The sequence below is a fragment of the Bradyrhizobium sp. WBOS07 genome (assembly GCF_024585165.1).
Taxonomy (GTDB): Bacteria; Pseudomonadota; Alphaproteobacteria; order Rhizobiales; family Xanthobacteraceae; genus Bradyrhizobium; species Bradyrhizobium japonicum_B.
Genome location: NZ_CP029008.1, coordinates 5,624,158 through 5,677,928, shown reverse-complemented (window position 1 = coordinate 5,677,928; position 53,771 = coordinate 5,624,158). Strand labels below are relative to the sequence as shown.

General features: G+C 65.1%; 61 protein-coding genes and 1 riboswitch (2 of these 62 only partly in view). Of the genes, 34 read left to right on the top strand and 27 right to left on the bottom strand.

Annotated features, from left to right (window positions below; translation table 11 throughout):
• The 8 genes from DCM79_RS27055 to DCM79_RS27020 all read left to right on the top strand — a co-directional run.
• Positions 1-1,040: the 3' portion of a bifunctional UDP-sugar hydrolase/5'-nucleotidase gene (locus DCM79_RS27055; protein ID WP_257177141.1), read on the top strand. 616 nt of this gene lie to the left of the window's left edge; 1,040 of the gene's 1,656 nt are visible here — the last part of the coding sequence; its start codon lies beyond the left edge, outside the window; the stop codon is at positions 1,038-1,040.
• A gap of 133 nt (positions 1,041-1,173) precedes the next feature.
• Positions 1,174-2,103: a histone deacetylase family protein gene (locus DCM79_RS27050; protein WP_257177140.1), complete on the top strand. Its 930-nt coding sequence runs from the start codon at positions 1,174-1,176 to the stop codon at positions 2,101-2,103.
• A gap of 74 nt (positions 2,104-2,177) precedes the next feature.
• Positions 2,178-2,429 carry an exodeoxyribonuclease VII small subunit gene (locus tag DCM79_RS27045; protein WP_257177139.1) on the top strand — a complete coding sequence of 84 codons (252 nt, stop codon included), beginning with the start codon at positions 2,178-2,180 and terminating at the stop codon, positions 2,427-2,429.
• A 583-nt stretch (positions 2,430-3,012) separates the two neighbouring features.
• Positions 3,013-4,941, top strand: a complete 1,929-nt coding sequence (gene dxs / locus DCM79_RS27040; protein ID WP_126256656.1) for a 1-deoxy-D-xylulose-5-phosphate synthase — start codon at positions 3,013-3,015, stop codon at positions 4,939-4,941.
• A gap of 181 nt (positions 4,942-5,122) precedes the next feature.
• Complete coding sequence (locus tag DCM79_RS27035; RefSeq protein ID WP_257177138.1) at positions 5,123-5,677, top strand: nucleoside 2-deoxyribosyltransferase; 555 nt, start codon at positions 5,123-5,125, stop codon at positions 5,675-5,677.
• A gap of 26 nt (positions 5,678-5,703) precedes the next feature.
• Complete coding sequence (locus DCM79_RS27030; RefSeq protein WP_257177137.1) at positions 5,704-6,438, top strand: TlyA family RNA methyltransferase; 735 nt, start codon at positions 5,704-5,706, stop codon at positions 6,436-6,438.
• Positions 6,431-7,678, top strand: coding sequence for a class I SAM-dependent RNA methyltransferase (locus DCM79_RS27025; protein WP_257177136.1), 1,248 nt, complete (start codon positions 6,431-6,433; stop codon positions 7,676-7,678). Before DCM79_RS27030 ends, DCM79_RS27025 begins: the two co-directional genes overlap by 8 nt.
• 141 nt (positions 7,679-7,819) lie before the next feature.
• A complete protein-coding gene (locus DCM79_RS27020; protein ID WP_373568126.1) occupies positions 7,820-8,875 on the top strand; it encodes a Tat pathway signal protein in 1,056 nt (351 codons plus the stop codon).
• A gap of 83 nt (positions 8,876-8,958) precedes the next feature.
• Here DCM79_RS27020 and DCM79_RS27015 read toward each other — a convergent pair whose 3' ends face one another.
• Positions 8,959-9,591: a hypothetical protein gene (locus DCM79_RS27015; RefSeq protein WP_257177134.1), complete on the bottom strand. Its 633-nt coding sequence runs from the start codon at positions 9,589-9,591 to the stop codon at positions 8,959-8,961.
• 92 nt (positions 9,592-9,683) lie between these two features.
• Here DCM79_RS27015 and DCM79_RS27010 point away from each other — a divergent pair, with 92 nt between their 5' ends.
• The gene (locus DCM79_RS27010) at positions 9,684-9,890 is read left to right on the top strand and encodes a hypothetical protein (RefSeq protein WP_257177133.1); all 207 of its coding nucleotides are present in this window, start codon (positions 9,684-9,686) and stop codon (positions 9,888-9,890) included.
• 2 nt (positions 9,891-9,892) lie between these two features.
• On the opposite strand, the gene DCM79_RS27005 is transcribed toward DCM79_RS27010, so the two are convergent.
• Together DCM79_RS27005 and DCM79_RS27000 are read right to left on the bottom strand one after the other, a co-directional pair.
• A complete protein-coding gene (locus tag DCM79_RS27005) occupies positions 9,893-10,528 on the bottom strand; it encodes a hypothetical protein (protein ID WP_257177132.1) in 636 nt (211 codons plus the stop codon).
• A gap of 165 nt (positions 10,529-10,693) precedes the next feature.
• Entirely contained in the window at positions 10,694-11,557 is an 864-nt protein-coding gene (locus DCM79_RS27000) for a DUF1194 domain-containing protein (RefSeq protein ID WP_257177131.1), read from the bottom strand.
• A gap of 272 nt (positions 11,558-11,829) precedes the next feature.
• A riboswitch (Fluoride riboswitch) is annotated at positions 11,830-11,906 on the top strand.
• A 99-nt stretch (positions 11,907-12,005) separates the two neighbouring features.
• Between DCM79_RS27000 and DCM79_RS26995 the strand changes: the two genes are divergently transcribed.
• The 3 genes from DCM79_RS26995 to clpS all read left to right on the top strand — a co-directional run bounded on the left by DCM79_RS26995 (position 12,006) and on the right by clpS (position 14,070).
• Positions 12,006-13,214 (top strand): MFS transporter, encoded by a 1,209-nt coding sequence (locus DCM79_RS26995; protein WP_257177130.1) that lies wholly within the window; start codon positions 12,006-12,008, stop codon positions 13,212-13,214.
• Positions 13,215-13,242: 28 nt separating this feature from the next.
• Complete coding sequence (crcB, locus tag DCM79_RS26990) at positions 13,243-13,626, top strand: fluoride efflux transporter CrcB (protein WP_257177129.1); 384 nt, start codon at positions 13,243-13,245, stop codon at positions 13,624-13,626.
• A gap of 138 nt (positions 13,627-13,764) precedes the next feature.
• Positions 13,765-14,070 (top strand): ATP-dependent Clp protease adapter ClpS, encoded by a 306-nt coding sequence (gene clpS, locus DCM79_RS26985; RefSeq protein WP_257177128.1) that lies wholly within the window; start codon positions 13,765-13,767, stop codon positions 14,068-14,070.
• Here the strand turns inward: clpS and DCM79_RS26980 are convergent.
• The 4 genes from DCM79_RS26980 to fabI all read right to left on the bottom strand — a co-directional run bounded on the left by DCM79_RS26980 (position 14,048) and on the right by fabI (position 18,045).
• On the bottom strand, positions 14,048-15,262 hold the full coding sequence (locus tag DCM79_RS26980) for an adenylate/guanylate cyclase domain-containing protein (RefSeq protein ID WP_257177127.1): 1,215 nt from the start codon (positions 15,260-15,262) through the stop codon (positions 14,048-14,050). The genes clpS and DCM79_RS26980 overlap by 23 nt on opposite strands.
• A gap of 61 nt (positions 15,263-15,323) precedes the next feature.
• On the bottom strand, positions 15,324-16,412 hold the full coding sequence (aroC, locus tag DCM79_RS26975) for a chorismate synthase (protein ID WP_257177126.1): 1,089 nt from the start codon (positions 16,410-16,412) through the stop codon (positions 15,324-15,326).
• A gap of 204 nt (positions 16,413-16,616) precedes the next feature.
• Entirely contained in the window at positions 16,617-17,216 is a 600-nt protein-coding gene (locus tag DCM79_RS26970; RefSeq protein WP_257177125.1) for a histidine phosphatase family protein, read from the bottom strand.
• 13 nt (positions 17,217-17,229) lie between these two features.
• A complete protein-coding gene (gene fabI / locus DCM79_RS26965) occupies positions 17,230-18,045 on the bottom strand; it encodes an enoyl-ACP reductase FabI (protein WP_028135015.1) in 816 nt (271 codons plus the stop codon).
• A 172-nt stretch (positions 18,046-18,217) separates the two neighbouring features.
• Here fabI and DCM79_RS26960 point away from each other — a divergent pair, with 172 nt between their 5' ends.
• Together DCM79_RS26960 and DCM79_RS26955 are read left to right on the top strand one after the other, a co-directional pair.
• A complete protein-coding gene (locus tag DCM79_RS26960) occupies positions 18,218-18,706 on the top strand; it encodes an RNA polymerase sigma factor (protein ID WP_028144186.1) in 489 nt (162 codons plus the stop codon).
• Positions 18,707-18,812: 106 nt separating this feature from the next.
• Positions 18,813-19,583: an anti-sigma factor gene (locus tag DCM79_RS26955; protein WP_257177124.1), complete on the top strand. Its 771-nt coding sequence runs from the start codon at positions 18,813-18,815 to the stop codon at positions 19,581-19,583.
• A 314-nt stretch (positions 19,584-19,897) separates the two neighbouring features.
• Here DCM79_RS26955 and DCM79_RS26950 read toward each other — a convergent pair whose 3' ends face one another.
• Entirely contained in the window at positions 19,898-20,860 is a 963-nt protein-coding gene (locus DCM79_RS26950; RefSeq protein ID WP_257177123.1) for a DnaJ C-terminal domain-containing protein, read from the bottom strand.
• A 109-nt stretch (positions 20,861-20,969) separates the two neighbouring features.
• Positions 20,970-21,377, bottom strand: coding sequence for an RT0821/Lpp0805 family surface protein (locus DCM79_RS26945; protein ID WP_257177122.1), 408 nt, complete (start codon positions 21,375-21,377; stop codon positions 20,970-20,972).
• Between the two features lie 113 nt (positions 21,378-21,490).
• Between DCM79_RS26945 and pdxH the strand changes: the two genes are divergently transcribed.
• From pdxH to DCM79_RS26930, 3 genes are read left to right on the top strand one after another with little or no spacing between them, the layout of a single operon-like run.
• The gene (gene pdxH / locus DCM79_RS26940; protein WP_257177121.1) at positions 21,491-22,132 is read left to right on the top strand and encodes a pyridoxamine 5'-phosphate oxidase; all 642 of its coding nucleotides are present in this window, start codon (positions 21,491-21,493) and stop codon (positions 22,130-22,132) included.
• 50 nt (positions 22,133-22,182) lie between these two features.
• Entirely contained in the window at positions 22,183-22,935 is a 753-nt protein-coding gene (locus tag DCM79_RS26935; protein ID WP_257177120.1) for an SDR family NAD(P)-dependent oxidoreductase, read from the top strand.
• A gap of 15 nt (positions 22,936-22,950) precedes the next feature.
• Positions 22,951-23,721: a class I SAM-dependent methyltransferase gene (locus DCM79_RS26930; protein ID WP_257177119.1), complete on the top strand. Its 771-nt coding sequence runs from the start codon at positions 22,951-22,953 to the stop codon at positions 23,719-23,721.
• Between the two features lie 78 nt (positions 23,722-23,799).
• Here the strand turns inward: DCM79_RS26930 and DCM79_RS26925 are convergent, their stop codons facing one another.
• Both DCM79_RS26925 and DCM79_RS26920 read right to left on the bottom strand, forming a co-directional pair.
• Positions 23,800-24,018, bottom strand: coding sequence for a hypothetical protein (locus tag DCM79_RS26925; protein ID WP_028135008.1), 219 nt, complete (start codon positions 24,016-24,018; stop codon positions 23,800-23,802).
• Positions 24,019-24,224: 206 nt separating this feature from the next.
• Entirely contained in the window at positions 24,225-25,202 is a 978-nt protein-coding gene (locus DCM79_RS26920; RefSeq protein ID WP_257177118.1) for a magnesium transporter CorA family protein, read from the bottom strand.
• A gap of 336 nt (positions 25,203-25,538) precedes the next feature.
• On the opposite strand from DCM79_RS26920, the gene DCM79_RS26915 reads away from it, so the two are divergent.
• Positions 25,539-26,216 carry a L,D-transpeptidase gene (locus DCM79_RS26915; protein ID WP_257177117.1) on the top strand — a complete coding sequence of 226 codons (678 nt, stop codon included), beginning with the start codon at positions 25,539-25,541 and terminating at the stop codon, positions 26,214-26,216.
• Positions 26,217-26,254: 38 nt separating this feature from the next.
• On the opposite strand, the gene DCM79_RS26910 is transcribed toward DCM79_RS26915, so the two are convergent.
• Positions 26,255-27,367: an extensin family protein gene (locus DCM79_RS26910; protein ID WP_257177116.1), complete on the bottom strand. Its 1,113-nt coding sequence runs from the start codon at positions 27,365-27,367 to the stop codon at positions 26,255-26,257.
• A gap of 64 nt (positions 27,368-27,431) precedes the next feature.
• On the opposite strand from DCM79_RS26910, the gene DCM79_RS26905 reads away from it, so the two are divergent.
• Both DCM79_RS26905 and DCM79_RS26900 read left to right on the top strand, forming a co-directional pair.
• Positions 27,432-29,060: a fatty-acid--CoA ligase gene (locus DCM79_RS26905; protein ID WP_257177115.1), complete on the top strand. Its 1,629-nt coding sequence runs from the start codon at positions 27,432-27,434 to the stop codon at positions 29,058-29,060.
• 249 nt (positions 29,061-29,309) lie between these two features.
• Positions 29,310-30,164 (top strand): DUF1499 domain-containing protein, encoded by an 855-nt coding sequence (locus DCM79_RS26900; RefSeq protein ID WP_257177114.1) that lies wholly within the window; start codon positions 29,310-29,312, stop codon positions 30,162-30,164.
• 120 nt (positions 30,165-30,284) lie between these two features.
• Here DCM79_RS26900 and DCM79_RS26895 read toward each other — a convergent pair whose 3' ends face one another.
• The 4 genes from DCM79_RS26895 to DCM79_RS26880 form a co-directional block, all read right to left on the bottom strand.
• Entirely contained in the window at positions 30,285-31,208 is a 924-nt protein-coding gene (locus DCM79_RS26895; RefSeq protein ID WP_257177113.1) for an MBL fold metallo-hydrolase, read from the bottom strand.
• A gap of 184 nt (positions 31,209-31,392) precedes the next feature.
• A complete protein-coding gene (locus tag DCM79_RS26890) occupies positions 31,393-32,607 on the bottom strand; it encodes an acyl-CoA dehydrogenase (protein ID WP_257177112.1) in 1,215 nt (404 codons plus the stop codon).
• 139 nt (positions 32,608-32,746) lie between these two features.
• Complete coding sequence (gene ribB, locus DCM79_RS26885; protein WP_257177111.1) at positions 32,747-33,823, bottom strand: 3,4-dihydroxy-2-butanone-4-phosphate synthase; 1,077 nt, start codon at positions 33,821-33,823, stop codon at positions 32,747-32,749.
• A 169-nt stretch (positions 33,824-33,992) separates the two neighbouring features.
• Positions 33,993-35,723: a cation:proton antiporter gene (locus DCM79_RS26880; RefSeq protein ID WP_257177110.1), complete on the bottom strand. Its 1,731-nt coding sequence runs from the start codon at positions 35,721-35,723 to the stop codon at positions 33,993-33,995.
• Between the two features lie 64 nt (positions 35,724-35,787).
• On the opposite strand from DCM79_RS26880, the gene DCM79_RS26875 reads away from it, so the two are divergent.
• Both DCM79_RS26875 and DCM79_RS26870 read left to right on the top strand, forming a co-directional pair.
• A complete protein-coding gene (locus DCM79_RS26875; protein WP_337993289.1) occupies positions 35,788-36,315 on the top strand; it encodes a DUF3124 domain-containing protein in 528 nt (175 codons plus the stop codon).
• Between the two features lie 86 nt (positions 36,316-36,401).
• Complete coding sequence (locus DCM79_RS26870; RefSeq protein WP_257177108.1) at positions 36,402-37,634, top strand: PLP-dependent aminotransferase family protein; 1,233 nt, start codon at positions 36,402-36,404, stop codon at positions 37,632-37,634.
• A 351-nt stretch (positions 37,635-37,985) separates the two neighbouring features.
• Here DCM79_RS26870 and DCM79_RS26865 read toward each other — a convergent pair whose 3' ends face one another.
• Positions 37,986-38,258 (bottom strand): helix-turn-helix domain-containing protein, encoded by a 273-nt coding sequence (locus DCM79_RS26865; protein ID WP_257177107.1) that lies wholly within the window; start codon positions 38,256-38,258, stop codon positions 37,986-37,988.
• Positions 38,259-38,417: 159 nt separating this feature from the next.
• On the opposite strand from DCM79_RS26865, the gene DCM79_RS26860 reads away from it, so the two are divergent.
• Both DCM79_RS26860 and DCM79_RS26855 read left to right on the top strand, forming a co-directional pair.
• Positions 38,418-38,870, top strand: coding sequence for a hypothetical protein (locus DCM79_RS26860; RefSeq protein ID WP_257180856.1), 453 nt, complete (start codon positions 38,418-38,420; stop codon positions 38,868-38,870).
• A gap of 96 nt (positions 38,871-38,966) precedes the next feature.
• A complete protein-coding gene (locus tag DCM79_RS26855; RefSeq protein WP_257177106.1) occupies positions 38,967-39,200 on the top strand; it encodes a hypothetical protein in 234 nt (77 codons plus the stop codon).
• A 224-nt stretch (positions 39,201-39,424) separates the two neighbouring features.
• Here DCM79_RS26855 and DCM79_RS26850 read toward each other — a convergent pair whose 3' ends face one another.
• From DCM79_RS26850 to DCM79_RS26830, 5 genes are all read right to left on the bottom strand, one after another.
• The gene (locus tag DCM79_RS26850) at positions 39,425-40,243 is read right to left on the bottom strand and encodes an aldo/keto reductase (RefSeq protein WP_257177105.1); all 819 of its coding nucleotides are present in this window, start codon (positions 40,241-40,243) and stop codon (positions 39,425-39,427) included.
• A gap of 321 nt (positions 40,244-40,564) precedes the next feature.
• Positions 40,565-42,139 carry an alkaline phosphatase gene (locus DCM79_RS26845; RefSeq protein WP_257177104.1) on the bottom strand — a complete coding sequence of 525 codons (1,575 nt, stop codon included), beginning with the start codon at positions 42,137-42,139 and terminating at the stop codon, positions 40,565-40,567.
• Positions 42,140-42,482: 343 nt separating this feature from the next.
• Complete coding sequence (locus DCM79_RS26840; protein ID WP_257177103.1) at positions 42,483-42,902, bottom strand: hypothetical protein; 420 nt, start codon at positions 42,900-42,902, stop codon at positions 42,483-42,485.
• Between the two features lie 109 nt (positions 42,903-43,011).
• Positions 43,012-44,013, bottom strand: a complete 1,002-nt coding sequence (locus DCM79_RS26835) for a nitronate monooxygenase family protein (RefSeq protein WP_257177102.1) — start codon at positions 44,011-44,013, stop codon at positions 43,012-43,014.
• Between the two features lie 62 nt (positions 44,014-44,075).
• Positions 44,076-44,813: an SDR family oxidoreductase gene (locus tag DCM79_RS26830; protein WP_257177101.1), complete on the bottom strand. Its 738-nt coding sequence runs from the start codon at positions 44,811-44,813 to the stop codon at positions 44,076-44,078.
• A gap of 163 nt (positions 44,814-44,976) precedes the next feature.
• On the opposite strand from DCM79_RS26830, the gene DCM79_RS26825 reads away from it, so the two are divergent.
• Positions 44,977-45,441 (top strand): helix-turn-helix domain-containing protein, encoded by a 465-nt coding sequence (locus tag DCM79_RS26825; RefSeq protein ID WP_257177100.1) that lies wholly within the window; start codon positions 44,977-44,979, stop codon positions 45,439-45,441.
• 70 nt (positions 45,442-45,511) lie between these two features.
• Here the strand turns inward: DCM79_RS26825 and DCM79_RS26820 are convergent, their stop codons facing one another.
• Both DCM79_RS26820 and DCM79_RS26815 read right to left on the bottom strand, forming a co-directional pair.
• Positions 45,512-45,670 (bottom strand): hypothetical protein, encoded by a 159-nt coding sequence (locus DCM79_RS26820; RefSeq protein WP_257177099.1) that lies wholly within the window; start codon positions 45,668-45,670, stop codon positions 45,512-45,514.
• 15 nt (positions 45,671-45,685) lie between these two features.
• Complete coding sequence (locus DCM79_RS26815) at positions 45,686-46,060, bottom strand: PRC-barrel domain-containing protein (protein ID WP_257180855.1); 375 nt, start codon at positions 46,058-46,060, stop codon at positions 45,686-45,688.
• Between the two features lie 283 nt (positions 46,061-46,343).
• On the opposite strand from DCM79_RS26815, the gene DCM79_RS26810 reads away from it, so the two are divergent.
• The 7 genes from DCM79_RS26810 to DCM79_RS26780 all read left to right on the top strand — a co-directional run bounded on the left by DCM79_RS26810 (position 46,344) and on the right by DCM79_RS26780 (position 50,259).
• Positions 46,344-46,571 carry a hypothetical protein gene (locus tag DCM79_RS26810; RefSeq protein WP_257177098.1) on the top strand — a complete coding sequence of 76 codons (228 nt, stop codon included), beginning with the start codon at positions 46,344-46,346 and terminating at the stop codon, positions 46,569-46,571.
• Between the two features lie 83 nt (positions 46,572-46,654).
• Positions 46,655-47,209, top strand: a complete 555-nt coding sequence (locus DCM79_RS26805; RefSeq protein WP_257177097.1) for a DUF4142 domain-containing protein — start codon at positions 46,655-46,657, stop codon at positions 47,207-47,209.
• A gap of 201 nt (positions 47,210-47,410) precedes the next feature.
• Positions 47,411-48,301 carry an SDR family oxidoreductase gene (locus DCM79_RS26800; RefSeq protein WP_257180853.1) on the top strand — a complete coding sequence of 297 codons (891 nt, stop codon included), beginning with the start codon at positions 47,411-47,413 and terminating at the stop codon, positions 48,299-48,301.
• Positions 48,302-48,391: 90 nt separating this feature from the next.
• The gene (locus DCM79_RS26795) at positions 48,392-48,970 is read left to right on the top strand and encodes a phosphatase PAP2 family protein (RefSeq protein ID WP_257177096.1); all 579 of its coding nucleotides are present in this window, start codon (positions 48,392-48,394) and stop codon (positions 48,968-48,970) included.
• A complete protein-coding gene (locus DCM79_RS26790; protein ID WP_257177095.1) occupies positions 48,967-49,314 on the top strand; it encodes a DUF3147 family protein in 348 nt (115 codons plus the stop codon). Before DCM79_RS26795 ends, DCM79_RS26790 begins: the two co-directional genes overlap by 4 nt.
• On the top strand, positions 49,314-49,802 hold the full coding sequence (locus DCM79_RS26785; RefSeq protein ID WP_257177094.1) for a DUF3147 family protein: 489 nt from the start codon (positions 49,314-49,316) through the stop codon (positions 49,800-49,802). Before DCM79_RS26790 ends, DCM79_RS26785 begins: the two co-directional genes overlap by 1 nt.
• 202 nt (positions 49,803-50,004) lie before the next feature.
• Positions 50,005-50,259 (top strand): hypothetical protein, encoded by a 255-nt coding sequence (locus tag DCM79_RS26780; RefSeq protein ID WP_257177093.1) that lies wholly within the window; start codon positions 50,005-50,007, stop codon positions 50,257-50,259.
• A gap of 150 nt (positions 50,260-50,409) precedes the next feature.
• Here the strand turns inward: DCM79_RS26780 and DCM79_RS26775 are convergent, their stop codons facing one another.
• The 3 genes from DCM79_RS26775 to DCM79_RS26765 form a co-directional block, all read right to left on the bottom strand.
• On the bottom strand, positions 50,410-50,616 hold the full coding sequence (locus DCM79_RS26775; protein ID WP_257177092.1) for a hypothetical protein: 207 nt from the start codon (positions 50,614-50,616) through the stop codon (positions 50,410-50,412).
• Between the two features lie 69 nt (positions 50,617-50,685).
• A complete protein-coding gene (locus DCM79_RS26770; protein WP_257177091.1) occupies positions 50,686-50,817 on the bottom strand; it encodes a hypothetical protein in 132 nt (43 codons plus the stop codon).
• Between the two features lie 115 nt (positions 50,818-50,932).
• The gene (locus tag DCM79_RS26765; RefSeq protein ID WP_028134975.1) at positions 50,933-51,127 is read right to left on the bottom strand and encodes a hypothetical protein; all 195 of its coding nucleotides are present in this window, start codon (positions 51,125-51,127) and stop codon (positions 50,933-50,935) included.
• Between the two features lie 93 nt (positions 51,128-51,220).
• Here DCM79_RS26765 and DCM79_RS26760 point away from each other — a divergent pair, with 93 nt between their 5' ends.
• Entirely contained in the window at positions 51,221-51,733 is a 513-nt protein-coding gene (locus DCM79_RS26760; RefSeq protein WP_257177090.1) for a DUF4142 domain-containing protein, read from the top strand.
• Between the two features lie 494 nt (positions 51,734-52,227).
• On the top strand, positions 52,228-53,771 hold the 5' end (the start) of the coding sequence (locus DCM79_RS26755) for a HAMP domain-containing protein (RefSeq protein ID WP_257177089.1). It continues 4,753 nt past the right edge of the window; 1,544 of the gene's 6,297 nt are visible here — the first part of the coding sequence; it begins with the start codon at positions 52,228-52,230; its stop codon lies off the right edge, out of view.

The window sequence follows — 53,771 nt, the reverse complement described above, 5'->3', positions numbered from 1 at the left end:
GCATCAAGGGGTTCGAATTCCGCGACGAGGCCGAGACGGTGAACGCGCTCGTGCCGCAGCTGAAGGCGCGCGGCGTCGAGGCCATCGTGGTGCTGATCCACCAGGGCGGCGAGCCCTCAGGCGACTACAACGAATGCCCCGCCATCACCGGGCCGATCGTCGACATCGTGAAGAAGTTCGACCGCGCCGTCGACGTCGTCGTCAGCGGTCATACGCACCGCGCCTATGTCTGCGATATCGACGGGCGGCTCGTCACCAGCGGCGACAAATACGGCACGCTGGTCACGGCGATCGACCTGAAGCTCGATCCTACGACACGCGACATCGTCAGCGCCACGGGCGAGAACGTCCTCGTCGCCAATGCTTCGCTGGCCAGGGATCCCGAGCAGACCGCATTGATCGACGCCTACGACAAGCTCTCCGCGCCGATCGCCAACCGGCCCGCCGGCTCGGTGACCCAGACGTTGTCGCGCGTGCCGAACGAGGCCGGCGAAAGCGCCCTCGGCGACATCATCGCCGACGCGCAATTGCTCGCAACCCGCGATGCCAAGGATGGCAGCGCTGTCATCGCGCTGACCAATCCCGGCGGCATCCGCACCGACATCGTGCCGAAGGAGAACGGCGCGATTTCCTTCGGCGATGTCTTCGCCAGCCAGCCGTTCCGCAACCGCCTCGTGACGATCACGCTGACCGGCAGCCAGCTCAAGGACATGCTGGAGCAGCAATGGCTCGACCCAAAGCGGCCGCGGATCCTCCAGGTCTCGAACGGATTCAGCTATGCCTGGGATGCGTCGAAGCCATTCGGCGAGCGCGTGATCCCCGAGAGGATGACGCTCAACGGCGGGCCGATCGAGCCCGGCAGCGGCTACCGGGTCACGCTCAATGATTACCTTGCCGTCGGGGGCGACGGTTTTACCGTCGCCCAACAGGGCACGTCGCCGCAATATGGCGGTTACGACGCCGATGCGCTGTTCGCGTTCTTCCGGGCGCACGGGCCGATCGGTCCGCTGCCGCCGACCCGCATCTTGCGCGTGAATTGATCCGGATCAAACGGCCGGGCCCGGACGCCCCTTTGCCATTGCCGCCCAAGCGCCTAGATTGGGTTTTGCATTGCGTTTTGGCGCCGGATGCGCCAAGCGACGACGAAAGCCCGTATCTTGTGAGGCCGACCTGATGAGCACGCTTCTCCTTTCCCACAAGGCCTGCCTCGACCATGTCACCCCGCCGGGACACCCTGAGAGGCCGGATCGCCTGCGTGCGGTGGAGGAAGCGCTGTCGCATGAGCGCTTCCAGTTCCTGGCGCGCGATCAGGCTCCGGAAGGCGATCTCGATCTCGTCACGCTCTGCCACAACGAGCACTACGTCACCGAGCTGCGTCACATCGCGCCGGCCAGCGGACAGGTCTATATCGACGGCGACACGTCGATGTCGCCGGGCACGTGGGAAGCGGTGATGCGCGGCGTCGGCGGTGCGGTTGCGGCGACCGAAGCGGTGATGGCGGGCGAGCATCGCAACGCCTTCGTCGCGGTGCGTCCGCCCGGGCATCACGCCGAGATCGGCAAGCCGATGGGCTTCTGCTTCTTCGATAATGTCGCGATCGCCGCGCGCCATGCGCAGCGCAAGTACGGCATCAAGCGCGCCGCCATCGTCGATTTCGACGTGCATCACGGCAACGGCACGCAGGACATCTTCTGGTCGGACCCGACGGTGATGTACTGCTCGACGCACCAGATGCCGCTGTTTCCCGGCACCGGCGCCAAGAGCGAACGCGGTGACCACGACACCATCGTCAATGCGCCGCTTGCCTCCGAGGACGGCGGGCCGGAATTTCGCTCCGCGTTCGAGAACTTGATCCTGCCGCAGCTCGAAAAATTCAGCCCCGAGCTGCTCGTCATCTCCGCCGGCTTCGACGCGCATTACCGCGATCCGCTGGCCTCGCTGAACCTGCGCGCGGAGGATTATGCCTGGGTGACGCGCAAGCTGATGGATCTCGCCGACAAGACCGCCGGTGGGCGTGTTGTCTCGGTGCTCGAGGGCGGCTATGACCTGCAGGGATTGAAAGAATCTGTTACGGCGCATGTCGGCGCCCTGATGGGCGCCTGAAAGCACTCGCCACATTAAGCCCGCAAAACCCGCCTTCACTGTGGGCCATGCGAATCGGGCAATCGGAAACGGATATGGCCGAAAACACCCAAGTCGACGTCTCCAGGCTCTCCTTCGAACGCGCGATCGAGGAACTCGAGACGATCGTGAAGCGGCTCGAGGATGGCAAGGTGCCGCTCGAGGAATCCGTGACGATCTACGAGCGTGGCGAGGCGCTGAAGCGCCGCTGCGAGGAGCTGCTGCGCCAGGCCGAGGCGCGGGTCGACAAGATCACCACCGATGCCACGGGCCAAGCCTCCGGCACGGCGCCGCTCGACGTTCAATAGGCCGGGCCCACTGTCCATTTCTGACCACGCCCGGTGAATGTCTTCGCTGGGCTGCCATGTCCTTATATCGCACGCGGCGTGCCCGCGACGGATCCGGTTCCATGACAGTGGGCCGGGAAGTCCGGCTCCGAACGGTTCCCTGGGTGAGAAAGCTCCCAACCGCGAGAAAAAGCCTGACAAGAGACCGGGCACATCTGGAACCCGGCCTTCCGCGCCACGGTTAACCACTCTGGCCCGCCAGTTGCACCTGCATACCCCTAATCGGTCCGGCGGGTTGGCTTTGGCCTCAGCTTTGGTGTAAAGCTGCGCGGAGTGTGGCTTTTTGCAAGCCTTGCGTGGGCACCGATTACCGACGACAAGGGCTTCAAACTGCTAATGAAATTGGCTTGGGACGGACGAAGCCGATCTAAGTGACAGGGATCACAGAGACTGAACCGGAGCGCACTTAAGCTTACCTAAGCTTGAAGACGGGGCTTTGCCCCATGCAGGTGGCTCCGACGGTTAGGACTCGCGCTGCGCCGATATTGTGCAAACCCATCGCGCACCGGAATGACCTTCCGGCGCTGACAAATTGGAAATCGCCGTGAACGCATACAGTAAAACGCCGCTTCTCGACACCATCCGGACGCCGGAAGACCTGCGCAAGCTCAAGGTCGAGCAGGTTCGCCAGGTTGCCGACGAGCTGCGGCAGGAGACCATCGATGCCGTCTCCGTGACCGGCGGTCACTTCGGCGCGGGCCTCGGCGTGGTCGAGCTCACCACCGCGATCCATTACGTCTTCGACACGCCGCGCGACCGGCTGATCTGGGACGTCGGCCACCAGGCCTATCCGCACAAGATCCTCACCGGCCGGCGCGACCGCATCCGCACCCTGCGCACCGGCGGCGGTCTGTCCGGCTTCACCAAGCGCAGCGAGAGCGATTACGATCCGTTCGGCGCCGCGCATTCCTCGACCTCGATCTCCGCCGGCCTCGGCATGGCGGTGGCGCGCGACCTCTCCGGCGGCAAGAACAACGTCATAGCCGTGATCGGTGACGGCGCGATGTCAGCCGGCATGGCCTACGAGGCCATGAACAATGCGGGTGCGATGAACTCGCGCCTGATCGTCATTCTCAACGACAATGACATGTCGATCGCGCCGCCGGTCGGCGCCATGAGCGCCTATCTGTCGCGCCTCTACTCCGGCAAGACCTATCGCACGCTGCGCGATGCGGCCAAGCAGATCAACAAGCGCCTGCCCAAGATCATCGCCAACCGCGCCAACCGCGTCGAGGAATATTCCCGCGGCTTCATGATGGACGGCGGCACGCTGTTCGAGGAGCTCGGCTTCTACTATGTCGGCCCGATTGACGGCCACAATCTTGACCACCTGCTGCCCGTGCTGAAGAACGTCCGCGACATGGAGACCGGCCCGATCCTGGTCCACGTCGTGACGCAGAAGGGCAAGGGCTACGGCCCGGCGGAAGCGTCCGCCGACAAGTACCACGCCGTCGTCAAGTTCGACGTCGCCACCGGCACCCAGGCAAAAGCCAAGCCGAACGCGCCGGCCTACCAGAACGTGTTCGGCCAGAGCCTGGTCAAGGAAGCCCAGAAGGACGACAAGATCGTCGCCATCACCGCGGCGATGCCGTCGGGCACCGGCGTCGACATCTTCAACAAGGCCTTCCCGGACCGCACCTTCGACGTCGGCATCGCCGAGCAGCACGCGGTGACGTTTGCCGCGGGTCTCGCCACCGAAGGCTACAAGCCGTTCTGCGCGATCTACTCGACCTTCCTGCAGCGCGGCTACGACCAGATCGTGCACGACGTCGCGATCCAGAGCCTGCCCGTCCGCTTCGCCATCGACCGCGCCGGTCTCGTCGGCGCCGACGGCGCGACGCATGCCGGCTCGTTCGACAACGCCTATCTCGGCTGCCTGCCCAACATGGTGATCATGGCGGCGGCCGATGAGGCCGAGCTCGTCCACATGGTGGCGACCCAGGTGGCGATCAACGACCGTCCGAGCTCGCTGCGCTATCCGCGCGGCGAAGGCCGCGGCATCGAGATGCCCGAGGTCGGCATTCCGCTCGAGATCGGCAAGGGTCGCATGATCCGCCAGGGCAGCAAGATCGCCCTGCTCTCCTTCGGCACGCGCCTCGCCGAATGCGAGAAGGCCGCCGACGAGCTCGCCGCTCACGGCCTGTCCACCACGATCGCGGACGCGCGCTTCATGAAGCCGCTCGACACCGAGCTGGTGCTCAAGCTCGCCCGTGACCACGAGATCCTGATCACGATCGAGGAAGGCTCGGTCGGCGGCTTCGGCTCGCATGTCGCGCAATTCCTGACCGACCAGGGCGTGCTCGACAGCGGCATGGTCAAGTTCCGCTCGATGGTGCTGCCCGACGTGTTCCAGGATCACGACACGCCCGCCGCGATGTACGCCCGCGCCGGCCTCGACGCCAAGGGCATCGTCGCCAAGGTGTTCGAAGCGCTCGGCAAGGACGTCAAGGCCGAGACGGTCAAGCTGGCCTGAGCTGGTTAACCTCTCCCGCTTGCGGGAGAGGTCGACGCGAAGCGTCGGGTGAGGGCTCTATCCTCTGGGAGATTGTCCCGGTGCGGAGACAACCCTCTCCCCAGCCCTCCCCCGCAGGCGGGGGAGGGAGCACACCGCCCACTGTGGCTTGCGCCCTGCCCAAATTTCCGGTTCTGACGCCATGAAAATCTATCTGGCAGGTCCCGACGTGTTCCTGCCGGATGCCATCGAGATCGGCCGTCGCAAGGTCGATGTCTGCGCTGCGCACGGCCTCACCGGCCTCTATCCCCTCGACAACGCCATCGACCTCACCGCACCCGATGCCTCCAGGCAGATCTTCTGCGGCAACGAGGCGATGATGGACGCGGCCGACGCCATCATTGCCAACCTCACCCCGTTCCGCGGCGCCGGCGCCGATCCCGGCACCGTCTATGAGCTCGGCTACATGGCCGGCCGCGGCAAGTTGTGCCTCGCTTATTCCAATGACAGCGCCGCCTATGCCGACCGCCTCAGCCGCTTCATGGACGTCACGTCCGAGGACGGGCGGCTGATCGACGCGCAGGGCCTGACCGTCGAGGATTTCGGCCTCGTCGATAATCTCATGATGATCCACGCGCTGGAGCTGCATGGCTGCCCGCTGGTGACGCCGGCCGCGGCGCCCATCGACGTCTGGCACGATCTGGGCGCGTTCGAGGCTTGCGTCCGGATGGCGGCCGCGCGATTGATCGCTACATAAGCCTTTCAGTCGCCTCCGGAGATTCGATGTCCCCTGCCCGCAAGCGCGCGGATGTGTTGCTGGTCGAGCGCGGCCTGTTCGAGAGCCGGGCGCGGGCGCGCGCGGCGATCGAGGCCGGCCTCGTCAGGGCCGATGACAAGCAGGTCGCCAAGCCGTCGGAGACCATCGCCGAGGACGCCGTGATCCAGGCCGAGCCCGCGCACCCCTACGTCTCCCGCGGCGGCGTCAAGCTCGCCGGCGCGCTGGAACGTTATCCCATCGAGATCGAGGACCATGTCTGCCTCGATGTCGGGGCGTCCACCGGCGGTTTCACCGAGGTGCTGCTGGCGAACGGCGCCAGCCTGGTGTTCGCGATCGATGTCGGCACCAGCCAGCTGCATCCCTCGTTGCGCGATCATCCCAAGATCGTGTCGATGGAGGAGACCGACATCCGCAGCTACGAGGGCAAGCGCCTGCCGGCGCGGCCCGATGTCGTCGTCATCGATGTCAGCTTCATCTCGCTCAAGACGGTGCTGCCGGTGGCGCTGTCCCTCGCCGCCGCGCCGATGAGCCTGCTGGCGCTGATCAAGCCGCAATTCGAGGCTGACAGGAAGCACAACAAGAAGGGCATCGTCCGCGACGCCGCCGTGCACCAGGCGATCTGCGACGACATCGCGGCCTTCGCCGCCTCGCTCGGCTGCACCGACATCGAGGTATTCCCCTCCTCGATCGCGGGCGGTGACGGCAACGCCGAATTCTTCCTGGGCGCGCGCCGTGGTTGAGCGTCTGACCATCGATCATGTCGGCCATCGCGGCGACGGCGTCTGCCTCACCACCGGCGATGCCATCTACGTGCCCTATACGCTCGGTGGCGAAACCGTCGAGGTCGATCACGTCGTGGGCCACCATCCCGATCGCCGCAAGCTGCTCGCGGTCGATGTCGCAAGCCCCGAGCGCATCGAACCGTTCTGCCCGCATTTCGGCGTCTGCGGCGGCTGCGCGATCCAGCATTGGGCGGCAGAGCCCTATCAGGCCTGGAAGCGCGGCATCGTGGTGGAGACGCTGGCGCAGGCCGGCATCGAGTGCGAGGTCGCGCCGCTGGTCGACGCCCATGGCGCCGGCCGCCGGCGCATCACGTTGCACGGCCGTTTCGGCACGCATGATGTTCTCAAGGTCGGTTTCTCGGCGACGAGCTCGCACGACGTCATCCCGATCGATCGCTGCCCGATCCTCGACCCCGCGCTCGACGGCGCGCTCGATGCCGCCTGGGCGCTCGCCGAACCGCTGACGTCGAAGATGCCGGTGACCAAGCCGCTCGACATCCAGGTTACCGCCACCGCCAACGGCCTCGATGTCGACGTGCGCGGCTCCGGGCCGCTGCCGACGCCGCTGGTCACGGCGCTGTCGCGCGTCGCCGAGCAGCACCGCCTGGCGCGCCTGACGCGGCACGGCGAGCTGGTGCTGCAGCGCCTGCCGCCGACGGTGAAGATGGGCCGCGCCGAGGTGACGCTGCCGCCGGGCTCGTTCCTGCAGGCGACGGTGGCGGGCGAAGAGACGCTCGCCGCGCTCATCACTGAGCGCATCGGCAAGGCCAAGGACGTTCTCGACCTCTTCTGCGGCGTCGGCCCGTTCGCGCTACGGCTCGCCGAGAAGGCGCGCATCACCGCGTACGACAACGACGCCGGCGCCGTCGCAGCGCTGGCGAAAGCGGCGCGCACACCGGGACTGAAGCCGATCAGGTGCGAGCCGCGCGACCTGTTCCGCCGTCCGCTGGTGCCGCCCGAGCTGCGCGACTTCGAGGCCGTGGTGTTCGACCCGCCGCGCCAGGGCGCACAGGCGCAGGCCCTGAAGCTCGCCGCAAGCAAGGTGCCGATCGTGGTCGCCGTGTCCTGCAACGTCGCAACCTTTGCCCGCGACGCCCGGCTGCTGATCGACGGCGGTTACCGGCTGGAGGCAGTGGTGCCGGTCGATCAATTCCGCCACACGCCGCATGTGGAGCTGGTGGCGCGCTTCACGCGCTGACCTCGGCGCCCGGTCTTGATTCCGGTCAATCGTTGCAGCGCGTTGGGTGCTAAAAGCGCGTTTGCGCCAGGAGGCGCGATATGGGATGCGGAGCGGACGTTCGTGCTTGACCGACGACAGTTCACCGCAGCCGCGCTGGGAATGTCCGCGGCTGCGATCGGCGGCGTCCCTGCCACTGGAGCGGCGATGACCTACGACGGGGCGGTCACGGCGTCTCGGGCTGCGCTGCGGGCCGTGCCGCGGGATCGCGAGCTCGTGCGCGTTGCCACCCTCGCGGCCAACAGCCACAACACTCAGCCGTGGGTCTTCTCCGCCCGCGGCGACGAAATCACGATTGCACCGGATTTTTCGCGCCGCTGTGCGGCCGTGGATCCGGACGACCATCACCTCTTCGTCAGTCTCGGCTGCGCCGCCGAAAACCTCATCCTCGCGGCGTCCGCGCTGGGCTGGCGCGCCAATCCAGTCATCGACGGCGAGCGGATCGTGATCGCGCTCGAGCAAGCCCCGCCGGACGCATCGACGTTGGCATCCGCGATTCCGGCCAGGCAATGCACCCGCGCGGCGTTCGATGGCAGGCCCGCCACGCCCGAGACCTTGCGCCGGCTCGAGAGCGCCTGTCGCGAACCCGGTGTCACCGCCCTTCTGATGACCGAGCGCGCCGCGATCGCCGGGGTCACCGATTACGTGCTCGAAGGCAACTCGGCGCAAATGCGCGACAAGGCCTTCATGCGCGAGCTCGTGAGCTGGATTCGCTTCAACGAGGCGGAGGCGCTCGCGACCATGGACGGGTTGTTCGCACCCGCCTCGGGAAATCCCTCCCTGCCATCGTGGCTGGCACGGCCGCTTCTGAGGCTCTTCTTCACCGAGAGCGGGGAGAACAAGAAATACCGCGACCAGCTCGCCACCTCGGCGGGCGTCGTGGTGCTCGCGGCCGAGCGCAGCGACAAACCGCACTGGATCGCGGTCGGCCGCGCCTGCCAGCGCTTCGGTTTGCAGGCGACCGCGCTGGGGCTCAAATATTCCTTCGTCAACCAGCCGGTCGAGGTCGCGGCGCTGAGGCAGCAATTTGCAGCCTCGCTCGGGCTCGGCGAACGGCGCTGCGATATCGTCATGCGTTTCGGAACCGGCCCGGATCTGCCGAAATCGCTGCGGCGTCCGCCGGAACAGGTGATGCGGCCGCAAAGCGCGATGCGATGAACATGAATCGCCATCGCGCTTTAGCCTTGTTGTTTAAGCATGATCTTTTCGGAAAACCGCTGCGCACTTTTCCGGATCATGCCTTAACGGCGCAAACCGCTCAGCGCCGGCGACTCGCCCGGCAGCATGTTCGATCTGATATCGCTGTCCATGCGGCCCGAATCCTGCTGCATGAAACCGGCGCCGAACGACAGGCTGAGATTGGAGGTCGGCTTGAATTCGACGCCAGCAAATGCGCCGGTGCCGGGTGCCGCGCCAGATGTCAGCGGCGCAACCGAGCTGCCGATGCCGTTGCCATATTTCAGCGTGTCGAAACCGGCAAAGAACGTCACGGGCATGCCGCCCATGGTCTTGGTGTTGTAACCGAACTGCGTGCTGTCATATGAGAGTGCGCTGAAATTGCCGGCAAGACCGCTCTGACCGAGGCCGGTCTGACCGAGGCCGGTCTGACTGAGGCCGCTCCAATTCAGGTTGCCGCGCTGACTGCCGACGAAAAAACCAGTCGTCGCGCTGCTGCGCCAATCCGGATCGCCGGAATTGAAGCTGGTGGAACTGCCATAAATATCGGAACTCTGGCCGGCGTTACCGCCGAGGCCGAAAGGCCCGCCGGGAATCCAATATCTCAGCGGCGCGACTTGGGCGTGAACCGGCGATGCGGTCAGGCAAAGCACAGCGATCAGGGCTGCAATCACGGATGAAGGGGCAAATCTGGACATTGAAGCTACCGGCAAGGCTTTTGCAGATCATACTCTCCTGACATCACCAATGCCAGCGCAGCGGCCGCGCCAACGTGACGGCCGGGCCCCCCATGACCGAACCTGATGCCGCACGTTCCCCTGCTCGCGCGCGGCAGGACGCCGAACATCCGCTGCAGACGATTCCAGATCTTGTGGAGCCGTCCGATGAAGTCTGGCGGTTGATCGCTGCGAGGCTGCTCGCACAGGACTGCGCGATCTTGCGCCAGCTCACGGGGCCATTGAAGGCGCTGACGCAGCCCGATGGACCGGGGTCGTGAAGCTATGCGGTCTTGTCCACGGAGGACGATGAATCAGCCGGCGGATATTTCGTCACCGGCACCATGAAGGACTTCGTGCCGACCTGGTAGATGACTTCGCCGTTCTGTCCGTCATCGGTCGCGATCTGCGTCTGCCCGAACATGATGACGTTCTTGTAGACGTAGCCGGTGCCCTGCCGGGTGACGCCATCGGTGGTGACGCTGACCTCGGCCTCCTTGCCATTGACGGACAGCACCTTGAAGCTCGCGCTCTTGCCGTTGGCGCTGGAATAGCCGCCCCAGCTTCCCATGAGGCGGCTGTCGGAGGCCGGGGGGGCCTGCTTCTCGAGATTGGCGGTCTGCTTGCCAACTCCCCCGAACGAGAACAGCATCACCATGTTCTTGCCGTCCTTGGTGCCGACCGTGACGCCGCCGAAGGTGATGAGCGTGCCCTGAACCTCGCCGAAGCCGCGCTCGGTGCGTCCGTTGTGGGTGTACTCGACCTGCGCCCGGGCGCCGCGGATGTTGACGACCTTGAAGCCGACGGGCTGGTTGTTGCCCACCCAATTGCCCTTCCAATCACCGAGCAGAGCGCTCTGGCGATACAGCCGCTCGTTGGCGGGCGAAATCTGGCTGGTGCTCGATGTGACGATAGCCATTGGATTGCTCGGAGACGGGCCTCACAAACCCACTTTCGTTCGCTGCGGCAATGTCAGGATGCCGACTGGAAATGAACGGAAACCATGTGATTAGGGCCACGCTCCGGTTAACGAGGCGTTAAGCTCGCGCATCGGCCAAGCGGGAAAGCTCTCAGCCGGGGGACTTCAGCGGCCCCAGCGGTCCGACCAGATCTTCTCGCCGATCAGGCAATTGACGCGCGGCTCCCTGTCGGCGACCCGCATCACGGGACGCTCCGGCGTGCGGCCGGCGACCTCCATCAGCAGCTTGGTGCGGATCGCCTCCTTGAACTTGTCGCGGTCCTTGATCGTGATGACGAAGGAGCCGGGGCCGCCGATGACGCAGTCCTCGTAGTAGAAATCGAGATTGTCGATATCCATGGTCGAATAGGACGGCTCCTTGATCATGATCGGCAGGCCGTTGATGACGATGCCCTTCTCGAGCGCGGCATCGCGTGCCACCGTGACAGGACCGCCGTTGTTGTTGGGACCGTCGCCGGAAATGTCGATGACGCGGCGCAGGCCCCGATAGGGGTCTTCGTCGAACAGCGGCATGGCAAAGTTGATCGCGCCCGAGATCGAGGTGCGCGAAGCACGCCGGATCGGCGTCTTCATGATCTCGGCGGCGACCGCATCCGCCGTCTCGGGACCGTCGACCAGCCGCCAGGGGATGATGATCTTCTGGTCGCTGGAGGCGGCCCACTCGAAATAGGTCACCGCGATCCGGCCGTTCGGGCCGAGCTTCAGCGCCTGGAGGAACTCCTTCGACTGGATCGCCTGCGCATAGCCCTCGCGCTGGATCGCGAGCTCGTCCATGTCCATCGAGTAGGACACGTCGACCGCGAGGACCAGCTCGACGTCGACCGTCTGCGCGTCTCTGTCGGCCGCGGGCCGCTGCAGCTGTTTCTTGGACGGTTCGAATTTTGGTCCTGGTGCCGCGACGCCCGCGACGTCCCCTCCGGCAAACATGCCGGCCACCAGCACAGCCCCGATCGAGAACAGCAACCGCATCGCAGTCTCCCGTCGTATGACGTGATGGTGACATGCAATCGCCTTGCCGCAAAGCGCGAAGATCGCTTGCGCTTCACTTTCGAGTTAGGAATCTGCGGCTCGGGCGGACGCGCGCTCTGCGCAATGCCGCCCCCGTGTTGCCGCGCTCGCGCCGCTGGAACACGCTCGTGCGCTTCGCACCATCAGGCTCATGATGCGCGAAGCGGGAGCGACGAGCACGGGGACACAGTTCCCCGCCCACTTGTCCGAAGCGATTTCCGTGCTAGGTTGGCCACACAGATGGGGATGGAGTCCCCCGACAACCGCCCGGCGGTCGATCACCGTGTGGGCTGATGACTCCTGCTTGAGGAGGGGCAATCTTGAGCCTCTGCCTTCGGCGGGAGCATGGACAGACCCGCCGGCGGCGGGTTTTTTGTTGTCTGGTGCAAGGCCAGGAGAAGGCGAAGACGTGACGACGACGACACCGAATGCTGCACGTAGCGGGCTGCCGAGAGGAATCTGGGTGCTCGGCTTCGTCTCGATGCTGATGGATATCTCCTCCGAGATGATCCACGCGCTGCTGCCGGTCTATCTCGTCACCGTGCTCGGCGCTTCGACGCTGACCGTCGGCTTCATCGAGGGCATTGCGGAGGCGACCGCCTCGATCACGAAGATCTTTTCCGGCGCGCTGTCGGACTGGCTCGGCCGCCGCAAGCTGCTGGCCGCGCTCGGCTATGGCCTCGCCGCCCTGACCAAGCCGCTGTTCCCGCTCGCGCCCAGCGTCGGATGGCTGGTGGCCGCGCGCTTCGTCGATCGCATCGGCAAGGGGATTCGCGGCGCGCCGCGCGATGCGCTCATTGCCGACATCGCGCCGATCGGTTTGCGCGGCGCGAGCTTCGGGCTGCGGCAATCGCTCGACACCACCGGAGCCTTCCTCGGGCCGCTGATTGCTGTCGCGCTGATGTGGTGGACGGCGGACAATTTCACGATCGTGTTCTGGGTGGCGGTGCTGCCGGCCTTTCTGTCGTTTGGACTGATCACCTTCGGCGTGAATGAGCCGGACCCGGATCCGAGCCGGGAGCTTGTGAAGAATCCGCTTAATCTCGCCGCCATGCGGCAGCTTGGTGCGGTGTACTGGCGCGTCGTCGCGGTCGGGATTGTCTTCACGCTCGCGCGCTTCAGTGAGGCATTCCTGATCCTGCGCGCGCAGAACATTGGCTTGGACGTGATGTGGGTGCCGGCGGTGCTGGTGCTGATGAACATCGTCTACGCCCTGTCGGCTTATCCGGCCGGCGTGCTCTCGGACCGGATCAACCGGACCGGCCTGCTCGCGCTCGGGCTCGTCGTCCTGGCCGGTGCCGATCTTGCGCTTGCGCTGCTGCCGACCCTTTCGGGCCTCGCACTCGGCGTCGCGCTGTGGGGGTTGCATATGGGACTGACGCAGGGCCTGCTCTCGGCCATGGTCGCCGATGCCGCCCCGCCAAGCCTGCGCGGCACCGCGTTCGGCTATTTCAACCTGTTCACCGGCCTTGCCCTGCTGGCCGCGAGCGTGATCGCGGGCGCGCTGTGGGACGCCTATGGCCCGGCCGGAACGTTCCTTGCGGGGCTCGGCTTCGCGCTGCTTGCGCTTCTGGGGCTGCTTGCCATCGGCAACGGGCTGGCGGCGCGGGACGACTAATGCAGGTCACAAACCAGGGAACGAGACCTTGAACATCCAATACATTCTCGCGGTCGCCGCCGGCGGAGCGCTCGGTGCGGTCGTGCGCTATCTGATGTCCATCGGTGCAGGCCGCGCGTTCGGCACCGACTTTCCCTGGGGAACCCTCATCATCAACGTGACGGGATCATTCCTGATCGGCATTCTCACCGCGCTGTTCGCGACGAAATGGAACCTGCCGCAGGCCGCCCGGATATTTTTGACGGTGGGCATCTGTGGTGGATACACGACGTTCTCGACGTTCTCTCTCGATGCCTGGTATCTGATCGAGCGTGGCCAGACCGCCGCTTCGGCCGCCTACATGATCGCATCGGTGGTGCTGTCGGTGGGCGCGCTGATCGCGGCGTTGCATGTTGTTCGCGCGCTTCCCTGAAGCGAGGTCCGCACGATCCGTGCATCCCTGCCCATCGGCGGCGGCATGAGCAACCGCCCCGGCCATCTTGGAGGAGCCCGGGTGTCTGCCATATGATGAGACGGCTGGAGCTCATCAGGGCCGGGGTTTCTGGAAACGATGAACGACGCCGTTACCAAGCCGAAAACCAGGACGAGGACCAAGGTCGAGCGGCCGAAGCTGCACAAGGTCATCCTGATCAACGACGACTACACGCCGCGCGATTTCGTCACCATGGTGCTGAAGGCCGAATTCCGCATGACGGAGGATCAGGCCTACAAGGTGATGATCACCGCCCACAAGCTCGGCGCCTGCGTGGTCGCCGTGTTCACCAAGGACGTCGCCGAGACCAAGGCGACGCGTGCCACCGACGCCGGCCGCGCCAAGGGCTACCCATTGCTGTTCACGACCGAGCCGGAGGAATAGCAGCTCGATCGGCCAGCGCCGGCGTCTCGTCCGCCAGCCCGTACACGCGCTGCGCCTTGGAAAATCCCGCGATCGGAAACTCGCCGAGCTCGCGCCAGTCGTGGCGGCAATTATTGGCAAAGCCTTCCGAGGCCACGATGGTGCGGCCGAGCCGGCTCGCGATCTTCTCCAGCCGCGCGGCGAGATTGACGGCGGGGCCAATGCAGGTGAAGTCGAGGCGGTTGCCGCCGCCGATATTGCCATAGAGGATGTTGCCGACGTGGAGCGCGAGGCCGAAGCGGAAACGTTCGACGACCTCGCCGACCGGAATGGCGAGCGCCTCCACACTGGCGCGGGAGTCGCGCGCCGCCTCCAGCACCTGCGTGCAGACATGCGCGGCATCGCCGACATATTCGTCGATCGGAAACACAGCGAGCAGGCCGTCGCCCATGAACTTCAAGACCTCGCCGCCATGGGCGAGGATGGCGTTGACCTGGCAATCGAAATAGCCGTTGAGGATCTCGACCACGGTCTCGGCCGGCAGCCGGTCCGACAGCGCGGTGAATCCGCGCAGATCCGAGAGCCAGATGGCCGCCTGCATGGTGTCGGTGTGACCGCGGCGGATCTGGCCGCCGAGGATGCGCGCGCCGGCGCGGTTGCCGACATAGGTATCGAGCAGCATCTCGGCGGTGCGGCGCTGGCTGATGATCTCGCTGACGCGCGCCAGCGGCGCGATGATGGCCCGGATCGCCGCGATGTGGTCGTCGCTGAAGCCGCCGGGATGCCGCGTCACCCAGCTCGTCGCATGGACCGAGCCGTCGAGGAACGGCATTGGCACCGCAATATAGTCGGTCGCCCCCTCGGCGAGCATGTCGTCGAGAAACGGAAAGCGCTTATCGTCGGGATCGGTCGCGCGCCCTCTGACCTCCAGCGCCTGCTCGAACACGATGCGGAGCGGGCTGCGGGCGAATATGGGCGAGTCCAGGACATCGAAGGCGACGCTGCCGATTTCGACCTCCTGCCCTTGCCGCCAGATGAAGTTGCGGCCGAAGACTTCGGGATGCAGCGTGCGGATGAAGATGCCGAACCGCCACACCGGCAGGCCGGCTGCGACCAGACTTTCACAGAATTCGGTGATCATCTCGACCGGCTCAACCGACCGGGGGCCGTTGATCAGCCAGTTGCGGACGCGCTGGAGCTCGGAACTGTCCATAGCCCATTTGCGGATCAAGTGGCGGGCCCGTCAAGCTGCGCGGTGGGCTAGCACGGCAACATCAACGTCCCACCTGCCCGCGATCGCGCAGGAAATGATCGGCCAGCACGCAGGCCATCATGGCCTCGCCGACGGGGACCGCGCGGATGCCGACGCAGGGATCGTGGCGGCCCTTCGTGAAGATCTCGGTGTCTGCGCCCTTGCGATCGACGGTCCGGCGCGGCTGCAGGATCGACGAGGTCGGCTTCACTGCGAAACGCACCACCACGGGCTGGCCCGTGGAGATTCCGCCCAGCACGCCGCCGGCATGATTGGACAGGAAGCGCGTGCCGTCATTGCCTGTGCGCATCTCGTCGGCGTTCTCCTCGCCGGTCAATTCCGCCGCACCAAAGCCAGCGCCGATCTCGACACCTTTCACCGCGTTGATGGTCATCATCGCACCCGCCAGATCGGAATCGAGCTTGGCATAGATCGGCGCGCCGAGACCTGCCGGCACGCCTTCGGCGACGATTTCGATCACCGCGCCGATCGAGGAGCCGCTCTTGCGGATGCCGTCGAGATAGGTCTCGAAGAACGCAGCCTTGTCCTTGTCCGGGCAGAAGAACGGATTGTTGGCGACCTCGTCCCAATCCCACTTCGCGCGGTCGATCTTGTGCGGCCCCATCTGCACCAGGGCGCCGCGCACCCTGACGTCGGGCAGCACTTTTCGCGCGATGGCGCCGGCGGCAACCCGCGTCGCGGTCTCGCGCGCGGAGGAGCGGCCGCCGCCGCGATAATCGCGCAGACCGTATTTGGCTTCGTAGGTGAAGTCGGCGTGGCCGGGGCGAAACTTGTCCTTGATCTCGGAATAGTCCTTCGAGCGCTGATCGGTGTTCTCGATCAGGAGCCCGATCGGCGTGCCCGTCGTCACCTGCACGCCGGTCTCCGGATGCGCCATCACGCCGGACAGGATCTTCACCTGGTCCGGCTCCTGACGCTGGGTGGTGAAGCGCGATTGGCCGGGACGGCGGCGGTCGAGGTCACCCTGGATGTCGGCCTCGGTGAGCGAGATCATGGGGGGGCAGCCGTCGACCACGCAGCCGATGGCCACCCCATGGCTCTCGCCGAAGGTGGTGACGCGGAACATGTGGCCGAAGGTGTTGAAGGACATGCCGGATTGCCGCTTAACGTTGACTCGCAACGCCGATGTTGAATGTCAACGTGACGTAACGCGATCTGGATGGGTGGTCAAATGCCCGCCGAATTCGTCATGGCCGGGCCTGTCCCGGCCATCCACGTCCCTACCCCGCCGGCGAGAAAGCGCCGTGGATGCCCGGGACAGGCCCGGGCATGACGGCGGGGGATATGGCCGCTCCTAACTGAACTTCTCCAGCCGTCCCTCACGGAACACGTAGACTGCCCCCTGCTCGATATAGAGCTCGGCGGCGCTGGCCGGCGTCTCCAGCCCCAAGCACACCATCAGGGCCCGGCAGGTCCCGCCATGGGCGACCGCGACGGTGTCACCCCGCAGTTGATCGTACCAGGCGCGCACGCGGACCTGGACATCGGCATAGGTCTCGCCGCCGGCGGGGCCCACGCTCCATTTGTCGGCGAGGCGCCTGGCGTAAATCTCGGGATCGGCCGCTTCGCTCTCGGCCAGCGTCAGCCCTTCCCAGCTGCCATAGCCGATCTCGCGCAGCCGATCGTCGAGCGCATAGTCGGCGACCGGCAGTTCGAGCTTGCCGCGCGCGAGCTCCATGGTCTGGCGCGCACGGCCGAGCGGGCTCGACACGTAAGGCAGCGCCGCCTTGTCGCGCCCCTCGCGCTTGAACAAGTCGGCGAGAATGCTGCCGGCCTGGACGGCTTGACCGCACCCCCGCGCGTTGAGCGGAATGTCCTTGGTGCCCTGAAGCCTGCCGAGCGCATTCCACTCGGTCTCGCCGTGGCGAAGATAGTAGATCGTGGGCACGGCCATTCCAGCCTGAAGATCAGTCCTTGCCGCCGAATGAAATGTCCGGCGCATCGGGCCTCTTCATGCCCAGCACGTGATAGCCGGAATCGACGTGATGCACCTCGCCGGTGACGCCGCGCGAGAGCTCGGAGAGCAGATACAACGCGCTGCCGCCGACGTCCTCGGTCGACACGTTGCGCCGCATCGGCGCGTTGGTCTCGTTCCACTTCAGGATATAGCGGAAGTCGCCGATGCCGGAGGCGGCGAGCGTCTTGATCGGACCTGCCGAGATCGCGTTGACGCGGATATTCTTCTCGCCGAGATCGGCGGCGAGATAGCGCACGCTGGCCTCCAGCGCCGCCTTCGCCACGCCCATCACGTTGTAATGCGGCATCCACTTCTCGGCGCCGTAATAGCTGAGCGTGATCAGCGAGCCGCCATCCGTCATCAGCTTCTCGGCGCGCTGCGCCACCGCCGTGAACGAGTAGCAGGAGATCAGCATCGACTTGGAGAAATTCTCCGCGGTGGTGTCGACGTAGCGGCCTTCGAGCTGCTCGCCATAGGCGATCGCGTGCACCAGGAAGTCGATCTTGCCCCACTTCTCCTTCAGCACCGCGAACGCCGCGTCGATGGTGGCGGCATCGGTGACGTCGCAATGGCCGAGCACGAGACCGCCGATCTCGGCGGCCAGCGGCTCGACGCGCTTCTTGAGCGCATCGCCCTGATAGGTGAAGGCGAGCTCGGCGCCGGCCGCGTGGCATGCCTTGGCGATACCCCAGGCGATCGAGCGGTTGTTGGCAAGGCCGAGGATCACCCCGCGCTTGCCCTGCATCAGACCTGAATTCTGCGCCATGTTGGAACGTCCCGTCGAACTCTTGCTGAGGTCTGGAGGTACACCAGCCCTCCCCTGCGGTACAGCCCTAATACGCCGCGTTAACGCTGTTTCGAGCCGCGGAATAGCCGTTCCGTTCGGGTGTTATGATCATCGAGGCGCTCGCGCCCGAGACCAGGACGTCAAGACCGCAATGAGTGCGTTTCGCCAGAGTGTGGAAGCCATGATCCCGGCGTTGCGCCGCTACGCCCGCGCGCTCACGCGCGACGCGGACGCGGCCGACGATCTGGTGCAGGACACGCTGGTGCGGGCCCTGCGCTCGGAGCGATTGTTTCTCGGCGGCGACGTCAGAAGCTGGCTCTACACGATCCTGACCAACCTCAACAAAAACCGGCGCCGCTCGCTGGCAAGGCGGCCGCAGTTCATGCAGCTGACGGAGAACAATCCCGATGCCAGCGGCACCGAAGCCGAAGGGCGCGACATCGAGAGGGCCCTGGCGACGCTCGTCGAGGAGCAGCGTTCGGTGCTGCTGCTGGTCATGCTGGAAGGCATGAGCTACCGCGAGGTCGCCGACATCCAGGGCGTGCCGATCGGCACCGTGATGTCGCGCCTCGCCCGTGCCCGCGCCCACGTCAAGGCCTCGCTGGAAGGCGAGCGCCCGACGCTCCGGCGGGTGAAATGATGGCGGGGTTGATGCATCGCGGATCGTCCGCCCGAAGCGTGCCGTCGCCGCGAGCAAAGTTGAACCTTGGACGACATTGTGGGCCACAGAGCCAGAGACGATCGAGATGAACGAGCGCAAGATCCCAGTGACCGAGGACGAACTGCACGCCTATGTCGACGGCGAGCTGCCGGCCGAGCGCCGCGCCGACGTCGAGGCCTGGCTGGCCGCCCATCCTGAGGAGGCCGAGCGGGTGCAGTCGTGGCGCGCCATGGCGGAGATGCTGCACGCCCGCTACGATTCCATCGCCCACGAGCCGGTGCCGGCACGGCTGGAGCTCGAGCGGCTGGAGCGCCGCCCGCGGCAATGGCTGTATGGCGCCGCCGCGGCTGTGCTGGTTGCCTTCGTCGCCGGCGGCACGGCCGGCTGGGTCGCGCATGGCGCCGCCAGCGCCCCCTCGACCTTCCAGAGCTTCACCGCGGACGCGCTCGACGCTCACCGCCTCTATGTCGTCGAGGTCCGCCATCCGGTCGAGGTCGGCGGCAACGAGCGCGACCACCTCCAGGCCTGGCTGACCCGGCGCTGCGGCTGGACCGTGTTCGCCCCAAACCTGGAGGCCAGCGGGCTGAAGCTGGTCGGCGGCCGGCTCTTGCCGGGGCCGAACGGGCCGGCGTCGTTCCTGATGTATGAGGGCGCCTCGGGCGAGCGCTACACGATCTACACCGCCAAGACCGAGAATGGTGCGACGCAAATGCGGTACGCCAGGACCGACAAGGACGGCGCGCTGTTCTGGGCCGAACGCGGCGTCGGCTACGTCGTCAGCGGCGGCGGCGATCGCGACCGGCTGACCAAGGTGGCGCAGGCGGTCTATGACCAGGCTGAGAAAAACGGCACGTAAACCACCGCTTGAGCACAGTGCCCAGATTCCGTCATTGAAAATTTGGAATCAAGACATCGGTGCGTCTCATTATCGCACCGAGTGTTCACGCGATTATGAGTGGCGTTCGATCCGCCGATCGACGCGGGCGGCCTCGATTGGGGTTTTTGGTACCGCGCTGGTCCCCCTCTCGAGGCCGCACCTTTTTATCGGCTGCCCCGCCGGACAGCCGATACGTCGAGTTCATGAAGCGCTACCACGCCTCAGACATATGATGAGCATCATCTCCGGGACGATGCCCTCGGTGTCTAGGAGAACCCCTTCAGTTCGATAATTTAGCCAAGCCCGCTACGTGGATTGTAGGGGTGTTGGTCCCGCCACTTCTCCATCAATGCTTCAAGCTCGGCGTCGTTCCCGTCCGGTAGCATAATCCTGACGGTGACGAAGAGATCCCCGGTTCCACCAGATTTCGGCAGGCCCTTGCCCTTGAGGCGGAAGGTCCGGCCACTGGAGGTGTTTTTCAGGACCGAAAGCTCCACGGCATTGCCGAGGGTAGGCACGCGGACCTTGCCGCCGAGCACCGCCTCGTAGAGCGTGACTGGCAGGTCGATCCTGAGGTCGGCGCCCTCGACCTTGAAGAACGGGTGCGGCGCGATGTTGATGGTGATCAGGAGATCGCCGGGCGGATGACCCTGCGCGCTCTCGCCCTGCCCGCGCAGCCGGATCTGCTGGCCTTCGGTCACGCCGGCCGGAATCTTGACGTTGAGCTCCTTGCCCGTCGGCAGCCGGACGCGCTTCTCGCCGCCCTTGACCGACTCTTCCAGCGTGACGGACATGGCGACGTTGACGTCGAGATCGAGCCCGATGCCGCCGGTGTCGAAGTCGAACTGGGCGCCGCCGCCGGCCCCCGGCCGTGCGCCGCGCATGCCGCCGCCGAACATGCTGTTGAGGATATCCTCGAACGCGCCGCCGCCCGCGCCGGGGCCGCCGCCGGAGCGGAACGTATAGCTTTCGAACCCGCCGGGGCCGGCACGGCCGCGCGGCCCGCCACCGCCCGGAAACCCCTGGAAGCGCGGCTTGCCCTCGGCGTCGATCTCGCCGCGGTCGAATTGCTTGCGCTTGTCCTCGTCGCCGATGATCTCGTTCGCCGAGTTGATCTCGGAGAAGCGCTCGGCGGCTTTCGGGTCGTCCTTGTTGCTGTCGGGATGGTGCTTCTTGGCAAGCTTGCGATAGGCGCTCTTGATCGCGGCAGCGCTGGCGCTCCGCGGCACCCCCAAGACCTCATAGGGGTCGCGCATCCGTCACGTCTCCTTCAAGACTTCGAATTGTTCAAAGGGCTCCCCGCCCCACCTGCGATCCATGTGGGGAGAGAGTGGCATTTTTGCAACTAGGGGCGCGGACCGATTCCTAGCTCCGCCACGGCTTTAGCGTATGAATCTCCCAACGGCCACGGCTGCTTTGGCAACCGGCGCCCTGGAGCCAGCTTTCCGTCGTCCCGTTGACGTAGCTCGCCAGGAAATCGCGGCATTTGCGGCCGTCCTCGGCGGCGTAGGATTGCGCGATTGGCGTCACCGAGCCGCGCGCCCCGGTCTCCGGATTCTGCCAATGCTGGCTGGAATCCTTGTCGCCCTTGCTGAGGACGTCGGTGGCGGCGTTGCGGGCGAAGGCCATATCGGTCTCGGTCGGGGGGGCGTCCTTCGCCGGTCGCACGATCGAGCCGGTGAGATCGCTGTCGTCAGCCTTGGCGTAGGCGCCCTGGTCGGTGCGGGAAAAGCTGCATCCCCCGGCCCCGAGCCCGACGAGAACGATCGTCATGACAAAGCCCGATGGCCGGATCGCCGATAGGCCAACGCGTCCCCATGCCCTATATAGGGCGGTAGCGGACGACAACGCGTTTTGGGCCGCGGGACGCAACTCGGACTCCAGACATGACCGACACGACCTCGATGAAACACCAGACACCCTTAACATCCGGTGATTTCACCGCCGCCGACGAGCCGTTTGCGCTGTTCGAGAGCTGGCTGAACGAGGCGATCAAGAGCGAGCCGAACGATCCGAACGCCATGGCGCTCGCAACCGTCGATCCCGACGGCCTGCCCGACGTGCGCATGGTGCTGATGAAGGGCTTCGATACCGAGGGTTTCGTCTTCTACAGCCACATCGCCAGCCAGAAGGGCCGCGAACTCGCCGCAAACCCTAAGGCAGCGTTACTTTTTCACTGGAAGTCGCTGCGCCGTCAGGTCCGCATCCGCGGCAACGTGACGCCGGTGACCGAGGCCGAAGCCGACGCCTATTTCGCCACCCGGCCCAAGCAGGCGCAGATCGGCGCCTGGGCGAGCAAGCAGTCCGAGGCGCTGGAGAGCCGCTTCGCCTTCGAGCAAGCCATCGCGAAAGTCGCGGCCAGATACGTCATCGGCGAGGTGCCGCGGCCGCCAGGCTGGAGCGGCTGGCGCATCACGCCCTCCCGGATCGAGTTCTGGCACGACCGCCCGTTCCGCTTGCACGACCGCATCGAATTTCGTCGTGACGCGGCCGGCCAGAAGTGGTCCAAGACGCGGATGTATCCTTGAGCCTCATCCTGATCCTTGTCTCGAGCTTTGGGCCGACCTGAAAGATGTCCATGCCGCATTCGTCCAATGCGCCGCGCCGCACGCTGCTCCTGACCGGAGCCAGCCGCGGCATCGGCCACGCCACCGTGATCCGCTTCTCCTCGGCGGGCTGGCGCGTCATCACCTGCTCGCGGCACCCCTTCCCCGAGGACTGCCCGTGGGATGCGGGTCCTGAGGACCACATCCAGGTCGACCTCGCCGATCCCAAGGACACGTCCCGCGCGATCTCCGAGATCCGCAACCGGCTCGAGGGCGGCATGCTGCATGCGCTGGTCAACAACGCCGCGATCTCGCCGAAGGGACCGGGCGGATCGAGGCTCGGCTCGGTCGACACCGACCTCGAGACTTGGACGCATGTCTTTCACGTCAACTTCTTCGCGCCGATCATGATCGCGCGCGGGCTGATCGAGGAATTGAAGGCGGCCAAGGGCTCGGTCGTGAACGTCACCTCGATCGCGGGCTCGCGCGTGCATCCGTTCGCGGGCGCCGCCTACGCCACCTCGAAGGCCGCGCTGGCATCGCTGACGCGCGAGATGGCCTCCGATTTCGGCCGCATCGGCGTGCGCGTCAACGCCATCGCGCCGGGCGAGATCGACACCTCGATCCTGTCGCCGGGCACCGAGAAGATCGTCGAGCAGCAGATCCCGATGCACCGCCTCGGCACGCCCGACGAGGTCGCCAAGATCATCTACGTGCTGTGCACGGACACCAGCTCTTACGTCAACGGCGCCGAGATCCACATCAACGGCGGCCAGCACGTGTAGACAGGGCACGAAAGGATGGGCCGGTTCGCAAGCACCGCCTCACTCTACGAGCATTTGCGGCCGCCGTATCCGCGCGAATTCTTCCGCTGCGTCGCGCAAAAACTCGGTCTCACCAAACAGAGCAGCCTGATCGATCTCGGTACCGGACCCGGACTGCTGGCGCTCGGCTTCGGCCCCTACGTCGGCCGTGTCGTCGGAGTCGATCCGGAGCCTGCGATGCTCGACGCCGCGCGGCTTGCCGCTTCGGGCGCGGGTCGACATGTCACGCTGATTGAAGGCAAGGCAGAGACGCTTCCACCCGATATCGGCACTTTCGACATCGTCACGATCGGCCGTGCGTTGCATTGGATGGATCGCGATGCGACGGTTGCCCAACTCGGCCAGCTGGTCGCACACGGGGGCGTGATCGCGATCTGCGCTTCGTTCTCGGCTACCGACGGCCGTAACCCATGGCTCGATGGTTACAACGAAATTCGCCGTCGCTGGTCGCCTGCGCAGCTCTGGGAGGAGGCAGGACGGGGCACGCGGACACATCGCGACCTTTCCGCGTTCTTCCACGGCAGCCCGTTGCAGCTCGCCGAGCTTGTCACCGTCGAGACCAGCCATCTGGTCGGCCTGCACGATTTGGCGAAGCGCACGCTTACTTATTCGTCCTCGTCACGGGATGCACTGGGCGAGAATGTCGAGGCGATGCTGAGCGATGTCTTGCATCATCTCGTCCCGTTCAGCCGCGACTATGCGATCGAAGAGACCATCGTCTCGACGGCGCAGATAGTTAAGCCCTAGCAGATTTGCCGAAGAGTGGAAGCAAGGCGATCCAGACAACGCCGCCGCAAGACCTGGATCGCCCTTACCTTCCGTTCCTCAATCGATTCGAATCCGACGTGACCGGTCGCGCGGCCGCGGCGCGGCCGAGCTGAATGCGGTCGAGCAGTCGTCGTCGTTCTCACCGTCGAGCAGCGGAGCACCACAGTGCCGGCACATGCGCACCGACATCGACGACGCCTTGCCGCTCGCCAAGACCTGACGATAGTTCGCCAGATCGATGACGTTGCGGGGCGACGTTATGTGTTTTTCAACCATGGTTGTTCCTCGCGGCTACGCGCTACTTATCGCAGACAAGTTTCGCGCAAACGTTCAGCCCACCGCTCAAATTTTACCGGAGGAATTGCGGCACGATGCACCCATCACCACGATGCCGCAATCCCGATCTATTCTGCGACACGATTCATCGTCTCTGTGCGACCGGCGTAAGGTCTCGGTAGCTATTCTCCGAGAGCGCGGCGCGATCAGAGCCACTTCTTCCACTTGAAGATCCAGTACGGAACGATCGCGGCGATCAGCATCATCACCAGCGCCATCGGATAGCCGTGCACCCATTCGAGTTCCGGCATGACCTTGAAGTTCATGCCGTAAACGGAGGCGATCAGCGTCGGCGGCATCAGGACGACGGCCATGACCGAGAACAGCTTGATGATGTTGTTCTGCTCGAGATTGACGACGCCGAGCATGGCGTCGAGCACGAAGGTGATCTTGTTGGAGAGATAGGAGGCGTGATCGGTCAGCGAGGCCACGTCGCGCTGCATGGTCTTGAGTTGCTCGCGCATGTCCTTCGACCATTTCACGCCCTCCACGACCGCGGACAGGAACGCCACGACGCGGCCGATCGAGACGAGGCTCTCGCGAACCTTCGAGGTCAGGTCGCCCTTGCGACCGATCGAGATCAGGATCTGGGAATATCTCTTGGCCTGCCCATGGCGCTCGCTCTCCGGCTCGAAGATGTCGTGGCTGACCTGGTCGATCTCGGCGCCGCAACGCTCCAGGATGTCGGCGCAGCGGTCGATCACGGCGTCCAGCAGTTCCATCAGCACCGTCTCGCCGGTGACGGACGGCGTGCAGGAGCGGGCGAGCTTGGCCTCGACGAGGGCGAACGGCTTGGGGAGGTCGTAGCGCACCGTCACCAGGCGGTGGTCGGCGAGGATGAACGTCACCGGCGTGGTCCTGGGCATGTCGGTATCGGAGTGGCACATCAGCGTCGCGGTCATGTAGCGGCCGCCGTTCTCGATGTAGAGGCGGCTGGAGATCTCGATCTCCTGCATGTCTTCCCGGGTCGGAATGGCGATGCCCGCGAGCTGCTCCACCGCCTTGTCCTCAGCCGCGCTCGGATTGACGAGATCGATCCACACCGCGCTATCGGGTAACGCGGAAAGATCCTCGATCACGACCTTCTTGAGGGCGGACTCGGAGGGAACAAACACCGAAAACATGCACGACTCCGACAGACCTGCGACAGAAAGCCAGCCCTTAGCGCGATTCTGGCCAGTTCACGATGACATCTGCATTAAGGAAGCGTTTGGATTTGCGGCCACGTCACGGCTCGACTGTGGCACGGAAACGACAGTCGGCCATTTCCCGCCCAAAATCTTGCACGGTGCTGCAAAATTTGCGGCAGAAAAGCCACAGCTCGGCTCTCGCAGCGCGGGAAAAGGGCTTCAGTGCTGGAATTGTGGCAGATTTCAACGATAATGGGATTAACAGAGTCGAGGAACTTGGGCGTTAGGCTCAGGCATTCCGCACGGTATTGTTTTGATTGGAACCAAACCATGTCGTCGCTGAAAGTTATGTTTGGGATTTTGGCCGCCGGCCTGATGCTGTCGGGCTGCATGCAGGCCACTCGCTATGAGGCGACCGACACCAAGGCCTTCAAGCCGAAGGACAAGGAACTGCTCGCCAAGGTCAAATACGAGAACGCCCCGGTCGCAGAGCCGTTCCGCCGCGCCATCGTCGAATACCACCGCAAGGAATCGCCGGGCTCGATCGTGGTCGATTCCGACAACCATTACCTCTATTACGTGCTGGAGGGCGGCAAGGCGATCCGCTACGGCATCACCGTGGGCGAAGAGGCCATGGCCTGGTCGGGCATCGCCAAGGTCGGCAGCAAGACCGAGTGGCCGGCCTGGCACCCCACCCCCGGCGAGATTTCGCGCCTGGGCGTGCCGACCTATGTCGCCCCCGGCCCGGACAATCCGATGGGCTCTCGCGCGCTGTACCTCTATTCGGGGGGCAAGGACACGCTGTTCCGCATCCACGGCACCAACCAGCCGGAATATATCGGCGCCTCAATCTCGTCAGGCTGCATCCGCCTGACCAACGAGGACGCGATCGATCTCTATGATCGGGTCAAGGTCGGCACCCTCGTTGTGGTGCTTGAGCCCAAGCACGGCGACTCGCCGTACAATTCGCGATTGGCGCTCGGCAACAGCCAGGCGGTCAGCTACTGATCGCCGCCTGATCTTTCTGACATCCAAAAGCGCCGGCTTCACCGGCGCTTTTTTGTTGCCGGCTTGTGCGGCCGGGACTTGCTGCCCTCGGCCGCCGGCTTGTCAGCCGGCGCTGGAGCCTTCTCCGCCGCCGCCTCGTCAGCGCCTTGCCGCGCCTCGGGCTTGACCTCAGGTTTGGCCGCAACCTCGCGCGGTGGCGCTTCCTCGGGACGTTCCGCCGGCAGCAGCGGGGCTACCCGTGGCAGCGGATCCCAGACATTCCACTGGCAGATCCGGTAGTCGTTGCGCCGCTGCGCCAGGTCGAGATGGATATGGTCCTCGTGGTACCAGTCCGAGCCCGGGCCGAGCACGGTGGAAAACCGCGCGCAGACCGAGTGCAGCACGCGTTCGCGCACCTCGCGCGGCATGGTGCGGTCGGTGAGGCCGATCGACTGCCCGTTGGCCAGCTTGATGGCGCGCACATCGACGGCGTTGGCCTTGCCGTGCTCCGACAGCAGCGCGCCGGCGACGCGGTTGCGGCCGCGGCATTCGAAGGAATTGAAATTATCGAGGTCGCTGATGGTCGAGCCGAGGCTGCTGGCCAACGGCACCATGTCCTTGCGCAGCCAATCGGCGATCGCGGACGCCATGGTGCAGCGAAGGATCGCGGCCGGCTTCACCGTCACCTTGCGCTTGTCCGGCAGCACGACGGCTTCCAGCCGTACCAGATCCTCGCCGCCGCAGGCGCCGGGGCCGCGGATGTCCGGAACGGAGGGCGCGATCGCGATCTCCTCGGTCAGCGCGAGGCGGCAGGCCGAGGCCTGCTTCTCGGGCGGCGCCGCGGCCTCGGCGGGCTTGTCGGCTGCTGGCTTATCGGCAGACGGCTTGTCCCGGGAGGGCCTGTCCTCGGCCTCCGCCGGAGCCGCTTGCGGCGCTTTGGGGGCCTCCTCAGGGCGCGGTCTCGGCAGCGGAATTTTGGCGGAATGTACCGCCGGGCGCGGCCGGGGTGCGGCGATACCGAAGATATCCAGGGGGGATGCATGCCTTCGCGCCTCTGCCTGCTCGACGAGCACGAGCGACAGGCCGAGCGCAGCGGTAACCATTGCCGCGCCGGCGGACATATAGCCGCGACAAGACCATTTGCGGCGAAAGTCCGGCAGGCTAAAAGTCATGGCAATCTTTGGCCCTACGCTGAGAGCGACAACGCGCCCAGCGGCTTCTCGGAGGAACGTCGGAATGCTTGGTTTGATGCAAGATTGGCCCCTGCTCTGCCACCGGATCATCGAACACGCCGCCAAAATTCATGGCAAGCAGGAGGTGGTCACACGCTCGGTCGAGGGACCGATCCATCGCACCACTTACGCCGAGATCCACAAGCGCGCGCTCAAGGTCTCGCAGATGCTGGAGCGCGACGGCATCAAGCTCGGAGACCGTGTCGCCACCATCGCCTGGAACACCTGGCGCCATCTCGAGGTGTGGTACGGCATCATGGGAATCGGTGCCATCTGCCATACGGTCAATCCCCGCCTTTTCCCCGAGCAGATCGCCTGGATCATCAACCATGCGGAAGACCGCATCGTGATGACCGACCTCACCTTCATTCCGATCCTGGAGAAGATCGCCGACAAGCTGCCGAGCGTGGAGCGCTACGTCGTGCTCACCGACAAGGCGCACATGCCGCAGACCACGCTGAAGAACGTGATCGCCTACGAGGACTGGATCGCGCAGGCGGACGGCAAATTCAAATGGAAGGACTTTGACGAGAACACGGCAGCCGCGATGTGTTACACCTCCGGCACCACCGGCGATCCCAAGGGTGTGCTGTATTCGCATCGCTCCAACGTGCTGCACGCGCTGATGGCCAACAATGTCGACGCCCTCGGCACGAGTGCGTCCGAGACAATGCTGCCGGTGGTTCCACTGTTCCATGCCAACAGCTGGGGCATCGCCTTCTCCGCCCCTTCGCAGGGCACCAAGCTGGTCATGCCCGGCGCCAAGCTCGACGGCGCCTCGGTCTATGAGCTGCTCTCGACCGAGAGGGTGACGCACACCGCCGGCGTGCCGACGGTGTGGCTGATGCTGCTCCAGCACATGTCGGCCAATAATCTCAAGCTGCCGGATCTGAAGATGGTGATCTGCGGCGGCTCGGCGATGCCGCGCTCAATGATCAAGGCCTTCCTCGACATGGGCTCGAACGTGCGTCACGCCTGGGGCATGACCGAGATGAGCCCGATCGGCAGCGTCGCGGCGCTGAAGCCGCCGTTCCAGAACGCCACCGGCGATGCCAGGCTCGACGTGCTCCAGATGCAGGGCTATGCGCCCTTCGCGGTCGAGATGAAGATCACCGACGATGCCGGCAAGGAGCTGCCCTGGGACGGCAAGACCTTCGGCCGCCTCAAGGTCTCCGGCCCCGCCGTCGCCAAGGCCTATTACCGCGTCGACACTAACATCCTCGACGAGGACGGCTTCTTCGACACCGGCGACGTCTCGACCATCGACGAGGACGGCTACATGCGGATCACCGACCGCTCCAAGGACGTGATCAAGTCCGGCGGCGAGTGGATCTCCTCGATCGATCTCGAGAACCTCGCCGTCGGTCATCCGGCCGTGGCGGAAGCCGCCGTGATCGGCGTGTTCCATCCCAAATGGGACGAGCGGCCGCTCTTGATCGTGCAGCTCAAGCAGGGCCAGCACGCCACCCGCGAGGAGATCCTGAAGTTCATGGACGGCAAGATCGCCAAATGGTGGATGCCCGACGACGTCGCCTTCGTCGAGGGTATTCCGCACACGGCCACCGGCAAGATCCTGAAGACTGCGCTGCGCGACCAGTTCAAGGATTATCGCTTCCCGAACGCGGCAGCATAGGACGCGGTGCCACCCTCCCCTGAAGGGGGCGAGCGTTTGACGCATTGAAGCCTCCACGACGTCATGGCCGGGCTTGTCCCGGCCATCCACGCCTCACCTCACGGCAAAAAGAACGTGGATGCCCGGGACAAACCCGGACATGACGAACGAGGTACCTGCGGAACTCTTGAATTTGCCCCCGGACCGTGGTCTCAACGGGCTCGTCGTCGCGCCTTACCGGCCGGCATCGCCAACCCGGCAGAGCACTCGATGGCCCGCAGGTTTTCCGCTCCCTACCAGTCGGAGCCCGTGTCCAGCCTCGCGAGCTGGGCGCGCAATCTGGCCGTGTTCGCGGTGGTGGCCGTAGTGGTGTCGATCATCATCGTCCGCTTCGATTTCCTGGAGCCGAAGCCGGCGCTCGCCACCTTCCTTGGCGGGCTCGCGATATCCGGTCTCTCGATCCTGTTCGGGCTCTTAGGCTTTGCCGCGATCTGGCAGAACGGCTCGCGCGGCATGGCGCGCATCCTGCTCGCTTTCCTGATCGACGGGGCGATCCTCGCCTATCCCGCCTATCTGGCCTTGCAATATCGCAAGCTGCCGGCGATCTACGACATCACCACCGACCCGATCGACCCGCCGCGCTTCGACGCCCTGGCAAGGCTGCGCACCGGCGAGGGCACCAACCCCGCGGTCTATGCCGGCCTCTATTCGGCGGAGCAGCAGCGCCACTTCTATCCCGACGTCGAGCCGGTCGAGCTCGAGATTTCCGTCGACCGCGCCTATGCGATCGCACTCCAGCTCATCCACAAGCGCAAATGGATCGTCATCGACGAGCGTGCGCCGCAGCCGCCGCGCCGCATCGGCCGCATCGAGGCGGTGGCGCGCACGCCGATCATGGGTTTCCGTGAGGACATTTCGATCAGGTTCGTGGCGGATGGCGACGATTCCCGCGTCGACATCCGCTCGGCCTCGCGCAATTTCGACAGCGATCTCGGCAGCAACGCCGCGCGGATCAAGAAATTCATCGACGATCTCAATAGCGCCGCCGATGCCGACGCGCTCAAGCCGGTGAAGAAGACGCCGGTGACGCCGCCGAAGGCGCCGGCAAAGACGGTGAAGAAATAGCTCCACCGTCATTCCAGGGCGCGCGTCAGCGCGAGCCCGGAATGCATCGCGCCGCAGAGTTGGTGGATGAATGGATTCCGGGCTCGCCGCTTCGCCGCGCCCCGGAATGACGGCGGAGAGCTACGCGTTCGCCATCCGATACGTCCCCGTGATCACAGGATCGCCCTCGGTCGCGACCACGCCGCGGGCGACCAGATCCTCCAGATGCGCCAGCACGGAATAGCCGGCGGCGGTCGTCAGCCTGGGATCGATGCCGATATAGATCGCGCGGACCATGGTCGGGATGTCGGTCTCGCCCTTGGCGAGGCGGTGCAGGATCGAGGCCTCACGCGCCTTGCGGTGACGGATCAGGAAGCGCACGAAGCGCTGGCCGTCGGGGATCTCAGGGCCGTGGCCCGAGAAATAGAGATCCTCCTCGCGTGCCGCCAGCCGCTCCAGCGAGTCCATGTAGTCGATCATGGAGCCGTCCGGCGGCGCCACGATCGAGGTCGACCAGCCCATCACGTGATCGCCGACGAAATTGAACTTTCGCTCGGGCCAGGCGAATGCCAGATGATTGGCGGTGTGGCCGGGCGTCGCCACGGCCTCGAGCCGCCAGCCGTCGCCCTCGACGACGTCGCCATGCGCGACGTTGACGTCCGGTGCGAAATCGCGGTCGGCGCCGGATTCCGGATTGTGCTTCTCGCTTTCGAAACGCGGACGCGAGGCGCGGTGCGGGCCTTCGGCATAGACCGGCGCCCCCGTCGCCTGCTTGATCCGCGCCGTGTTCGGCGAATGGTCGCGATGGGTGTGGGTGACGAAGATATGGCTCACCGTCTCGCCGCGCACGGCATCGAGCAGCGCAGCCGCATGCGCCTCATCGTCGGGACCGGGGTCGATGATCGCGACATTGCCTCGGCCGACGATGTAGCTGACGGTGCCGGTGAAGGTGAACGGGCTCGGATTGTTGCAGAGCACGCGGCGCACGCCGGGCCGGACTTCCTCGACGATGCCGGGACGCAGTGGAAAATTGCGGTTGAACGGGACGTCGTCGTTGTCGGACATGGGACTTCCTATACGGACCAACCCACTCTTCGTCATACCCCGCGAAAGCGGGGTATCCAGTACGCCGCGGCGCTGAGGCGAAGGCGAGGTCTCTGGAATACTGTATCGCCCGCCCCCGTGCGCACTGCGCACAAGGCGGGCGATGACAGCGGAACAAGCTAGCCACGACCAAAGAACGCGGCGTCTAAAAAAACGCCTGAATGCCCGTGATGGCGCGGCCCAGGATCAGGGCGTGGACGTCGTGGGTGCCCTCGTAGGTGTTGACCGTCTCGAGGTTATGGACGTGGCGCATCACATGGTACTCGATCGAGATGCCGTTGCCGCCGTGCATGTCGCGTGCGACGCGGGCGATGTCCAGCGCCTTGCCGCAATTGTTGCGCTTCATGATCGAGATCATCTCGGGCGCGAACTTGCCCTCGTCCATCAGGCGGCCGACGCGAAGCGAGCCCTGGAGGCCTAGCGCGATCTCGGTCTGCATGTCGGCGAGCTTCTTCTGCACCAGCTGGGTTGCGGCGAGCGGCTTGCCGAACTGCTTGCGGTCCAGGGTGTACTGGCGGGCGCGATGCATGCAGTCCTCGGCGGCGCCGAGCACGCCCCAGGAGATGCCGTAGCGGGCGCGGTTGAGGCAGCCGAACGGACCCTTCAGGCCCGAGACGTTGGGCAGCAGCGCGTCTTCGGGGACCACGACGCCGTCCATCACGACCTCGCCGGTGATGGAGGCGCGAAGCGACAGCTTGCCGCCGATCTTCGGTGCGGACAGGCCCTTCATGCCCTTCTCCAGCACGAAGCCGCGGATCTGGTTGTCGTGCGCGGCCGACTTGGCCCAGACCACGAACACGTCGGCGATCGGCGCGTTCGAGATCCACATCTTGCTGCCGGTGAGGCGATAACCGTCCGAGACCTTCTCGGCGCGGGTCTTCATGCCGGCGGGATCGGAGCCCGCGTCCGGCTCAGTCAGGCCGAAGCAGCCGACCCATTCGCCGCTGGCGAGCTTGGGCAGGTACTTCTTGCGCTGGTTCTCGTCGCCATAGGCGTAGATCGGGTACATCACCAGCGAGGACTGCACCGAGTTCATCGAGCGGTAGCCGGAATCGACCCGCTCGATCTCGCGCGCGACGAGGCCGTAAGCCACGTAGCTCGCATTGGCGCAGCCATATTCCTCAGGCAGCGTGATGCCGATCAGGCCGAGCTCGCCCATCTCGTTGAAAATCTCGCGGTCGGTCTTCTCCTCGAGATAGGCCTTGGAGACGCGCGGCAGCAGCTTGTCCTGGGCGTAGGCGCGGGCGGTGTCGCGCACCATGCGCTCGTCTTCGGTCAGCTGCTCGTCGAGCAGGAACGGATCGTCCCACTGGAAAGAAGCCGCAGCCGGCTTGTCCTTGGCCTGAGGGCGCACGCTCATGAAACGTCCTTTCACGTCTGGTTCCGTCAACAATTGCCCGACAAACTAAAGCGCCGCGGCAACAAGTGCAATTGCGTCCTGGTTTTCGCTCGTTCCGGGGGCGGTCACTTTCAGCGCCATCCCGGAACGACATTGCGCGTCAACTCTCGAGCTGCTCGTTGGCGACGATCTCGATGCCGAAGCCCGACAGGCCCTTGTAGTCGTGCACCGAGGAGGTGAGATGCCGGATCGAGGTGACGCCGAGATCGCGCAGGATCTGCGCACCGACGCCGACCTCGCGCCACTGGCGGTTGCGGTCGGCCTCCGTCGCCGTCTCGTCCGGCAGCGCCGCGACGGGCACACCGGCCGCACCGTCGCGCAAATAGACCAGAACGCCGCGGCCGGACTTCTTGAAATGCTCCAGCACCGCCGCCATGCGCTTGTGCCCGGTGAAGATGTCCTTGACGATGTTCGGCTTGTGAAAGCGCGTCAGCACGTTCTTGCCGTCGCCGACGCCGTTGTAGACGAAGGCGACATGGGCGATGGAATCGAACGGCGAGCGGTAGGCATAGCCCTGCAACGGTCCGATCGGGCTTTCGGTGACGAAGGTCGAGACCCGCTCGATCAGTTTCTCGCGCGCCTGGCGGTAGGCGATCATGTCCGCGATGGTGACGTGCTTCAGCTTGTGCCTGGCGGCGAACTGCGCGACCTGCTCGCCCTTCATCACGCTGCCGTCGTCGTTCATCAGTTCGCTGATGACGCCGACCGGCGGCAGGCCGGAGAGCTTGCAGAGATCGACCGCGGCCTCGGTATGGCCGGAGCGCAGGAGCACGCCGCCGTCCTTGGCGATCAGCGGGAAGATGTGGCCGGGCCGGGCGAAATCGTTGGCGCCGACGTTGGGATTGGCCAGCGCGCGGCAGCAGGAGGCGCGTTCCTCGGCGGAGATCCCGGTGCCGCCATCGGGCTTGTAGTCGATCGACACCGTGAACGCGGTGGTGTGCGCGGAGTCGTTGTGGGCCACCATCGGATCGAGCCGCAGGCGGCGCGCGTCCTCGCTGGTCACCGGCGCGCAGACGATGCCGGAGGTGTGGCGGATGATGAACGCCATCTTCTCGGCGGTGCAGAGCGAGGCGGCGACGATCAGGTCGCCCTCGCCCTCGCGGTCCTCGTCGTCGGTGACGACGACGAGCTCGCCCCGGGCAAAGGCCTGCAAGACTTCCTGAATGCTATCGGGCATTTCCCAATCTCTATCGGTTATGCCGGGAGGCTTAGCCGGACTTGGACCGGGGCGCTAGTGTCCTGGACGCAACCGCATATTCCGGGCGGCGGGCCGTCGCAGGGCCGGCTTGCACCAAAGATACCAGGATATAGGCACAGACAGCGGAGCGGAAGCGGGCCGGACGCCGTCAGGGCAGCACCTCGCGCCGTTCGCCGAGCCGCTGATCGAGCTCGGCGCGCTTGTCGGCCAAGAGGCCCGCCTGGGCCGCCTCGATGACCGTGAACAGCTCGTGCGCATCGCTGAGCCGGGTCACGGTGACGTAGCTGGCGCCGGCCTCGTAGAGGGCGCTGACGTCGGCCAGGAGGTCGGCGGTGGCGACGATCAGGGCGGTCGGATTGAGCGCGCGGACGTGGCGGACCAGCTTCTCGTTGGTGGCGCCCTTCAGCAGCGAATCCGGCACGCTGAGGATGATGATCTCGGACTTGCCGATGCCGGCATGGAGCAGCGTATCGACATTGCTGATATCGCCGTAGATCACGTGCAGGCCGCGCGAAAGCAGGGTCTGGTACACATTGGGGTTGAAGTCGACTACCGTGATCTGCTCGAGCAGCACCGGCGTCTGCCGTTCGATCTCGGCCAAGAGCGCGCTCGCCGCGCGGAAAAAGCCGAGAATGACGATGCGGCGGGCCTCGCCGTGGCCGCCCTCGTGCCCCTCCTCGCCATGGCCGCTGCCATGGTCGAGGTCGCGCAGGCCGATCCGTTTCAAGGGACCGATCGCCCAGCGGGTGATCTCGTCGCTGCGGCTCATCGCGAAGGTCGAGAGCACCGCCAGCACCACGAAGGCGAAGGAGGCCGCGTTCGCCGTCTCGGCTGCGATGTGGTGATCGGTGATGCCGGTCTGGATCACGACCAGCGAGAACTCGGAGATCTGCGCCAGATTCAGCGCCGGCAGCAGGCTGGCGCGCAGGCCCTGCTTCATCAGGTAGAGCGGGGTGAAGGTGGTGACGAGGCGGCTCACCACCGTGAACGCCGCGATCATCAAGGCCAGGCTGATCACCGAGAGGCCGGGCACGGGAATGGTCATGCCGAGCGCGACGAAGAACAGGGTGATGAAGAAGTCGCGCAGCGTGGTGACCTTGGCGGTGACGTCGAGCGCGTAAGGAAAGGTCGAGAGCGAGACGCCGGCGATCAGCGCCCCCATCTCGCGCGACAGCGACAGTTGATACGCGGTCTCCGCGACCAGGAAGCACCAGGCGAGCGCGCCGAGCAGAATCAGCTCGGGCCGCCGGGCGATCTGGTGGAACAGCCTCGGCAGCACGTAGCGGCTGACCAGCAGCGCGGCCGTGACCAGCACCACAACGCGGCCGATCGAGAGCAGGATGACGCTGACCTGCAGATTGGCTAGGCTCGGCTGCACCGCCAGGAACAGGATGGCGAAGATGTCCTGAAGCACCAGCACGCCGAGCGTGATGCGCCCCGGCAGCGTGTCGAGCTCGCGCTTCTCGTAGAGCACCTTGACGATGATGACGGTGCTGGACAGCGCGCAGGCGACGGAGAGGTAGACCGCATCGAAGTGCCCGCCGCCGAGCCCCAGGCCGATGCCGACGAAGAACAGACCCCCGAGCAGGCAGCCGACGAGCAGCTGGCTGCCCGCCGCGAACAGGATCACCCGCCCTGCCCGCACGATCTTCTTCAGGTCGATCTCCAGCCCGATCATGAACAGCATGAAGATCAGGCCAAGCTCGGAGATGACGCTGATCGATTCCTGCGAATGGACCCAGCCGGCGCCGAATGGACCTATGCAGAAGCCGGCGATAAGGTAGGCCAGGATCAGCGGCTGCCGGGAGAAATGGGCGAGCAGGCCCAGCATCCAGGCGAAGAGGATAGAAAGAGTGATGTCGCGAATGAGCTCGTGCATACCAAATTGGTCCGTTTTGCACCCTAGAGACGGGTTGCGGCGCGGCAAGCGAGCAATTCGTCACATGCGAAAGGGGTTGCTCGCAGCAATGCTGCTATGCCCCCTCGCCGTTGCCGTGCCCGCCGCCGCACAATCCAAAGTCAATATCGAACAGAACTTTGCCGATTCCCTCACCGCGATGCCGAAGGAAGAACTCGCCGTCTCCGGCGGATTCTACGTGCCCGCCTACTCCAGCGTGGCGATGAGCCGGGGCAAGCTGCGCATCGACTTCTCGGTGACCTTGAGTGTTCACAACGCCTCCGAGACCCAGCCGCTGGTGATGAAACGCATCGCCTATTTCGACACCGCAGGCAAGCAGGTCGAGAACTATCTGAAGGCGCCGGTGGCCTTGAAGCCGCTGGCGACCGTCTCGGTCTTCATTCCCATCGACGACGTGCGCGGCGGGACCGGGGCCAATTTCCTGGTCGACTGGGCCGCGACAGGGGAGATCGCCGAGCCCGTGGTCGAGGCCTTGATGGTTGGCGGCGTCGCCAATGCGCATTACGCTTTCATCAGCCAGGGCCGTCCAACCCGGACGGTCACCAGGAAATAACGCCGTCCGGCCCGGACGGCCGGCCAAGACACAAGACTGGCCGGTGCAACGCCGGCTCCAAAAGAACAGAAACGAGGAACGCCCCAATGACGTCCAGCTTCGATTTCGCGCCCCTGTTTCCGGCAGGGCTGCCGGCCCCGTCCGCGCGCTGGACGGGCCTTGCCAAATACAGCTTTGTCGGCGGCAATAACGATTCCGAGCAGGTGCCGCTCGAGGAGCTGATCGAGGCGACCAACACGGTGCTGCGGCGCGAGGGACGCTCGCTTGCGACTTACGGGCTGGCGCACGGCCCGCAAGGCTACCTGCCCCTGCGCGAATTCCTGGTGACGAAGCTGAAGCGCGATGCCGGCATCACCTGCACCGTCGACGATCTCCTGATCGTCTCCGGCTCGCTGCAGGCGCTCGACCTCGTCAACGCGACGCTGTTGACCCGCGGCGACACCGTGATCTTCGAGCAGGACAGTTATCAGGGCTCCCTGACCCGCCTGGCGCGGCTCGGCGTCAACGTGGTCGGCGTCCCCCTCGACAAGGACGGCATGCGCATGGACGCGCTGGCCGCGACGCTGGCCGATCTGAAGGGCCGCGGCATCCGTCCGAAATACATCTACACCATCCCGACGGTGCAGAACCCGACCGGCGGCATCATGCCCGAGAGCCGCCGCGCCGAGATGGTCCAGCTTGCGAGCGAATATGGCGTGCCGATCTTCGAGGACGATTGCTATGCCGACCTCGTCTGGTCCGGGCAGCGGCCGCCCGCGATCTACGCGATGAGCGAGAGCGGCGGCGTGATTCATATCGGCTCGTTCTCGAAATCGATCGCGCCGGCGCTGCGCGTCGGATTCATCGTCGCGCCCTGGGAGGTGATGTCGCGGATGCTGGCGCTGAAGACGGATGCCGGCTCCGGCGCACTCGAGCAGATGGTGCTCGCCACTTATTGCAAGCCGCATTTTTCGACCCACGTGCCGGCCTTGACCAAGGCCCTGCGCACCAAGCTCGACACGCTGATGGAGGCGCTGAACGAGCAGTTCGGGACGGCGGCGGAATTCGAGGAGCCCAAGGGCGGCATCTTCCTCTGGGTGAAGCTGCCCGACCAGGTCGATACGCTGAAACTGTATCAGGCAGCGCTCGCCGCCGGCGTCTCGATCAATCCGGGGCCGGAATGGTCGACCAACAAGGGCCATTCCAGCTCACGGCTGCGGCTGTGCTTTGCAAGTCCGACGCATCAGCAGATTCGCGAGGGCGTCGCCGTGCTGGCCGAGGTCTGCCGCAAGGAGTTCGGCGTGCCCGCCCGCAGCGCCAATGTGGAGAAGCGGGCTTAGATGAGGCGAGCGGCGCGCATCTTCGCCTGGCTTGGCGGGATCGTGCTCGCGCTCGTCTTGGTCGTTGCCGCCGCCGAAGTCTTGGACTTCGCGACGAGTACCGAAGCCAGTGCTCGCGAAGACGCCGTGCTTGCCTTTCAAGCGGAGTGCGCGAGACGTGGGATTGCGTCTGACCGGTTCGAAGGGCCTCAGAGGATCAAATCGCCTCACCGAACCTACGGATTCTTGTGGAAAGACCGATCGAACGCAGACCAGATTGTGACGATGACGCGGTACTTCCCGTCAGACACGGAGGCTTGGTCAGTGGGGCATGAGGCGGTCTTCCAGCCCTATTGATCCGGCAAGAGCCGGTCAGGCTGCCTGGGTCCGGCTGCCGTGGATCGCCGAGGCAAGCCGCAGCAAAAGCACGATCGAGACGTTGCCCTTGCCGGCCTCGATCTGGGCGATGTAGCGCTCGGAGATCCCGGAACGGCGGGCCAGCTCGCGGCGCGACAGGTCGCAGCGCATGCGCGAGGACCGCAGGCGATCGCCCAGCTCGGTCAGAAACTCGGTCTCGGAATAAGGCGGCACGGCACAGCTCCCCGGCAGCACTTCGCCCGCAAAATCCATGACTTGATTCAGCATTGGTCTATCCAGGTTCGCCTTCGGGAAACGCTATCCTACCCCGGAAAAGACCGGGCTCATTGACGCGGATCAAATTCGCGAGTGATCGGCGGCGGCCATGGACGCAAACGGGCGGGATGCTACACTTTGGAATTCTTCGAGGCGGGGTTCTTCAAGGACATGACGCGTTGTTTGAGCCGTTGGATCCCGGCTGCGCTGCTGTGGGCGGCGATGACGCCTGCGGCCGGTGCCGAGACACTGGCTGCGACGATCGAGCAATGGGGCCTGCTCGGCTCGTGGGCGGTCGACTGCGCCGCCAAGCCCGACCGCGACAAGGGCGCGCTCCTGAGCTACGAGATCCGGAAGGACGGCCGGGTGATGTACCGGCGCAATTTCGGTGACGCCAAGGACGAGAACGAGGTGGTGTCGGCCACGATCAGCGCCGACGGCCTGCTCAATGTGATGGTGTACTTCCCTTCGCTGCACCAGGCGCGTGAGTTCGGCTTGGCGCACTTGAGGGACGGCAGCCTGCGCGCGATCTACAATCGCAGCGAGCGCGGCGAGTACACGATCCGCGACGGCAAGTATGTCGCGACGGGTGCACCGACGCCGCCACAACAGCGTTGCGATTAGTCACCTGAACAGCTGTTCAGAATTCTCCTGCGATTCCTCCGGAACGATCGTGTGAATGCGCGGTTTAAATGTGCATTCGAATTGGAGGAGGACGTCATGAAGAAGCTTGGTTATGCAATTGCGGCCCTGGGTGCACTCGCGATCGCGGCGCCGACGCTCGCAAGTGCGGAGACGGTCGTGATCAAGCGCAGCGGCTATCACAATCATCATCACGGCCCGTACGGCGCCCGCGCCCAATACCGCGTGCATCGCGACCATGGCTGGCACCGCGGCCACCATCGCAACAAGGTCGTGGTGATCAAGCGCAGCCATCGTCATCACTGGGATTGATGCAGAGTAGATACGGAAGTGGCCCCTCACGGGGCCATTTCTTTTGCGTTCTTCCTTCTCCCCTTGCGGGAGAAGGTGGCGCGAAGCGCCGGATGAGGGGTTGCTTCAGCGCACCCCAACGCAAGAGATTCGCGCGCGGAGAGAACCCCTCACCCGGCTTTGCTTCGCAAAGCCACCCTCTCCCACAAGGGGAGAGGGTGCAGCGGTACGCTTCGCCGGCTTCGCTAATCCCACGCCGGCGCAAAGCCCGGATTGACGCAGCGCCTGTCCTTCGGCAGCGCGGCGATTTTTGCGCGGTCGGCATCGTCGAGCGTGATCTTCAGCGCATCGAGGTTGGCCTGCTGGCTCTCGCGGCGCGAGGCCTTCGGGATCGCGGCGACGCCGTCCTGGTCGAGCAGCCATTTCAGCGCGACCTGCGCGGCGGTCGCGTTGTGCCTGGCACCGATCTCGGCCAGCACCGGATCCGAGGCAACCCGCCCCTGCGCCAGCGGACAATATGCGACGAGCGGGATCGACTTCGCCGCAAGATAGGCCAGCACCTTGGATTGATCGAGCATGGCGTGATATTCGACCTGGTTGCAGGCGATCGGCGCCCTGATGTCCTCGACCGCGAGCTTGAGCAGCGCCGTGGTGAAATTGGCGACGCCGATGGCGCGCGTGCGTCCCTCCTCCTTGAGCTTCATCAAGGTCTCGAACACCGCACCCCAATCCGCAGCCTTCGAGGGCCAGTGCACGAGATAGAGATCGACATGGTCGAGCCTGAGCTTGTTCAGGCTGGCGTCGAAGGCACGCCGGATCGCATCCGGCGTGAGGTTCTCGTGCCAGACCTTGGTCGTGACGTGAAGCTCGCCGCGCGGCAGGCGGGACGCGGCGATGGCTGAGCCGATCGGCTCCTCGTTGGCATACATCTCGGCGGTGTCGATGTGGCGATAGCCGACCGACAGCGCGCTCTCGACCGCGGCGCGGCAGGCATCGCCCTGCATGCGAAAAGTGCCGAGGCCGAGCTTGGGCATGCTGATGCCCTGTGTCTTCAGATTGTCCATGAACAGGCTCCTGACGTATCGCATCCCGCCGGACGCGCGTTGCCGCATGAGCAGACTCTTCGGTGATGGAAAAGAGATGGCGGGAGTGAGCAGCATAGTCCGGCAAGGGCAGCCCGGCCAATCAAGATCGGGTTAGGTGTGATCAGGTCGTCGCCAGGGGCGAAGTGCGCTCCCTCTCCCGCTTGCGGGAGAGGGCTGGGGAGAGGGCTGGGGAGAGGGTACCTCCGCAACGGGAGAATCCCCAAGAGGAGAAAGCCCTCACCCGGCGCTTCGCGCCGACCTCTCCCGCAAGCGGGAGAGGTTAAGCGAGCCGCCCGCCCCTCACGAATGCTGCGCCACCATGGCCGGTCGGGCTTGTGGCTGCGGCGCGATGTCGACCGACCAGAGGCTGCGATTATCGACGTCCTTCAAGGTCACGGTCATGACGCCGCTGCGGCCGTCGATGTCGACACGGCCAAAGAATTGCAGGCCGAAACAAGGCGCCAGATTTTCACCCTGCGCTGCGCTGCAGCCGTTCTGGTACATCGCGACCGGACCAAAGGTGTCATCGAGCGCGGCCGGGCCCCAGGTCCCGGCATGCAACGGGCCGGAGACGAACTCCCAGAACGGCTCGAACTCCTGGAACTGCGCCCGGCTCGGATCATAATGATGCGCGGCGGTGTAGTGCATGTCGGCGGTGAGCCAGACGATGTTGCGCACACCGGCGCGCTTGATGGAGCTGAGAAGATCGGCGATCTCGTGCTCGCGCCGATCGGGCGGCCCGTCGCCGAGCGCGACGGCGTCCAGGCTGATCAGGCCGATCGGCAGGTCGGCTGCGATCACCTTCCAGGTCGCGCGCGAAGCAATAAGCTCGCGCTTCAGCCAGGCGAGCTGCTCGGCACCCAGAATCCAGCCGCGCCTGTCACTGCCCTTGTTCCAGCTATCGTCGCGATAGCTGCGCATGTCGATCATGAAGATGTCGAGCAGCGGGCCGTAGGCGATCTTCCGATAAACCCGGCCCTGCTGCGCGCCGATATCGCGGATCGGCATGAAGTCGAAGAAGGCACGGCGGGCGCGCGCGACCAGGCGCGGGGTGCCGTCATCCTCGAAGCCTGCGTCGTCGTAGCTGCCGGACGGCGACCAGTCGTTGGTGACCTCGTGGTCGTCCCATTGCGCGAGCATCGGCACTTCCGCGTGGAAGGCGCGAAAGTTCTCGTCGAGATGGTTGTATTTGTAATTGCCGCGAAACTGCGCCAGCGTGTGCGCGACCTCGGACTTTTCCTCGATCACGAGGTTGCGCCAGGTCTCGCCGTTCGGAAGCTTCTGCTCCGACGGGATCGTGCAGTCGGCGTAGATGTGATCGCCGGAATGGATGAAGAAATCGGGACGGTTGTCGAGCATGGTGCGATAGCTGCGATAGCCGCCGCGCGCGACGTCGATGCCCCAGCCCTGCCCCGCGACGTCGCCGGACCACACGAACGAGATCGACCGGCCGGCGGCCGGCGCGGTGCGGAAATGGCCGATGCGGCTCTCGCCGCGAAGGCCGGTTGAGATATCGTCGAAGCGGATGCGGTAGAAGACGTCCTGTCCCGGCGGAAGATCGTTCAGCAGCAGCTTTGCGGTGAAATCCGCGTCCGGCAGCGCATCGCGCGAGGCCGACGCAAGGACGGTCTTGAAGCTCTCGACGGTCGCGCACTCCACGTGCATTCGCGCGGGACGGTCGGCGCGCGCCCAGACCACCGCGGAGCCGTCGCAGACGTCGCCGGACTGAACGCCGCCGGCGACCTGCGGACGATCGGCGGCGCGGCTGAGATACGGGGTTGCGAGCGTGCCGAGCGAGGCAACCGCCAGGCTCGAGGTCGAACGGACCAGGAATTGCCGCCGGGTCCATGCGCGCGAAGCGCGGAGCGTTGCCATTCGGAAACCTTCGTCGAATCGCGACGGAAGGTGCCTACGCTCCTTGACTCCCGGCTTACGGTTTCTTGACCCCGTGCCGACGATTTTGCGACGCGGAGATGACGGGGCGAGATGCAGCGGCCGCAGCGCCGCTGCCTGGCGCGGAATGGGTTTAGGTTAAATCGACTGCCGCGGGTCGTTCACCTCTCCCGCTTGCGGGAGAGGTCGGCGGGAGCGCCGGGAGAGGGCTTTCTCCTCTTGGGGATTGTCCCTTTGAGGATACAGCCCTCTCCCCGACCCTCTCCCGCAAGCGGGAGAGGGAGCGCACCTGCCTTGGAGCAATCAGATCTGATCCCATCCCGCCTTAGCGCTTCCAGTTGCAGATGCCGCCGGTGCGGCAGGGCCAGGTCTGGATGCGGGTGTCCATCGCCTGTGCGTCGAGCGGGTTGCCGCGACGATGCACCAGCTTCGCGCGGGCTGCGCCGCGCGGCTGCGCGCTCTTCGCATGCGCGGCCTTCGGCTCTGCCACACGGACGCGCTCGGCCGCCACCTTCTTCGGCACGTCGACGGGCTCGGCGCGTGCCTGCGCCTCGTTGCCGCCGCGCGCCTCGAGGGCGAGCGGGGCGAACTGCGTCTCGGGCCCGAGACGCTTTGGCGACAGCACGGCCTTGGAGAGATCGAGACCGAGATATTCGCCTGGCTTGTAGTCGTCGGCGCGCGCGATGCCGCCCCATGCGATGACGAGGGCAACGGCAATTGCAAAAGAACCGCTTTTCAGGACCACGGACGCCTCCTGAAATTCCATTATGAAAGGGGTAATTTACCCCTATTTAGGAGGCGTCGCGTGGAATTCCAGCGGCCAGGTGCCGCCGTGGTTAAGAAGTTTGGCGGTGTCAGGCGACCTTTCGCGTCGTCCCCGTCCCATCCAGGAAACCCATCAGGCGGCTGCGGATGATCTGTTCCGCCTCAGCCATGATCCGATCGATGAGTTCCTTGCAGGAGGGGATGTCATGGATCAACCCTGCAACCATGCCGCAACTCCAGGCGCCGGCGTCCATCTGGCCTTCCAGCATGATCTTGGGATAGACGCCCGCCACCTGATCGTGGATGTCGTCGATCTTCAGCCTGTCGCCCTTCTCGCGCTCGATCTCGATGAGGCGGTCGACATTGGCGTTTCTCAGCACGCGCTCGGTGTTGCGCAAGCTGCGCATGATCAAACGGGTGTCGAGCTCGGTGGCCGCGACCAGCGCGTTCTTCACGTTCTGATGCACCGGCGCCTCCTTGGTGGCGATGAAGCGCGTGCCCATGTTCATGCCGGCTGCGCCCAGCGACAATGCCGCGACCAGGCTGCGCCCGTCGGCCATGCCGCCGGAGGCGACGAACGGGATCTTCAATTCCTCCGCTGCGCGCGGCAGCAGGATCATGTTCGGAATGTCGTCCTCGCCGGGATGGCCGCCGCACTCGAAGCCGTCGACGCTGACGGCATCGCAGCCGATGCGCTCGGCCTTCAGCGAGTGGCGGACCGAGGTGCATTTGTGGATGACCTTGATGCCGGCCGCCTTCAGTGCCGGCATGTACTGCTCAGGACTGCGGCCGGCGGTCTCCACGGCTTTGATGCCGCCTTCGACGATGGCGGCGATGTATTCCGGATAGGGTGGCGCCGCGAAGGTCGGCAGGAAGGTGAGGTTCACGCCGAACGGCTTGTCGGTCATGTCGCGGCAGCGCGCGATCTCCTTGGCGAGCAGCTCCGGCGTCTTCTGGGTGAGACCGGTGATGATGCCGAGCCCGCCGGCATTGGAGACGGCGGCGGCCAGCTCGGCAAAGCCGACGAAATGCATGCCGCCCTGGATGATGGGATGCTCGATGCCGAACAGCTCGGTGATCGCAGTCTTCACTTGGTTTCTCCTCCCGGAATTCGCCTGTGTTGGGTCAGTCTAGCCGGACTTTTGCGACGCGGTCACCATTTCTCTCCGAAGGGGCGGATTTCCATTTCGAAGGTCCAGGCACTCTTCGGCTGCCGGTAGAGCTGCCAATAGGCGTCCGCAACCGAGGACGGCGGCATCAAGAGATCGGGATTATCAAGCGCGTCGGGCCCGAGCGCCTCCAGCCGGCGCTGCCGCACCCATTCGGTGTCGACGCCGGAATCGATGATGAGATGGGCGACATGGATGTTCTTCGGGCCGAGCTCGCGCGCCATCGCCTGCGCCACTGCGCGCAGGCCGAACTTGGCACTGGCGAATGCCGCAAAACCGCTGCCGCCGCGCAATGAGGCGGTGGCGCCGGTGAAGAAGATGTTGCCGCCGCCACGCGGCAGCATCAGCCGCGCCGCCTCGCGCCCCGCGAGAAAGCCGGAATAGCAGGCCATCTCCCACACTTTCCGAAACACGCGTTCGGTTGTGTCGAGAATCGGGAAATTGACGTTGGCGCCGACGTTGAAGATGCAGACCTCGAGCGGCGCATGCTGGTCGGCGTCGTTGAGGAAGGAGATGACCTCTTCCTCCTTGCGCGCGTCGAGCGAGCGCGCATGGATCTCGCCGCCGGCGGCCTCGATGTCCTTCACCAGCGGCGCCAGCTTGTCGCCGTTGCGGCGGCCGGCGAAAACCGTGAAGCCTTCGGCTGCAAATTTCTTGGCGATCTCGGAGCCGATGAAATCGCCGGCCCCGATCACGGCCGCTGTCGCGTTTCGCTTGGGCAAGGTCGCCTCCTCCGGTGCGAGCGGTGCAATTGGGCGCGAGGCTATAGTTCTAAAATAGAACTGTCAAACGACGCGGCCGAATGATAGGCCTCTTTGCAAATTGCCTTGATCATTCATGTCAGTTCCTTTTTCTGACTGACTGGCCTGCTCCGGAGACGGCATCATGAAATGGGACACGCTGGACGAAGAGCCCTGCTCGCTCTCCCGCACCGTGGCCGTGGTCGGCGACCGCTGGACGCTGCTGATCCTGCGCGAATGCTTCTTGCGCGTGCGCCGCTTCGAGGGCTTTCAATCGTCGCTTCAGATCACGCGGCACCTGCTCTCGGAGCGGCTGAAGAAGCTGGTGCGGTTCGGCATCCTGCGTCGGGTCCCCTATTCCGAGGCGCCGAAGCGCTACGAATACATCCTCACGCAAAAGGGTCTCGACCTCTACCCGATCATCATGGCGATGGTGCATTGGGGCGACACCCACATGGGCGACGAGCGCGGCCGCCCGATGCTGCATCAGCACAAGCGCTGCGGCAAGCTGTTCGACCCGATCATGGTGTGCTCGGAATGCGGCGAGGCGCTGCACGCCAAGCAAGTGCACGTGCATGCGGGGCCGGGGCAGCAGGCAGCGGCGGGGTGAGTCGAGGCATCAAGCCTGCTCGCAAGTCCACGTCGCGCGCGTCTCGATAGTCCGAGAAACAGCACCTGTCTCAGTGCGTATTGGTCCGATGCCATTTCTCGAGATCGGGCTTCACCTCGTCCGATCCCTGCTCCTTTTCCGGGTTGCCCTTCCAGGGCTTGTCCGTCTGTCTGTGCGAACCCCAATCGTTCTGATCGCGGGGATCGTCGGTCGGCCGTTCCTTGCTCATCGGTTGATCCTTCTGCTACGCGAATGGGACGCCGTAATAGGCATTGATGCCGCGCACGGCCGCGTCATCGCTCCAGTTCCAGTCGGTCTTCTCGCCGTATTTCGGAGCACCTTCCAGATCCTTGGCCGTGATCGCGGTGATGTAGCCGCCCAGCTCGGTGTCGTATTTCAGGGATTGCCAGGGCAACGGATAATGATCATTGCCAAGGCCGAGGAAACCACCGAAACCAAGCACCGCGTACGAGACATTGCCGCTGATCTTGTCGATCATCACCCGTTCGATCGAGCCGATCTTGTTCCGATCGGCTCCGAACACCGATGTTCCCTCGACCTTGTCGCTTCCGATCAGCCGGCCCATTTCGTCGCGGTCCAGTTCGCCCTGATTCAGCATCGTCATTCTCCACTCGGCCATATCTGAATCAATCGCGACGGGGCGGCGATCGTTCCGAGGCGCGTTCCCGGAGCTGGCGAGGAACATCGCAGGAAAGGAGCCGTTCTCTGAGCTCACACGCTCGGCCCAGGGCTCGCGCGATGTCCCAGACCGTCTCCGATTTCATCGTCCAGCGTCTGCATCAAGGGGGCGCGCCCACATCCTTGGCTATCCCGGCGACGGCGTGTTCGGAGCGATGAACCGGCAGGTGCTCGATCCTGCCTGTAAAGGAATGAGGTGAACCATGAGCGACTTCCGCGATATCCAGCACGGCGTCAACGATCCCGTCGATGGCGTCGACGTGAAACACAGCTTCAACGACAACACGACGCCGCATCAGCGCGCGCAGCGCCATGCCGACGTGCGAGCCGACGCCACGGCCAGCGCCGTCGAGCCGTTCTTGCCGGAGCGGCTGCGACGCAAGCCGACCGATCCGATCAATCCGCGCACCGGACGCAATCCCGCAGATTAGCGTTAGGAACCTCGGCGCCCTCGGCGTGTTGGTCGGCGCAATGTCGCCGGCAAGTGGTCGTGCGACCTATCGAGGATTTAACCATGAAACGCACCATCATTGCCCTTGCCTGCGTGCTACTCGCAGGCCCTGCGCTCGCCCAATCGCTGGGCGAGAAGACCGGCGTCAATTCGGCGCTCGGCGTTGCGCCTTCCACCCCCGACTTCGTCAAGCAGGTCGCGATCAGCGACATGTTCGAGATCGAGTCGAGCAAGCTTGCCCAGCAGAAGGGCAACGCGCAGGAGAAGAGCTTTGCGCAGCAGATGATCGCCGATCACACCAAGACCAGCACCGAGCTCAAGGGCCTGGTCGGCGAAAAGAAGATCCAGGCCACGCTTCCGACGCAGCTCGACAGCTCACACCAGAGCAAGCTCGACAAGCTCAAGAACGCGAACGGCAAGGACTTCAGCTCGGACTACAATTCCTATCAGGTCAGCGCCCATGAAGACGCCGTGTCGCTGTTCGAGCGCTACGCCAAGGGTGGCGACAATGCCGAGCTGAAGGACTGGGCCGGCAAGACGCTGCCCGCCCTGAAGCACCATCTCGACATGGCCAAGGAGCTCGGCAAGGCGCCGAGCGTCGGCCAGTCCACCAAGTAACGCATTACTGAAGGACGCCGGCTTGCCCGGCGTCCTTTGCTTGGCACGTCGACCGTCTCCGCGCATTGAGCCTCGACCATCGCGGAGAGCATCATGTCGAACCACATCAAGACCCCACTGTCCCGCCGCCACGTCATGGACGCCGCGAGCGCAACGCTCGCAGCGGCCTCGCTGGCGTCCACAGCGAAAGGAGAGAGCGCCATGGTCGAGCACGCCTTGATCGATCCGGTCGGCCGCTATCCGAAGCCGCCGTTCAAGAAGCAGTCGCAGCCCTGGCCGGGCCTCGCCGGCCGGATGGAGCCGCGGCCCGACCATGGCGAGACCAGCTACAAAGGCTCCGGCCGGCTCGCCGGCCGCAAAGCCCTGATCACCGGCGGCGATTCGGGCATGGGCCGCGCCGCCGCGATTGCCTATGCCCGCGAAGGCGCCGATGTCGCCATCAACTATCTGCCGGCGGAAGAGCCCGACGCACGGGAGGTGATCGCGCTGATCGAGAAGGAAGGACGCATCGGACTTGCAATTCCCGGCGACCTCACGGACGAAGCCTTCTGCAACAGGCTGGTCGAGCAGGCGGTGCAAGGCCTCGGCGGCCTCGACATCATCGTCAATAACGCAGCGCGGCAGCAGACCCGCGCCTCCATCCTGGACGTTTCGTCGGAGGATTTCGACGCCACCATGAAGACCAACATCTACGCGCCGTTCTGGATCACCAAGGCGGCACTCCGGCATCTCAAGCCCGGCGCCTGCATCATCGGCACGACCTCCGAGCAGGCTTACGATCCCTCGCCGGATCTGTATGACTACGCGCAGACCAAGGCGGCGACGATGAACTACGTGAAGTCGCTGGCCAAGCAGCTCGCCTCCAAGGGCATCCGCGTCAACGGCGTCGCGCCGGGACCGATCTGGACGCCGCTCCAGGTGTCCGGCGGGGCGACGATGGAGAAGCTCGAAAAATTCGGCGGCATGACGCCGCTCGGGCGCCCCGGCCAGCCGGTCGAGCTCGCCTCGATCTACGTGCAGCTTGCCGCCGCCGACGCCAGCTATGCGACCGGCCAAGTCTACGGCGCTGCGGGTGGATCAGGCCAGCCTTAGCAAAGCTGGGAGCGAACGCTGGAATTCAGGAACCATCCTTGTCTCGCCGTTTTACAAAACTGTCATGGAGGAAGTATCGCCGGTTGACCGATGGCGCTCGTAACAGTCAGACCCACCCGGATCGATAGGGCGATCGCGAATGAGATCGCGGACCATACCAACGCAGGGCTCGAGCACGCCGCCCAGATCTTGACCTGGGGTGCCGACGAGCACGTGCTCGTCGCGCTGGCCGCTGCGGGGTGGCTCTACACGCGATTGAGGCAACCGCAGCAGCGTCCGATCTCGGACCACGTTCTGTGGGTCTCGCTCGCAAGCGCCGTGTTGCCGCATCTTCTGAAATCCTTGTTCGATCAGACTCGGCCCGACCGGCTGACGATCAGAGGCCACCGGCATGGCGTGCCCTTCTCGGGACGATCCGGCGACGCGTTCCCGTCCGGTCACGCCGTGCATATGGGCGCTCTCGCCTCGGCGGCGGGCCTGTTGCCGCCATTCCGGCGCCGGCTGGCGCGCGGCCTCGCCTTGGCGCTTTCGTTGACCCGCGTTGCGCTGCTCGCGCACTGGGCCAGCGACGTGGTGGCAGGCTTCACGCTTGGCGTCATCGTCGAGCGAGCGTTGAGGCCGTTCACGCTGGCGAAGCGGCCGCCTCGAGCCTCGAGGATGCGGCCATGACCGAATCTCTCGTGCGCTTCATCGCCGGCGGTCTGATCGTCTCCGCTTTCGCGATCCTGGGCGACATGCTCCGACCGAAGAGTTTTGCCGGGCTGCTCGGCGCGGCGCCATCGGTCGCGCTGGCCACGCTCAGCATCGCCGTCGTCCAGCACGGCCCGCAATACGCCGCCGCCGAGAGCTGGACGATGATCTACGGCGCGATCGCACTTGCCTGTTACAGCCTCGCCGTTTGCCTTCTCCTGATGAGGTCTCGTCTCGGCGCGTTGCCGGCGACCATCGCCGCTTTTGCCGTGTGGCTCATGGTCGCCTTCAGCCTGCTCGCGGGCTTCGGAGGTGCGGCCTGATGCTGGTCAAGCTGTCTTCATCGGCGCTGAAGCAGACGCGGTGGTACGAGTATGGCGTTCGCTTTCTGCTCGGTGGGCTGGCGACAGTCCTCACCGGCGTCGTGAGCTCGCGTTTCGGCGTCTCCGTCGGCGGGCTCTTCCTCGCGCTTCCCGCCGTCTTCTGCGCCAGCGCCACACTGATCGAAAGCCATGAGCGCCGCGCCAAGGAAAAGGCCGGGCTCAGCGGAGACAGGCGCGGGCAGCAGGCCGCGGCGCTCGATGCGGCAGGTGCCGGCCTCGGCAGCATCGGTCTTGCAGCGTTCGCCGCGGTCTTCTACGCCATGGTGTCGACGACCGCGATCGGCGCATTCGCCGCCGCCATTCTGGTATGGGCGGCGGTAGCGGTCTCGGCGTGGTGGTTGAGGCGAAAAAAGCTTCGCATCACCTCCCGCGCCGCACAGGCCGAGCGCGTCGCGCCTTCAGCGAGGCGCCGCGGCAGCCTCCCCTAGCATCAGGAAGCCATACGTCTCGCAGCGCTCCGAAGCCAATCGACGCGGGCAAGCGCGCAGGATCTTCGACTCGTTTCAACCGTATCTTATTGATTATGTTAAGTCTTTTGACCAATCCGGGACCTTCCTGACCTCCGATGGAACCCGCGCCGCGCTGGTTCGTTGAGTAACCTACTCAACCTACTCAATCGTGTGGTGGACCATGAACGAGCTTCGCGCTGAGCGCCTTCAGGTCATGCTCTCGCCGGAGGAATTGGCCGCCCTCGACGATTTCCGGTTCAAGCATCGCATGCCGACGCGGGCGGCAGCGGTCCGCGAGCTGCTCAGGTTCGGACTGGCCGCCGCGGGCGTCGAGGCGGCGGCTGGTGTGAAGTCGAGCAGCTTCGGCGTATTCGGCCGGGGACCGGACGGGCATACCCACGGAGATCCCGAGGGCGGCACCGGGACCGAGCCGTAGAAGCCGGCCACAAGCAAACGGCCCCGGCACGGTGGGTGCCAGGGCCGTCCTTGGAGATTGCTTCCGGCGCACCGGGGGCATGCCAACCGGAAGCAACCTGTCGACTCCATGCGCGGGGATTCGTTCCCTGTGCGAAGGCTGGAGCTCGGTTTAGCCGCTCGGTGCGCCGCCGGAATCATCCGGCGTCATGCCGGAGCCCGGCGTCTTGCTGTTGTCGTTCAACTTCGGATCGCGCGTCGCTTCCCGCGAGGGGGACCCTTTCGGATCCGCCTTGTGCACGGACTGTGCACGCTGTTTGTCGCGGGGCTGCTCCTCGGCGCGCTCGTCCTTGACGATGCCGTGGTCGGAATGGGCCATGATGTGCTTCGCCTCTCATGATGTGTCGAAGCGCTTACGCACTGCGGGGCCGAATGTTCCGGCGGGGCGCTAGCTGCGCGTCGCATGGACCGCCGCCGATGCATTCTCCAGATGCACCTGGCGCACCGTCGTCACCGTCGCGAACGCGACCGAGACGCCAAAGGCGAAGACGAGTGAAAGCAGAGCCAGACGTGGAGCCATCGCAAAACCTCCTTCTGGAATGAAGACCAACGCGATTGACTATTCCCGATCATGCCGGATGGGCCGCTCGCATTCCGTGCGCAATCTCACACGGGATTGACCAAGCGGAGAATGCTCACGCATCTGGTTGTTGCGGGAAGCGAGCGGCAACGGGGGGAACCTCGCCGTCGAGCCAATCCTGCTCGTGGGCCAGCGCCGTCCAGGCGTCCGCCATGCGCGAATAGCGCTTATGCGCGGGTTGTCCTTCGGCGCGCTCGGCGAGCTGAAGACAATTGTCGGCGTTATCTCTGAAGATGTCAGACTGTTTCATGGGAAAGACGTGGGGACGGAACTCCCGGGCTGCAATGCCCTTACCGCATCGTAACGTTCGGGGAACTTCGCCCGCCATCCGCGATTGATATCGATGCGAGTTCTCGTTGCCGTCATGATGGCATTGATCAGCACCATTGCGCTTGCCGACAGCACCGGCGAACGCAAGCCGCTCGACCGCCCGCCGAGCGCCACCGACGTCATCACCGGCCTCTACAATTTCAGCCGGTTTCAGCAAGGTCTGCTGGAGAGCACCGATTTGAAGGGCAACGCCGAGGTCAAGAACCTCGCCGCCCTGCGCGCCGAGGAAGCGGCCAAACGCGACAGGGCGCTGAAGCAGATTCAGGAGACAATCGGCGCCGAGCCCCGCGTCGGCAAAACGGAATCCGTTGCCGCCAGCCTGATCGAGCCCGAAACCTCGGACGGGCCAACTTACGTCCGCAGCTTCTATGCCTCGCAGATTCCCGAATATGAATCGGCCATCACGCTGCTCGAAAGCTATCTGAAGGCGCCCGACAACGCTGCGCTCGCGGCCTTCGCGCGCGAGCAGCTTCCGCTGCTGCGCGCGCAGGTCAAGGATGCCGAGCGGACCATGGCGGACAAGTAGCCGCCTTACTTCCTTATCTGTTGTTCGGATGATGCTGCTGGGTCTCCGGCCGCACGGTGCGGCTGCTTTCCGGCATCTTGTCACGGCCTGCATCGCCATTGTCGTCCTTGCCGCCAGAGGATGAGGCCCCGCTTCCGCTGGGATTGGAGCGCGCCGCCGTCCCCGTGGTCGGTGAATCGCCATGGTTGGCAGAGCTGGCGGCCGGATCTCCGGTGACCGCCCCGCGGCCGCTTTGCGCCGGCTAACCGCGAGGCGCGGCGCCGTTCCGAAGGAGGCGCTGGGGACCGGTGGGACGGCAGGGCGCCGGCGTCGTTTCTTTCAATCCCGTGTGGAACCAATCCAGCGGATTGCGGTTATTAGCATCGGGCTGAGCAAGACAGGTTCCATTTCCTCGCGCCGCAACCTTGGCGCTTGATTTCGAATTTGGCTGACGCTCTATTTTGACCAATCGCGTCATGCCGTGGATTCGGCCGACGCCTGCGGGGGAAAATTGTATGAGCGACCTCGATCCCGGAACTGCATCACGCTCCGGTCGTCGCGTCCCAAAGCCAAAAACCAACGGTACGTCTGATCCGGATTCCCGGGCCGAATTGCTGCAGGCCCTGCAGGCCATGCGCAGCGGCGATTTCTCGGTGCGCATGAGCGGCGACTACCTCGGCATCGACGGCAAGATCGCCGACACTTTTAACGAAATCATCGCCGCCAACCAGCGCATGGCGCAGCAGCTCGAGCTGGTCGGCCAGGTGGTCGGCCGCGAAGGCAAGACCCGGCAGCGCGTGAAATTCGGCCTCGCCTCGGGGTCCTGGGCCGACATGGAAGGGTCCGTCAACACGCTGATCGACGATTTGCTGTGGCCGACGCGCGAGGTGACGCGCGCGGTCGCTGCCGTCGCGCAAGGCGACCTGCTCCAGACCGTCAAGCTCGACGTCGACGGCCGTCCGCTCCGCGGCGAGTTCCTGCAGTCGGCGACCATCGTCAACACCATGATCAAGCAGCTCGGCGTGTTCACCTCCGAGGTGACGCGCGTGGCTCGCGAGGTCGGCACCGAAGGCAAGCTCGGCGGCCAGGCCCAGGTGCCGGAGGTGACCGGCGTCTGGAAGGACCTCACCGAGAGCGTCAACTCGATGGCGAACAACCTGACCAACCAGGTTCGCAACATCGCCGAGGTGACGATCGCGGTCGCCAACGGCGACCTCTCCAAGAAGATCACGGTCGACGTCCGCGGCGAGATCCTGCAGCTCAAGGAAGCCATCAACACGATGGTGGACCAGCTCCGCTCGTTCGCCTCCGAGGTGACGCGCGTCGCCCGCGAGGTCGGCACCGACGGCAAGCTCGGCGGCCAGGCCATCGTGCCCGGCGTCGCCGGCACCTGGAAGGATCTGACCGACTCCGTCAACGCGATGTGCGGCAATTTGACCGCGCAGGTGCGCAACATCGCCAACGTCACCACCGCCGTGGCACGCGGCGACCTGTCGCGCAAGATCACGGTGGACGTGCGCGGCGAGATCCTCGAGCTGAAGGACACCATCAACACCATGGTGGACCAGCTCAACTCGTTCGCTTCGGAAGTGACGCGCGTGGCGCGCGAGGTCGGCACCGAAGGCAAGCTCGGCGGCCAGGCACAGGTGCCCGGCGTCGCCGGCACCTGGAAGGACCTCACCGACAACGTCAACTTCATGGCCTCGAACCTGACCGCGCAGGTCCGCAACATCGCCGACGTCGCCACGGCCATCGCGAGCGGCGACCTCTCGAAGAAGATCACGGTGAACGTCTCGGGCGAAATCCTTCAGCTGAAGGAGACGCTCAACACCATGGTGGACCAGCTCAACGCCTTCGCAGGTGAAGTGACGCGCGTCGCCCGCGAGGTCGGCACCGAAGGGAGGCTCGGCGGACAGGCCAACGTGCTCGGCGTCGCCGGCACCTGGAAGGACCTCACCGAGAGCGTCAACTCGATGGCCTCGAACCTGACCGCGCAGGTGCGCAACATCGCCGAGGTGACGACCGCGGTCGCTGGCGGCGATCTGTCGAAGAAGATCAC

Excerpts from the sequence above, each read along its gene's own strand:
- DCM79_RS27050 (WP_257177140.1), top strand. The coding sequence starts at position 1,174 with ATGAGCACGCTTCTCCTTTCCCACAAGGCCTGCCTCGACCATGTCACC.
- DCM79_RS27045 (WP_257177139.1), top strand. The coding sequence starts at position 2,178 with ATGGCCGAAAACACCCAAGTCGACGTCTCCAGGCTCTCCTTCGAACGC.
- DCM79_RS27035 (WP_257177138.1), top strand. The coding sequence starts at position 5,123 with ATGAAAATCTATCTGGCAGGTCCCGACGTGTTCCTGCCGGATGCCATC.
- DCM79_RS27030 (WP_257177137.1), top strand. The coding sequence starts at position 5,704 with ATGTCCCCTGCCCGCAAGCGCGCGGATGTGTTGCTGGTCGAGCGCGGC.
- DCM79_RS27020 (WP_373568126.1), top strand. The coding sequence starts at position 7,820 with ATGTCCGCGGCTGCGATCGGCGGCGTCCCTGCCACTGGAGCGGCGATG.
- DCM79_RS27015 (WP_257177134.1), bottom strand. The coding sequence starts at position 9,591 with ATGTCCAGATTTGCCCCTTCATCCGTGATTGCAGCCCTGATCGCTGTG.
- DCM79_RS27010 (WP_257177133.1), top strand. The coding sequence starts at position 9,684 with ATGACCGAACCTGATGCCGCACGTTCCCCTGCTCGCGCGCGGCAGGAC.
- DCM79_RS27005 (WP_257177132.1), bottom strand. The coding sequence starts at position 10,528 with ATGGCTATCGTCACATCGAGCACCAGCCAGATTTCGCCCGCCAACGAG.
- DCM79_RS27000 (WP_257177131.1), bottom strand. The coding sequence starts at position 11,557 with ATGCGGTTGCTGTTCTCGATCGGGGCTGTGCTGGTGGCCGGCATGTTT.
- clpS (WP_257177128.1), top strand. The coding sequence starts at position 13,765 with ATGAACGACGCCGTTACCAAGCCGAAAACCAGGACGAGGACCAAGGTC.
- DCM79_RS26980 (WP_257177127.1), bottom strand. The coding sequence starts at position 15,262 with ATGGACAGTTCCGAGCTCCAGCGCGTCCGCAACTGGCTGATCAACGGC.
- aroC (WP_257177126.1), bottom strand. The coding sequence starts at position 16,412 with ATGTCCTTCAACACCTTCGGCCACATGTTCCGCGTCACCACCTTCGGC.
- DCM79_RS26970 (WP_257177125.1), bottom strand. The coding sequence starts at position 17,216 with ATGGCCGTGCCCACGATCTACTATCTTCGCCACGGCGAGACCGAGTGG.
- fabI (WP_028135015.1), bottom strand. The coding sequence starts at position 18,045 with ATGGCGCAGAATTCAGGTCTGATGCAGGGCAAGCGCGGGGTGATCCTC.
- DCM79_RS26960 (WP_028144186.1), top strand. The coding sequence starts at position 18,218 with ATGAGTGCGTTTCGCCAGAGTGTGGAAGCCATGATCCCGGCGTTGCGC.
- DCM79_RS26955 (WP_257177124.1), top strand. The coding sequence starts at position 18,813 with ATGAACGAGCGCAAGATCCCAGTGACCGAGGACGAACTGCACGCCTAT.
- DCM79_RS26950 (WP_257177123.1), bottom strand. The coding sequence starts at position 20,860 with ATGCGCGACCCCTATGAGGTCTTGGGGGTGCCGCGGAGCGCCAGCGCT.
- DCM79_RS26945 (WP_257177122.1), bottom strand. The coding sequence starts at position 21,377 with ATGACGATCGTTCTCGTCGGGCTCGGGGCCGGGGGATGCAGCTTTTCC.
- pdxH (WP_257177121.1), top strand. The coding sequence starts at position 21,491 with ATGACCGACACGACCTCGATGAAACACCAGACACCCTTAACATCCGGT.
- DCM79_RS26935 (WP_257177120.1), top strand. The coding sequence starts at position 22,183 with ATGCCGCATTCGTCCAATGCGCCGCGCCGCACGCTGCTCCTGACCGGA.
- DCM79_RS26930 (WP_257177119.1), top strand. The coding sequence starts at position 22,951 with ATGGGCCGGTTCGCAAGCACCGCCTCACTCTACGAGCATTTGCGGCCG.
- DCM79_RS26925 (WP_028135008.1), bottom strand. The coding sequence starts at position 24,018 with ATGGTTGAAAAACACATAACGTCGCCCCGCAACGTCATCGATCTGGCG.
- DCM79_RS26920 (WP_257177118.1), bottom strand. The coding sequence starts at position 25,202 with ATGTTTTCGGTGTTTGTTCCCTCCGAGTCCGCCCTCAAGAAGGTCGTG.
- DCM79_RS26915 (WP_257177117.1), top strand. The coding sequence starts at position 25,539 with ATGTCGTCGCTGAAAGTTATGTTTGGGATTTTGGCCGCCGGCCTGATG.
- DCM79_RS26910 (WP_257177116.1), bottom strand. The coding sequence starts at position 27,367 with ATGACTTTTAGCCTGCCGGACTTTCGCCGCAAATGGTCTTGTCGCGGC.
- DCM79_RS26905 (WP_257177115.1), top strand. The coding sequence starts at position 27,432 with ATGCTTGGTTTGATGCAAGATTGGCCCCTGCTCTGCCACCGGATCATC.
- DCM79_RS26900 (WP_257177114.1), top strand. The coding sequence starts at position 29,310 with ATGGCCCGCAGGTTTTCCGCTCCCTACCAGTCGGAGCCCGTGTCCAGC.
- DCM79_RS26895 (WP_257177113.1), bottom strand. The coding sequence starts at position 31,208 with ATGTCCGACAACGACGACGTCCCGTTCAACCGCAATTTTCCACTGCGT.
- DCM79_RS26890 (WP_257177112.1), bottom strand. The coding sequence starts at position 32,607 with ATGAGCGTGCGCCCTCAGGCCAAGGACAAGCCGGCTGCGGCTTCTTTC.
- ribB (WP_257177111.1), bottom strand. The coding sequence starts at position 33,823 with ATGCCCGATAGCATTCAGGAAGTCTTGCAGGCCTTTGCCCGGGGCGAG.
- DCM79_RS26880 (WP_257177110.1), bottom strand. The coding sequence starts at position 35,723 with ATGCACGAGCTCATTCGCGACATCACTCTTTCTATCCTCTTCGCCTGG.
- DCM79_RS26875 (WP_337993289.1), top strand. The coding sequence starts at position 35,788 with ATGCGAAAGGGGTTGCTCGCAGCAATGCTGCTATGCCCCCTCGCCGTT.
- DCM79_RS26870 (WP_257177108.1), top strand. The coding sequence starts at position 36,402 with ATGACGTCCAGCTTCGATTTCGCGCCCCTGTTTCCGGCAGGGCTGCCG.
- DCM79_RS26865 (WP_257177107.1), bottom strand. The coding sequence starts at position 38,258 with ATGCTGAATCAAGTCATGGATTTTGCGGGCGAAGTGCTGCCGGGGAGC.
- DCM79_RS26860 (WP_257180856.1), top strand. The coding sequence starts at position 38,418 with ATGACGCGTTGTTTGAGCCGTTGGATCCCGGCTGCGCTGCTGTGGGCG.
- DCM79_RS26855 (WP_257177106.1), top strand. The coding sequence starts at position 38,967 with ATGAAGAAGCTTGGTTATGCAATTGCGGCCCTGGGTGCACTCGCGATC.
- DCM79_RS26850 (WP_257177105.1), bottom strand. The coding sequence starts at position 40,243 with ATGGACAATCTGAAGACACAGGGCATCAGCATGCCCAAGCTCGGCCTC.
- DCM79_RS26845 (WP_257177104.1), bottom strand. The coding sequence starts at position 42,139 with ATGGCAACGCTCCGCGCTTCGCGCGCATGGACCCGGCGGCAATTCCTG.
- DCM79_RS26825 (WP_257177100.1), top strand. The coding sequence starts at position 44,977 with ATGAAATGGGACACGCTGGACGAAGAGCCCTGCTCGCTCTCCCGCACC.
- DCM79_RS26820 (WP_257177099.1), bottom strand. The coding sequence starts at position 45,670 with ATGAGCAAGGAACGGCCGACCGACGATCCCCGCGATCAGAACGATTGG.
- DCM79_RS26815 (WP_257180855.1), bottom strand. The coding sequence starts at position 46,060 with ATGCTGAATCAGGGCGAACTGGACCGCGACGAAATGGGCCGGCTGATC.
- DCM79_RS26810 (WP_257177098.1), top strand. The coding sequence starts at position 46,344 with ATGAGCGACTTCCGCGATATCCAGCACGGCGTCAACGATCCCGTCGAT.
- DCM79_RS26805 (WP_257177097.1), top strand. The coding sequence starts at position 46,655 with ATGAAACGCACCATCATTGCCCTTGCCTGCGTGCTACTCGCAGGCCCT.
- DCM79_RS26800 (WP_257180853.1), top strand. The coding sequence starts at position 47,411 with ATGGTCGAGCACGCCTTGATCGATCCGGTCGGCCGCTATCCGAAGCCG.
- DCM79_RS26795 (WP_257177096.1), top strand. The coding sequence starts at position 48,392 with ATGGCGCTCGTAACAGTCAGACCCACCCGGATCGATAGGGCGATCGCG.
- DCM79_RS26790 (WP_257177095.1), top strand. The coding sequence starts at position 48,967 with ATGACCGAATCTCTCGTGCGCTTCATCGCCGGCGGTCTGATCGTCTCC.
- DCM79_RS26785 (WP_257177094.1), top strand. The coding sequence starts at position 49,314 with ATGCTGGTCAAGCTGTCTTCATCGGCGCTGAAGCAGACGCGGTGGTAC.
- DCM79_RS26780 (WP_257177093.1), top strand. The coding sequence starts at position 50,005 with ATGAACGAGCTTCGCGCTGAGCGCCTTCAGGTCATGCTCTCGCCGGAG.
- DCM79_RS26775 (WP_257177092.1), bottom strand. The coding sequence starts at position 50,616 with ATGGCCCATTCCGACCACGGCATCGTCAAGGACGAGCGCGCCGAGGAG.
- DCM79_RS26770 (WP_257177091.1), bottom strand. The coding sequence starts at position 50,817 with ATGGCTCCACGTCTGGCTCTGCTTTCACTCGTCTTCGCCTTTGGCGTC.
- DCM79_RS26765 (WP_028134975.1), bottom strand. The coding sequence starts at position 51,127 with ATGAAACAGTCTGACATCTTCAGAGATAACGCCGACAATTGTCTTCAG.
- DCM79_RS26760 (WP_257177090.1), top strand. The coding sequence starts at position 51,221 with ATGCGAGTTCTCGTTGCCGTCATGATGGCATTGATCAGCACCATTGCG.